Source organism: Porphyromonas endodontalis ATCC 35406 (assembly GCF_000174815.1).
Lineage (GTDB): Bacteria > Bacteroidota > Bacteroidia > Bacteroidales > Porphyromonadaceae > Porphyromonas > Porphyromonas endodontalis.
In genome coordinates this window covers 1-57671 of record NZ_ACNN01000007.1, presented here as the reverse complement: position 1 = coordinate 57671, position 57671 = coordinate 1, and the positions used below count along the sequence as shown (strand labels likewise).

Here is a 57671-nt window from a genome sequence, read left to right as displayed (position 1 = left end):
ACGACTACTACACCGATATTCTCACCTTCGATGCCTCCCAAGAAGGCTCTGAATATATCTCGGGCGACATCCTCATCAGCTTGGAGACGGTGGCGAGCAATGCCGAAAAGTTTGGCGTACCCTACGAAGAGGAATTACACCGTGTACTCATCCATGGGGTGCTACATCTCTCGGGGATTGACGACAAAACGCCCGAAGAAGAGCGACTTATGCACTTTGCAGAAGATCGTGCAATTGTATTACTGCATCGCCTTATAGGAGATCGCCCTCTACTTGCAGACTAAAATTTAGCTTCCTCATATTCGCCTTACCCTCAGCAACAATTGGGGGTAAGTTTTTTTGCTATTCCGATTTCACCACTAGGGACAAAAGGGAAACCCTTATTACCTACTATAAGGTATTTTCCCTATCTTTGCAGGCGCGTAAAGTTTATGCAAGAGGATATATCTCAGGAGGTAATTATTTCTGCGTTGCCGGTGCAACATCGAGAAGCCCTCTCACAAATGAGGGAGATACTTTCTCTGGGTAGCAATTAATTAGTACACTATAAATCAAGAAAGAATCACTATGTGGCTTTGTAATTCTTCCATTGGGAGGAAGTTTGTAATGAGTATTACAGGACTCGCACTTATACTCTTCCTCCTCTTCCACATGTCCATGAACCTCGTGGCCATATTCAGCCCCGAGGGCTACAATGCGATCTGTGCATTCCTAGGAGCCAATTGGTACGCCGTGGTGGCGTCAATAGGGCTGGCAGGTCTGATGATCATCCATATCATCTACGCTTTTTGGCTCAACGTCCAAAACCATAGAGCGAGAGGCAACGACCGTTATGCCGTAACAGCACGCCCCCATGGAGTGGAATGGTCTTCGCAAAACATGCTACTGCTAGGGATTATCGTAATGCTGGGGATTGGCCTTCACCTCTTCAACTTCTGGGCGAAGATGCAGCTTGCAGAGCTAATGCACACACACGACTTGGGGATAGCAGGGGTAACAGGCCCCACAGATGGTGCCGGTCTTATCGCGTACACCTTCTCCAATCCTATATTCTCGGTACTATACCTTGTATGGCTTCTTGCTATATGGTTCCATATTAACCATGGATTTTGGAGTGCCCTCCAGACCATCGGTTGGAACAATGTTGTTTGGATGAAACGCATCCGAGTGCTCTCTACTTGGGTCTCGTCTATCCTAATGCTGGGCTTCGCCGCTGTGGTACTTTACTACTTTGGTAGAGCTATATGCGATGGTAATCTCTGGTTCTATTAATCGTTGTAAGTATGGCTAAAATTGACGCTAAAATACCTCAGGGACCACTCGAAAGCAAGTGGACCAACTACAAAAATCACCAGAAACTCGTTAATCCTGCCAATAAGCGTCGTCTTGATGTTATCGTGGTAGGGACCGGGTTGGCAGGGGCTTCTGCAGCCGCCTCTCTCGGTGAAATGGGGTTCAATGTACTCAACTTCTGCATCCAAGATTCACCTCGCCGCGCACACTCCATCGCAGCTCAAGGGGGGATCAACGCAGCAAAGAACTACCAAAACGACGGTGACTCGGTATATCGTCTTTTCTACGATACGATCAAGGGAGGGGACTACCGTGCCCGCGAGGCCAATGTATATCGTCTCGCAGAGGTAAGCAATGCTATTATAGACCAGTGCGTAGCTCAGGGCGTTCCCTTTGCTCGCGAATATGGTGGTCTACTCGATAACCGCTCATTTGGGGGCGCACAAGTATCCCGTACCTTCTACGCTCGGGGTCAAACGGGGCAACAGCTCCTGCTCGGGGCTTACTCGGCACTCAGTCGCCAAGTGGCTAAGGGGAGCGTTAAGCTCTATACTCGTCACGAAATGCTCGATCTCGTTGTTATCGAAGGTCGTGCAAGAGGTATCATTGCTCGCAATCTCTCCACGGGAGCGATTGAGCGTTATGCAGCTCATGCTGTAGTAATAGCCACCGGGGGATATGGGAATGCTTACTTCCTCTCCACCAACGCAATGGCCTCTAACGGCTCCGCTGCTTGGCAATGCTACAAAAAGGGCGCATACTTTGCCAATCCTTGTATGGCACAGATCCACCCCACCTGCATCCCCAAGCATGGCGATTACCAATCGAAGCTGACTCTTATGAGCGAGTCGCTCCGCAACGATGGTCGTATTTGGGTGCCCAAAAAGCTCGAAGATGCCAAAAAGTTGCAGGCCGGAACGCTCAAGGGACACGACATACCCGAAGAAGATAGAGACTACTATCTAGAGCGTCGCTACCCCGCCTTTGGTAACCTCGTACCTCGCGACGTAGCAAGCCGTGCAGCCAAAGAACGCTGTGACGCCGGCTTTGGGGTAAACAATACGGGGCTCGCCGTTTTCCTCGACTTCGACGATGCCATCCGCCGTTTGGGCAAAAATGTAGTGGAGCAGAAGTACGGCAATCTTTTCCAGATGTACGAAAAGATTACCAACGACAACCCCTACAAAACGCCTATGATGATCTATCCTGCCATCCACTACACAATGGGCGGCCTCTGGGTAGACTACGAACTCCAAACCACTATCCCGGGACTTTTTGCCATTGGGGAAGCCAACTTCTCCGATCACGGAGCCAACCGTCTGGGCGCATCTGCCTTGATGCAAGGGCTTGCCGATGGTTACTTCATCCTCCCCTATACACTCCAAAACTACCTTGCCGATCAGATCCGCGTGCCTCGGTTTAGCACCGATCTTCCGGAGTTCAAAGAAGCTGAAGAAGCAATCAACAAGCGCATCAAAACCCTTATGGAAAATAAGGGAAGCCGCTCGGTAGACTGCCTACACAAAGAACTCGGGAACATCATGTGGGAGTACGTTGGCATGGGACGCGACAAAGAAGGGCTACAAAAAGGTATTGCCCTCCTTGCCGAACTAAAGAAGACGTTCTGGAAAGAAGTAAACGTACCCGGTAGCGGCAATGACCTCAACATTGAGCTCGAAAAGGCACTCCGCCTTGCCGACTTTATCGAAATTGGTGAACTAATGGCGCACGATGCTCTCGACAGAGAAGAGAGCTGCGGTGGGCACTTCCGTCTAGAGCATCAGACCGAAGAGGGCGAGGCTTTACGCCACGACGATACTTTCGCCTATGCTTCGTGCTGGGAGTATCAGGGTGAAAACCAAGCTCCCGTTATGTACAAAGAGCCTCTCGAGTACGAATTTACGGAGCGATTAACACGTAACTACAAGAACTAATTGAGACGTTAAGCAATGGATCACAATATCAATATTACCGTACGCGTTTGGCGGCAAAAGGGGCCCCGTGAGAAGGGTCGCTTCGAAACCTACAGCCTCAAGGAGGTATCGCAGAGTGCGTCGTTCCTCGAGATGCTAGACCTCCTCAACGAGCAGCTTGTAGCCGAAGGGAAAGAACCGGTTGTGTACGACCACGACTGCCGCGAAGGCATCTGTGGGATGTGCTCCCTCTATATCAATGGACATCCCCACGGGCCCGACGACAGCATTACCACCTGCCAATTGCACATGCGTCGCTTCAACGATGGCGATACCATCACGATTGAGCCTTGGCGCTCTGCCGGATTCCCCATCATCCGCGACCTTATGGTCGATCGCTCCGCCTACGACAAAATTATCCAAGCCGGCGGATTCGTATCGGTCAATACCGGTGGGGTACCCGATGCGAATGCTATAGCGATCCCCAAAGCCAAGGCAGACGAAGCCATGGACGCAGCTGCTTGTATCGGTTGTGGTGCCTGTGCCGCTGCCTGCAAAAACGGATCTGCCATGCTCTTCCTCAGCGCAAAGGTGAGTCAGCTTGCCTTGCTCCCCCAGGGACGCCCGGAGGCTGCACGTCGCGCCAAGGCTATGATTGCCAAGATGGACGAGCTAGGATTCGGAAACTGTACGAACACTCGTGCTTGCGAAATGGAGTGCCCCAAAAACATCTCCATCTCACACATTGCACGACTCAATCGAGAGTTTATCAAAGCAAAGTGCAAAGATTGAGGGAGGTAACAACCCCGTAGACAAGAAGGGAGGCTTCCGAACATCAATCAGGAGCCTCCCTTTCCATTTTTCCTCTCTCATCAATTAAACCCAACAGGCTCTCCCAGCTCTCTTAGATAAGGGGGCTCACAAACGAGGTTTCTCTCTCCAAAGAGAGACAATCACTCTAGATAGAAAAATTAGGAGGAAAGGGTGATTTGTAAGGAGATTTTGGCCAACTCACAAGAGAAAAAGGCCTGACTTTGAACGAAAAACCAGCCCCTTCTATCGCATCCCCTAGGGCAAAAATGGAGAAATAGTTCGATAAAATCAATAACTTTGCAGACGGAAAAACCGTGTTTTACCCGGCTTATAGTAACTGCTAATATGAGTCAAACAGAAAATATCGCCCTCCAGAAGAAAGGGCACAAGGGCCTACGAAGGCTTTTCTACGCCCTTCTCTTCTTAGGGATGTTACTCCCTAGCATCTCCACAGCCTCTGCACAAAAGAAGGGGAAAAATGGAGCCAAGAAGGACTCTTTCGTACTTGTTTTAGATGCAGGACATGGAGGGAAAGATACGGGAGCCGTAGGCAATGGTGGACGGGAAAAGGACATCAACCTAAAAGTTGCCCTCGCCACCGGTGAGATCATTAAGAAGCGATACCCCGAGGTGAAGGTGCTCTATACACGTAGCGACGACACCTTTATCGGGCTACAGCAGCGTGCCAACTTTGCCAATCGCAACAAGGCCAACCTTTTTATGAGTGTCCACACCAATTCGGCTCAGTCTTCGTCGGCAGCAGGTACTGAGACCTATGTACTAGGGTTGTGGCGCACCGAAGACAACTTACGCGTTGCTATGAAAGAGAATGAGTCCATTCTCCTCGAAGATAATTACGAACGCACCTACCAAGGCTTCGACCCATCCTCTAGCGAGAGCTATATTATGTTTGAGATGATGCAAAACGTCCACCAAGACAAGAGCATTCGTCTAGCCCAAGCCGTACAAGGCAAACTAGCGAAATTGCCTACCTCCGACCGAGGGGTACGCCAAGCCGGATTCTTGGTAATACGCGAGACTGCCATGCCCAGTATCCTCATCGAAGTTGGGTTCATTTCTAACAAAAAAGAGGCCGAATTCCTTCTATCTAGCGATGGACAAAACCGCCTAGCCCAAGCTATTGCAGACGGATTTGCCAGCTACTACGAAGCCTACAATAAGAGCTCATCCCTCTAATTAGACACTCCCCTCCCCCTAGAGGAGGGGTACTCTTCTCAACAACAATACACACCAACAACAGACCAAACCGATATGCAAGACCCCTCGAAACTCGTCAAGATTGGCTTCTTTACCCTCCTAGCTATCGCCTTACTTTACTTTGGGCTCAACTACCTCAAAGGGCTCGCCGTCTTCGGTCGGGAGTGTAGTTACTATGCTCGCTTTACCAACGTAGAAGGGCTTTCTGTGGCATCACCCGTCAAGATCAACGGCTACAAAGTGGGTACGGTGCAGGGGTTAGAATTTGAAATTGCACCCGATGGTACGGCGTCTACCCTTGTGCAAGTGAATATCGACCGAGACTATAAAATTCCTCGTGGCACCCGCGCCAGCATCAAAGCCGCCATCTTTGGAGGGGCACAACTCGACCTGCAACTGGCGACTTCGCAGCAAATCCTTGCCGAAGGGGATTTCCTAGAGACGAATGAGGGAGCAGGTGACCCCCTTAGTACCCTAGGCAACGAGATCCTCCCCCGTGTTGCACAATTGATACCGAAGGTAGACTCCATTCTATCCTCCACACAGCAATTGCTGGCAACTCCGGAACTAAAGCAATCTATCCACGAAGCCCATGCTACCCTTGCCTCGGCTCGTAGTTCGATGCAAAAACTCGATGGTTTAATGACCGCCCTACAAGGCTATACCCGGCAGGATGTAGCCCCCATGCTCGGTAAAGCCAACAGCACACTCACTCGCATCGACAACTTCTCTCAACAGCTCGATAGCATCAATGTACGTCAAATCATGACCAACCTAGAGACCACAAGCAACGAGCTACATGCCCTCTCACAGCAACTCAATAGCAAAGAGGGCACCCTAGGTAAGGTGATTAATGACGAAAAACTATACGAAGATCTTCGCTCGTTGCTCACGAGAACAGACTCCCTTGTAACAGACTTTAAGGCGCACCCCCGTAAGTATATCAACCTAAGCATTTTCTAAATGAGCGGGAAGGCAGCAGAACATCCCGAGACGCAGGACCTAACCCGAGGACCTATTGCTCGGCAAATCGTCACCCTAGCAGCCCCCATCATTGGCACCTCTTTTATACAGGTGGCCTACTCATTCACCGACATGGCATGGGTAGGGCGCTTAGGGAGCCGAGAGATAGCAGCTCTAGGTGTTATTAGCGTACTCACATGGCTCGCCTCCTCTATTGGAGCCCTCGTTAAGACGGGGGCCGAGGTACTTGTTGCACAGGGGTTAGGGGCACAAAACCGCAACTCAGCTCGCTGTTACGCTCAGCACACCTCTACGCTCGCCCTCTATATCTCCCTTGGTTTGATGCTAGTCTACGGAGTCGGCGGCTCTACTTTCATCGGTCTCTATGGGTTAGAAGAGACGACTAGCGAGTTTGCCCAACAATACCTCAACATCATAATCTGGGGGCTCCCGGGCTTCTTTCTCTCGCTATCCTACAGTGGGGTGTACATCGCTGCCGGGCGAAGCGGAGTCCCCTTTCGGATCAACAGCATCGGTCTGGTTCTGAACATGCTACTCGATCCCCTCTTTATATTCGTCTTCGACTGGGGCATCTCGGGAGCCGCCCTCGCCACCGTGGTAGCACAATGGGTCGTAGCCCTGCTCTTCTTATACCAAGTACATGGACGAGACCATCTGCTCGGGGGCTGGCGTGTAGTAGGCCCCTTAAAACGCACAGAGACCCTAGCGATACTCAAGCTTGGACTCCCTATCGTGACTCTCAACTCCCTATTCGCCCTTATCACCTTTGTCATGGGTACAATCACAGCCCATGCTGGCGGACATATCGGCGTAGCCACCATCAATGTAGGCGGTCAGCTCGAAGCCATTACCTGGGATACCTCCCAAGGCTTTGGCACAGCCCTAGCGGCCTTTGTAGCCCAGAACTATGCGGCAAGAAAGCCGCAGCGCATCTTCTCCGCTTTTCGGGTCAGTATCTCCATAACCTCTGTATTTGGTATTGTGGCAATGTCCCTCTACATATTCTTCGGAATAGAGCTCTTCGCCCTCATCATTCCGGAAGAAGAGGCCTACTTAGAGGGTGGGCGCTACCTGCGTGCTGCCGGATGTGTTCAGCTCTTTATGATGTCAGAGATCTTGATACAAGGGCTATTCTATGGTACGGGGCGTAGCCTACAACCGGCCCTCATTAGCATTATTGGCAATAGCATCCGCATCCCATTAGCCCTTATTTTTGGAGCCATGGGATTTGGGCTCGTAGGTATCTGGTGGGCTATTGCCACCTCCATGGCCGTAAAGGGGGTGGCTGCGGTCTCTTTCCTCCCCTACCTAAAGCGCACACTCCATCGCCGCCTTGCCTAGTTCTCTTAAACGAGGAGAGGAAGGAGAAACACCACGAAAGGGGGATCTTCAAAATTGCGCATACACTCCTCTGATTTTCTGCGTACAAGAAAATTTATTTTTGCGTACAGGAGAAAATATTTCCGTGCACGCCAAAAACAATTTGCGCGCGCATCTCTTCAAAACTCTGTGCGGAAGGAGAAAAATTTTCATGCGGAAGAAAATTTATTTTCGTTCGGAAGAAAAATAATTTTCGTGCGCAAGGAAATTTATTTTTGTGCGGAAGAAAAACAATCTGCGTGCGCACACAAATATGAGCGAAAGCGGAAGAATTGTAAATTGTTTAATTACAGCGAATTACAAAATCTACAAGAACGACGAAAAATTCACCCTTCCCTTTCCTCAAAAGTCGATGGAAAAGGGTAAAGTTTCGTTCTGATAGAGAGGGGGGTTATTTACCCCGATTCATCAGGTTCCAGTCCCTCTAGGCGAAAATTTGTTGGTACTTTTGTGGCTAGAAAAAGATAGGATCCGAGAACAACAATCATGCTGATAACCGAGCGACTCTATGTCCCCGACGATGTAGATGCGGGGGTTTTATTCGGGGTTAATAGGGAAAACCTTATTCTACTCCGCACCCTATACCCCAAGTTGCGCCTTGTAGCCGGAGACAACGTGCTCAAGATCTTGGGAGAGGCTTCGAAGATAGACGACTTTGTAAAAGTACTCGATCACCTCTCCGCCCACATCCGACGGTACAACAGCCTCAACGAGGATGCTATCCGCCGCATTGCCCGAGGAGAAGACGCCTCTACCCCCGAACCGCAATACCACATCGTCTACGGAGCGCGAGGCAAAAGCATTGCCGCACGCGGAGCCAATCAGCAACGGATGCTCCGCACTTTTGAGGAGAAAGACCTGCTCTTTGCCGTGGGGCCGGCCGGTACGGGCAAGACGTTTGTAGCCATTGCTCTAGCCGTCAAAGCCCTCAAAGAGCGCAAGATACGCCGCATCATCCTCTCTCGCCCTGCCGTAGAGGCCGGGGAAAAATTGGGATTCTTGCCCGGTGAGATGAAAGACAAACTCGATCCCTATCTACAGCCGCTCTACGATGCTCTGGAGGAAATGATACCCCCTCCCCGACTCAAAGAATACATGGAGCAGGGTACGATACAGATTGCTCCCCTTGCCTACATGCGCGGACGCACCCTCAACGACGCCGTCGTTATCCTAGACGAAGCGCAGAACACCACCACACATCAGATGAAGATGTTCCTCACCCGTATGGGGTACTACTCCAAAATGATTGTAACGGGCGACGTAACCCAAATAGACCTCCCGCGGGGCGTAAAGTCCGGACTGAAACATGCCTTGGAGGTGCTCTCGGGCATACCCGCCATCGGACGCATTACCTTCGAAAAGGGGGACATCGTACGGCACCCCCTAGTACAACAAATTGTAGAGGCCTACGATGCCAAAGCTAGAGAAGAACAAGAAGAAGAAAAGAAAGAACCCTTAATCAACAGAGATACAGATAGCTTATGAAGATCGAAACCCTCCTCCGTACCGACTACAACTTGCCGGGTCAACAGAGCGTTTACCATGGTAAAGTTCGCGATGTTTACTTCCTAGAAGGAGACCTCGTGGCAATGATTGCAACCGACCGCATCAGTGCTTTCGACGTAATACTGCCTGCGGGCATTCCCTACAAAGGGCAGGTGCTCAACCAAATTGCAGCCAAACAACTAGATGCCACGGCCGACATCGTACCCAACTGGAAGATAGCAACCCCCGACCCCATGGTTACCATTGGGCACAAGTGCGAGCCCTTCAAAGTAGAAATGGTAATCCGCGGCTACATCACAGGTAGCGCATGGCGCGCTTATCAAGAGGGGGCACGTTCTATCTGCGGCATCCCCCTTGCTGAGGGACTTCGCGAGAATCAACGCTTCGAACATCCCATCATCACCCCTACCACCAAGGCGGATGAAGGACACGACGAAAACATATCTCGTGAGGAGATAATAAGCTCCGGACTTGTAAGCGAAGAGGACTACACCCTCCTCGAGCAGTACACACAAGATCTCTTTGCACGCGGCAGCAAGATTGCAGAAGAGATGGGACTCATCCTCGTAGACACCAAGTACGAGTTCGGGAAAAAGGATGGTAAGATCTACCTCATAGACGAGATTCATACACCCGATAGCTCTCGCTACTTCTATGCAGAAGGCTTCGAAGAACGCTTCGCCAAGGGAGAACCCCAACGTCAGCTCTCCAAAGAGTTTGTACGCAAATGGCTCACCGAGCAGGGCTTCATGGGCAAAGAGGGACAGAAGGTACCCGAGATGACCGACGAATACTGCCTCAGCGTAGCCGAGCGATACATCGAGCTCTATGAGCACGTAACGGGCGAGAAGTTCGTGCACGCAGAGCAAGATCACCTCGCACAACGGATCGAGAAAAACATCACAGACTTCCTAAAGAAGAAGTAATTTCCCCTCTCCGGTATGGATCAAGCTACCCCAACGACAGGTAAAACGGAACGCATCCGTCGGATGTTCGACGGCATTGCCGATCGCTACGACTTTGCCAATAAACTGATGACCCTAGGCATCGATCGCCTATGGCGTAGGCGCACCGCTCGTTGGGTAGCAAGCCATTCCCCCCACAAGATCCTCGACGTGGCCGTGGGCACGGCAGACCTAAGCATGGAGCTTACAAGGCAATGCCCCGCACTAGAGCAGATCACAGGCGTAGACATCTCCGAGGGGATGCTCCAAAAAGGGAGAGAGAAAATCGCTCAAAAAGCCCCCCAAGCAAACATCCAATTAGAGCAAGCCAACTGCGAGGCTCTCCCCTACAAAGAGGAGTCGTTTGATGCCGTGGTAAGCAGCTTCGGGGTACGCAACTTTGAGCACCTAGCTCAGGGGCTAGAGGAGATGTGCCGAGTAACGCGCCCGGGTGGTGTCATTGCCATTCTAGAGCTTAGCGTGCCCCGTAATCCCATCTTGCGTTGCGGATACACCCTTTGGACGCACACTTTTATCCCCCTTGTGGGCAGCCTTTTCGCCCACAACCGTGGAGCCTATAATTATCTCCCCAGGTCTGTCCGCCAAGTACCCCAATACGAAGCGTTTACCAAGATGCTCCTAGAGGCAGGTTATGGCAAGGCAGAGTACAAAGCATTCTCGGGTGGGATTGCCACCCTATATTACGCCATAAAATGAGAGAATACGCGCTGATTGGTCACCCCGTAGGACACTCTAAATCTCAAGAGTTCTTCAACGAAAAATTCCTCGCCGAGGGGATTGATGCTCGCTACATCACGGCAGATCTAGCAAGCATCAAAGAGCTAAAGGCTTTCCTTTCGGCACACCCCAATCTACACGGCTTCAACGTAACAAGCCCCTACAAACAAGCCATACTTCCCTATTTGGATGAGGTGGAAAGCGAGGCTTCATTGCTCGGGGCTGTCAATACTGTAGTAGTACAAAACTCACGATGGGGCAAGCGTAAACTCATCGGATACAACACCGACCTTGAGGGTTTTAGACAATCCATAGCCCCCGTACTTGGGGGGCGACGTCGTGCGCTCATCCTAGGCTCCGGAGGGGCCTCATGTGCTGTACAACGCGCCTTTAAGAAGCTGGGCGTAGCAACTCTTGTCGTAAGCCGTGCGCCCCAATCTCCCTATGCCATCTCCTATTCCGACATCACTCCGGAGGCGATTCGAGAGTACAAGATTATTGTGAATTGTACCCCCGTAGGTATGACTCCCAACGTACAAGAGGCTCCCCCTATCCCCTATCAGGAGATTACGCCCGAACATCTTTGCTACGATCTGATCTACTCCCCCGATCGAACCCGCTTCCTACAACTTGCCCAAGCACAGGGAGCCTCGATCAAAAACGGGATTGATATGCTCTTCTTGCAAGCGCACGAAAATTGGAAGATTTGGCAAGCGGCACGCCTCGAAAAAGGCTCTATGTGATAGAAAATCACTACTTTCGCAACTGAAAATTAGCAATCTAGAGAGATCTCCATATGACTACTGAAAAATTTTATTTCATCCGTAACGGACAACAAATCGGCCCCATTGAGGCAGAACAACTCGCCCGCGAAAACATCACCCCTCAGACTATGGTCTGGAGGCAAGGAATGGAAGATTGGAAAGAGGCTCGCCTCCTTCCGGAGCTTGATTTCCTCTGGCAGAATAATACAAACAACGGGGCAAGTGGAGTTCCTCCCTTTCAAGCGCCCCCTAGTCAGCAGTCATTCGCCTCTCAAAATAACACTCCCTATAACATTTACGCTAACGGGGGCATTCCCCCCAAGTGCCCTCCTACCTATTTGGCTTTTGCTATCATTGTCACGATTTTCTGCGCATGGCCTTTGGGTATCCCCGCCATTATAAATGCAACTCGCGTGGAGAAAGCCTACAATCAGGGAGACTTCGCCGGAGCCGAACGATTCAGCAAAGCCGCTCGTTCGTGGTCTATTGCTAGTATGGCAGTAGCGGTAGCACTTGTCCTCTTATGGGGTGTTATAGTGTTCTTTTCTGCCGTATTAGACTCAGCCTACTAATTAGAGGATAGTTCTCCTCTCCGCGAATAAGTTTAATCGCAATAGAAGAGCACAAACTTCGTCCCGAGAGGGATAGAGCATGTGCTCTTCCTTACCTCTAGACACCTAGCCCCCCAAAAAGACTCTTCCCTACTCCCCAATAGGATGGATATTCTTGAGCTTTATACGTACTTCAAACGCTGTAGTGGAGTAACTACAGATAGCCGCGCCCCCAAAAGAGATTCGCTATTTATAGCCCTCAAAGGAGAGCGGTTTGATGGTAACGACTTTGCCCTTGATGCCCTTGCAAAAGGATGTGCCTATGCCGTGGTAGATCGTGCAGAATTGGCGCAAAAAGAGGCTCGTTGTCTTTATGTGGAAGATAGTTTTGTCGCCCTCACGGAGCTGGCTCGCATGCACCGCCGCCAGCTCGGCTTCCCCATCATTGGCATCACGGGGACCAATGGCAAGACGACCACCAAAGAACTCATCTCGGCCGTACTGAGGAGCACCTATACCATTGGAGCTACAGTGGGTAACCTAAATAACCAAATAGGAGTACCCCTTACCCTACTCTCTTTCACACCGGAGATGCAATACGGCGTTGTGGAGATGGGAGCCTCTCATATAGGCGACATTGCGGAGCTAACTGCCATTGCGGAGCCGGACTTTGGGCTTATTACCAATATAGGCAGGGCGCATCTAGAGGGGTTCGGATCTTTCGAAGGAGTGACAAAAGCCAAGTGCGAGCTCTATGATTGGCTTGGGCAACATAATGGAGAGGCCTGGGTTAATGCGGATGATCCCCTACTCATGCAACACTCTGCCCCTCTTGTACGAACGACCTACGGCACAAGCCGAGAGGCCTTTTTCCGTGCCTCACTACTCGATCATCCCTTGGGCTATTTCCTTGCCTTTGCCTTCTACTGGCAGCGAGAGACCTACCGAGTACATACACAACTCGTAGGCAAATACAACCTCCCCAACGCCCTCGCTGCCGTAGCCGTAGGGCTTAGACTGGGAGTGGCCCCTCCCGATATCGTAATGGCATTGGAGCACTACTCTCCATCAAATAGTCGCTCGCAGTACATTGCCAATACACCCCATCACAATAACCTCGTAGTTGATGCCTACAATGCCAATCCCTCGAGTATGTATACCGCGATAGAGAACTTTCTCTCCACCTCCGGCGCACAAGCCAAATACCTCATACTGGGGGATATGTTTGAGCTCGGCAGTGCCTCTCGGGAAGAGCATCTAGCCCTCGTACAACGCTTAGCCCGAGAGACCACAGACATCACCTGCTACCTCGTAGGAAAAGAGTTCGCCGCTCTCGAAAGCGAAGCTAAAGCCCCCCACCTCCACTATTTCCCCTCTACAGAGATTTTGGCAGAGCAACTCCGCCTTGCTCCCATCGAGCACGCTTTCATTCTCGTGAAGGCCTCCCGTGGTATGCACTTTGAGTCCCTGGTAGAACTATGCTAAAACAACAGCAAGAGCAGCGGCAAAAGCTAGCGATTGATGTACAACAGATACAGCAAATTAAGCTCCTAGAGGTTTCCGGAGAAGAGCTTGCAGATCGCATTCGTGAGGAGCTTGCCACCAACCCTGCCCTAGAAGTGGTAGAGGAGAGTGAAGAGACAACTCCCGAAGACAACTTCCTAGACGAAGAGCCACTAAGTAACACCGAAAACGAGCAAGAGGGGCTACAAGACGACTTCTCTCCGGAAGATTACACAGCAGACGATGAGCGCGAAGATGCTCTACGCGAGCCCCCTCGCCCCTCCGCCGGTGACGACGATGGCCCTTCTTATGTGCAACCCAACGAAGCGCCCTCTCTCTCGGACGAGCTCCACGAGCAATTAATCTCGCTTACCCTCTCGGATCGGGAGCTGACCATTGCCGAATACATCATTGGCAACCTGAGTGACGACGGCTATCTCTCCGCCTCTCTACACGAGATCAGCGATGCTCTCCTGTTTAACGAAAATCTTGATGCTTCTGATGCTGAAATAGAGGAAATGATCCATAGGATACAGCAGCTCGACCCTCCCGGCATTGCGGCACGTGATTTACGCGAATCCCTACTATTGCAACTCCGGCGGCTCCCGAAAGACGAAGTTCACAGCTTGGCTCTCTCTATCATAGAGGGGTATTTCGAAGATCTTGCTGCCCACCGATACGACCGAATTATACGGGGTCTTGCTATCACTCCGGACCGGTTTTCCGAAGCCCAACGTATCATCCGACAACTCAACCCTCGCCCCGCAAGTGGGTATGGTTCGAACCTAGAGGCGGCTGTGGCTCGCATTGTTCCCGACTTTACGGTACACCTCCATAATGGAGAGCTACAACTATGGATCAACGATGCTCCCAACCTCCCTCAACTAGGCATATCACCGGCATATCTTGCCATTACAAAGGCTCCGATTAGGAGCGAAGCCGAGAAAACCTCCCGTGCCTTTGCCTCCTCTCGCATTGCAGAAGCCCGGCAATTTATCGACGCTCTAAAGCGCAGACGTAAAACCCTCCTACACGTTGTAGGGGCCATTGTACAAGCCCAAGAGGATTTCTTCCGCACAGGGGATATACAGCAACTTCGCCCCCTCGTTCTAAGGCAAATTGCGGAGACTGTAGCCCTCGACATCAGCTCGATCAGCCGCATCACCCAACGCAAATACATACAAAGCGACTACGGCATTTACCCTCTCAAATTCTTCTTCAGCGAAGGTACAACGGGCAGCGATGGAGAAGCCGTTTCGTCCCGAAGTACCAAGGATCTCCTGCGGCAATTGATCGAAAAAGAGGACAAACGAACCCCTCTCTCCGACACGGAATTGGGAGCTCTTCTAAGCCAAGAGGGAATACCCATAGCACGCAGAACAGTAGCAAAGTATCGCGAACAATTGGGCATCCCCATAGCGCGCCTCCGCCGCGAGTTGTAACGCTCCCCTTCCCCATTCATCGTACACACACCAACAATATACACTTACAATGAAACCGATCCACTCTCGAAAAAGCGCAAGACACCTAGGCTGTATTGCACTGCTATTCTTACTTATTATCTCCTTCATTCCCCTCACGGCTCAAATTACCCTTAGGGGGGTAGTGACAGACTCCATTACCGGCGAGCCCCTCGTTGGTGCCGCGATTTACGTTACCAAGCATCGCTCTATAGGCACCCGTGCAGACCTCGATGGCAAGTTCACCCTCACCCTCCCGCGAGATATTGCCTCTCGTCGCAACCTTATGTTATCGGCAAGTATGGTGGGGTACAATACCCAGAATACAACCATTGCCAAGACCCATGTAGAGACCGGTTACTACTGGCACGCTACACTCAATAGCCAAGAACTTGCCACCGTGGTAGTAACGCCCAAGAAGAAGTACACCAAAAAAGGAAATCCGGCCGTCGCAATTATAGACAAAGCCATCGCTAACAAAGAAAAGAATCGTATCTCACGGTACTCGGACTTCAGCTATCGGCTCTACCGCCGCCAGATGATGGGCTTGGCCACTCCTGCCGACAGTGCCGGAGGCTGGTACTTTGGCATTCCCGAGAAGAAGTGGCGTATGTGGAGCGATAGCTCTGCTCTAGAGGGTATGATGGTGCGCCCGTTCTCCCTCCGAGAGCGCGAGTCGGTTCGCTCGTCTCTAGGAGGTAAAGAACGCGAAGAACTGATCATCGGACGACGCTTCTCCGGTTTGGAAGAGGCTATCGAATCCTCCGGGACTGACACAAATTTGGAGGAGCTCTATCCTGAAATTGACCTCTATGCCAATGATTTGGAAATCCTACGCAATCAGTTCCCAGGGCCTATGAGCAAGCTCTTTTCCACCTCTTTCTATAAATACTATCTACTCGATACGGTGGCCATAGAGGGGCGCCCCGCCTACGAGATCGGGCTTGTACCCTTCTCCAAATATAGCATAGGGCTATCGGGTACAGTATGGATAGATACAGTTTCCTACTCCCTCGCTAAGGCTCACCTCCAGGTTCCAAAGCAAGCTAATGTAGACTGGGTATCCCATTGGTCTGCCGACTTTCACTATGCGCCAACCGTACTCGATGGAGATACCGTTTGGCTCCCTCATAAGCAAGAGATACATACCTTTCTTACGCCTACCGAGCTAATTCCCTATAGCTGTGAAGTGGATCTTGCCTACATTTACAAGCAATACCGAGTAGGAGAAGAGGCGAAAGACTCTCTAGCTCTAGACCCTCGGCTTGCCCTGAGTGCCCCCATGCGTAGCCAGATAGACAAGCCAACTCTTAGCAACTTTGGCATTGTAGAACGCCCCGAACCTCTACCCAAATTGGGTGAAGGCACTATTGCCATCCTCGACTATCTGCACCGGCGTCCATCCTATATCTTCCTAGCCAAAGCAACACAAGTAGTGGGACGAGGATTCATTGGACTGCCTCTAAGCAAGCTCAAGCGAGAGGAATATCTTGCCGAAGTAGGGCCCGTCGAGACTCTTTTTGCTTGGAATGTTGTAGAGGGAGCGCGGTTCCGCCTCGGGGGAGTAACCAATGCCAAACTAAGTCAGCACCTCTTTGGGCAGGGCTATGTGGCATACGGATTGGGCGATAAGCGTTGGAAATACTACGGCAAGATCACCTATTCACCTCTCGCCAAGGAGGGACACGAAGAGGAATACCCCCAGCGTAATTTTTACCTCTCGGCTCATCACGATCTCTTTGTCCCCGGTTACACAGAAGATGCCATGTACAAAGATGGATTAAGTACCCTCGTCGGCACGATGAAACTGCGCAATCGCTTCTATGGTACCAACCTTAGTGCCGGATTCAAAGCAGACTGGAGCCAAGCTCTCCACACCGACTTCTCCATCAGCTACAACCACAAAACCCCTGCAGGCGACCTACGTTACTATCGCGTCGCAGAGGATGGTTCTCTCATCGCTGCCCCCTCTTTCTCCACAACGAGCCTCTATGCCGGTCTTACATTCGTCCCGGGGAGAATGCCTCGCAATGGGCGTCGCCCCGTAAGTATGGAGAAAGAGAGCCGTCGCTACCCTGTACTCAACTTTGGGCTATCGCTCCAACCCAAGGGACTCCCCGGCAATGAACACACGAGTGCTCAGCTCACGGCCGGAGTTAGCGCTCGCCTCTACCTCTCCCTATTCGGCTTTATCGATTCTTATATACAGGGGGGGCTTGGTCTTGGTAAGCTAGACGAAGTGAACTTCTTCACCCCCTCCATCAACAATAGTTTTGTGGCAAGACAGACTACTTTTGAGCTGATGAGACCTCTCGAATATGTATCCGACAAATACCTCCACTTCACCCTCAACTACCACATGAAAGGGCTAATCTTCAATCGTCTTCCCCTGCTTCGGCTCACGGGCTGGCGCGAGGTATTCTCCATTCGAGGCTATTGGGGCGATGTTTCTCACAGCCGTAAAGACCGACGTGTAGGGGAGTTAGTCTATCCCGAGATAGTCACTCCTATGAACAATCACCTCTATCTTGAGGGAAGTGCAGGGATCGAAAACATTCTCAATATCTTCTCCTTGCAATACTTCCGCCGCTTTACAAAAAGCAGCATCCCCGGGGCTCCTGACTGGACGATCAAGCTTGGAATCTTCGTTTCTTTCTAGAAAAAGGAAGGAGCCTCCGAGTCCGAAAGGTTATAGATTTGTGAGTTTGGGCGTGTACCTCCGCCACAACCACCATTGGACTAGACCGCGGGCGGCTAAATAAAGATCGAAAGAGATCCATAAGGCAGCCACGCCCCAAGAGGCTCGCATGAGGTAGTAAAACCCAAAGAAAAAAGCGGAAGCCACCAGCATACTGGTACGCAACCCTCGTGCATAGGTAGCTCCTACAAATACGCCATCCCACAAAAAAGCAGCAAACCCCAGCAAGGGAACAAAAGCGATGTAGGGCACCCAACTCAGTGCTACAGCTACCACCTCGGGGCTATCACTGAGGAGGTGTAGGAGAGGAGAGGGCACCAAGAGGTAGAGAAGACTGGTCAAGACAGCCAAAGGCCAACCGAAGGAGAAGAGTTGCCGGACGAGTATTTGCACCAAATCTCTCCGCTGCATACCCACATAACGCCCCGTGAGAGCCTCTCCGGCATAGGCAAATCCATCCATGAAATAGGAGAAAAGATGGAAGAACTGCAGCAAAAGAGTATTAGCCGCTACCACCTCTTCGCCATAACTCGTAGAGGCGTAGGTGAAGAAAAGTGTTACGGCACTGAGGAGTGCCGAGCGTATAAAGAGATCTCGTTGCGTGGAGAAGTAGCCTTTTCTTCGCCTAAGGCGAAATAGGTCGCGCCAGCAAAAGTGCCGCAGCACTCGACCATAACGCCACACCGCCAAGAGACCTAAGAGTAGCACCCCTACATACTGCGCAATAATGGTACCCAACGCCAGCCCCTCAACACCCCAGCCCGGGATCTGTACAAAAAGAGCACTGAGTACGATATTTATCAGGTTAATAGAGATCGCCCCAATCATGGGGATACGGGTATTTTGCATCCCAATAAACCAGCCGTTGAGCACATAGAGCAACATGGCGGCAGGTGCCCCACAGAGCGCGATTGAGACATATAGCTGAGCCGATGCCGCAATAGCAAGCTGATCTTGAGCCATCAAGCGAACAAAAAGAGAGACCAAGGGCGTTGCCATAAAGAGCAAAAGCCCCGAGAGAAGAGCCAGCGAAAGCCCCTGCGCTAGGTGCTGATTGATTTGCTTTAGATCCTTAGCTCCAAAACATTGAGCCACAAAACCGGTGGTTCCCATCCTCAAAAAGCCGAACAACCAGTACAACGTGCTCACCACTCCGGACGCCACCGCCACTGCCCCGATGGCTGTTTTTCCCTCCGGAGTATGCCCTGCCAGCCCCACATCCACCAGCGACAAGAGGGGCACTGTGATATTGGAAAGGATATTGGGGAGGGCGAGAAGTACGATACGTCGCCGCATCGTACGAGCTAGAGAGAGCGCCTTCACTTCTTTTGCTTAAGACTAGGGATGGAAGGGGGATCTGAGGGCGGAGGACAAAGGCGAAGAGCCTCTTGCCAACTACAGAGAGGAGTATTCGAGTCGAGACAACTCACCTCAAGACGCGAATTGCGAGGGCGATGAGCTGCCGTTGGGTAATCCTCGGTTGTAATGGGGTGTACTCTACAAAAGTGGGAGCGACCCGCTTTTTCCACAATCGCTTGGGCGAAGCCATACCAAGAGGTCTCACCCCTATTGACAAAGTGCAAGACGGGAGGCAAAGCCTCTCTACGTGAGCAAAGAAGAAACAATTGCTCTGCCACAGACTCCGTGCTACTCGGAGCTCCTATCTGATCGGCTACAACTCGCAATTCGCTCCGCTCATGCGCTAGGCACCACATCGTGCGATAGAAATTCTGACGGTAGGGACTGTAAAGCCACGAAGTACGCACGATAGCATATTCGCCCAAGGGCAAAGCTCGAGCGACAGCCTCTTCGGCGTGCCATTTGGTAGTCCCATAGACCGAGATGGGATGCGGTGGATAGTCCACGGGATAGGGCTGATCGTACGCCCCATCGAATACGTAATCGGTACTAATCTGGATAAAACGAATCTGTAATCGAGCGCAGACCCGCGCCATGGTATCCACGGCAATGGTATTGATTACCTCAGCTTCTTTGGGGTGTATTTCTGCCAAATCGACCTGTGTGTATGCCGCGGCATTGAGAAGGATAATCTCCCTGTAATGCTCAAAACGGAGAGCCAAACGCTCCAAAACAGGAGGGAGTGTCTCGGGGTGTGCGAGGTCGAATTGCTCTCGTGAGAGAGGGTATATATCATGCAAGACTTCGGTCTGTAGACTTCTCAAAAGAAGGGTCAAGCCGAGTTGCCCTTGCGCTCCGGTTAGGAGTATTATCCCTTTCTCCAATTTGGGTTGTGCCTCTCGCATTTCAAGATTGAGGTGCTACGTCCCCATCAAGAGGGGCTTTTTCGGACTTCTGTAGGGTGTACTTTTCTCCCAACACTTTGAGCCAAACGGAGATACGCATCATTATCTCCTGAGTAGCCTTTGAGGTCTCCTGGCGGGTTTGCTTGAGGAAAGTATATCCATACAAAGCCACAAGGGCTGCCTCCACTTCCCCCAGGGCGACACCGCCACTACGCCTGCGTATTTCCACAATAGCCGTCAATACCGCTGTATATAGCTCTTCGTAAATCTCCTCTCCTGCATCAGCTAGCAACTGCTTATGTAGCTGTTCCAGCTCCTGAAGTAGGGCGGTAAGAGAGGCCGTGTGCCTATTGGGTTGCTCCATAATATCCTCCACGAGCATCTCTTTGCGAAGGGGAGGTAAAACTTCTCGGAGGGAGCCAATTACGGGCAACTGCTCCGGCGACCTCGAGAGAAAGCTATCAAAATCTTCTTGCCGGGGCATAGCCCGCACCAAAGACTCCAAATACCACATATAAATGAGGTACTCAGCGGGATTCTGCTCACGCATTTGCGACAAAGAAATTGTTTTGGACATAGAGGTAAAGAGATACGAGAATGAATCAATGAGGCTGAGGGCTACGCAACAGACGGCGCACGGGATAGAAAGCCGAAAGGTATCCCACCAAAGTAATAGTCGCGGCAAGAGCCAAGAGGTCAAGCCACCGAACAGCCACAGGATAGGGTTGACGGTACACCCCCTCACCAAAGGTAAGCCAGCCAAATTGCGCCTGCAACCACACAAGCAGCATCCCTAGCAAAAATCCGCCCAAGGCCCCTACCAGGGTAACCAATAGGCCCTGCCAAAGGAAAATGGAGCGTATCAACTGAGGGCGAGCTCCCAATGCGGCATAAATCTCCACATCGTGACGCTTCTCGATAATCAGCATCGAAGAGGAGCAAATCACATTGAAGGCGGCTAGAAGAAGGACGAAAAAGAGGATGAAGAAAGTCATCCACTTCTCTATGGCAACGAGCTTCAAAAGATGGGGTTGTTGGTCTCGCCTATCTAGAACGCGCCACTCAGTCCCCAACTCTTTTTGCAGGGATTCTTTGAGGGTTTTAGGAGAAACTCCCTCCACAGGGAAGAGGGCAAGAGCATGTACATAGCCCTTGGGGAGATCGAGCAGAGAGCCTAATTCTTCTACGGATAAGAAGAGCGTACGATCGTATTTCTCCTCCTTGGCAGAAAGCACAGAGGGGGCTTTGCCCTGCGTCGTACGGAAAGCCGTCTGAGGGAGTAAGGGATTGATATAGCCTCTGCGCTTGGGTACGTATAGAGAAACCGTGCGCATAAAGCTAGAGGTCTGCCCAAAAGAGAAAAGGGTCTGGTAGAGATCGCCTCCGAGCGTGTACTCACAGGGGAGAGCGGATAGACTCCCCTCCAGCATCAGACTATCCAATGCCAACGAACGCGAATAGGCAGGCTCCAGCCCCAAGAGGTGCGCCGCAGCATAAACAGAAGAGCTACGAACGATACCCTCCCCCTCAATAAGGCGGGAAGACGCAGCTATCTCCGGAAGATTCCTGAGCCTAGCAATTCTACTTTCTTGGGCATCGAAGGGAGCCTTATCAGCTCGCTCTACCTTGAGGGGTGCATCGAGATGACTTACCGACGTAAGCAATACCTCTTCGTATCCGTTGTAAATCGAGAGGATAGCCACCACCGCCATTACAACGACCCCCACCGCTACCGAACTAATAGCGGAGACTACCTGCACGGCATGAAACCGCTTCCGTTGTGCAAAGTAACGCCTGGCAATAGAGAAAGCAAGCGACTTGGGAGACATGCTAGAGAGGGGCGAACGAGGCTACTTCGCCAAAAGGCGATCTATGTTATCTAAGTAGTCGAGCGTATCGTCTACGATAAAGACAAGTTCGGGTATTACACGAAGCTGCGACTTGAGCTCAACACCCAGCGCATAACGCACTTGAGCCGCATTGCGTTGGGTTGCTGTAATGATCTCCTCCGCACGCTCCGAGGGGAATATGCTCAGATAAACCTTGCAAAAAGAGAGATCGGGGCTAGGGGATACACGCGTCACACTAACTATCACCCCGGGCATTGCCTGTGTCTGTCTCTGGAAAATCTCACCAAGAGCCTTCTGCACAAGGCGAGCTATTTTACTGATTCTTCTATCGTTCATTGTATCTATATTGCTCTATCAATTGAGAAAAAGGAGTGCTATCTCTTGTGATGCCTCCGGTGATAGCACTCTCGGCATAGGGGGCGGTACTCGTCCAACTCACCCAAGAGCACTGTTCTGTCGTCGCTAGACAAGCGGTAAGAATAATTGGCCGGGAGACCGCAATCCATACAAACGGCATGTACTTTGGTCACAGAGTCGGCAAGAGCCATTAGCTGAGGCATGGGGCCAAATGGGTTGCGACGGAAGTCCATATCCAGCCCTGCAATGATCACGCGTTTGCCGCTATCGGCAAGTTCACTCACCACATACACCAACGCTTCGTCAAAAAACTGAGCTTCGTCTATGCCCACCACATCGGCATCCGAGGCGTAGAGAAGGATCATTTGGGCATTCTCCAGGGGGGTAGACTCCACCGCATTGGCATCATGAGACACCACCTTCTCTTGGTCGTAACGTATATCAGTAGCAGGCTTGTAGACCTCTACTTTCATCTTAGCAATAGCCGCACGACGTAAACGACGCATCAGCTCCTCCGTTTTACCACTAAACATAGAACCACAAATCACCTCTATAGATCCGTGGCGAAGATGAGGGGCTGCGTTCAATCGTTCTATATCAATAGCGTCCATGCTATAAGGGGTTTTAGAGATTATAATTCACAAGAGACAACTCGCGCACCATCGGCACGCTCATACATCTCCAGGCGCACAGTATCCTCGGGCAATAAGCCTTCGATTATCTCGGGCCACTCTACAAAGCAGTAGGCTCCACTTGTCAGATAGTCCGAGAAGCCCACATTGAGTGCATCTTCCAAGGTCTCTAGGCGGTAACAATCCATATGGAAAGCCACCTCTTCTCGGGAGGGGATGGCGTATTCGTTGACGATGGCGAACGTAGGACTATTCATCACATCCTCTACCCCCAGCTCCTCGCAAAGAGCTGTAATAAAGGTGGTTTTACCCGTACCCATCGGAGCATAAAACGCAAAAACTCGCCTCCCCTCGGTAAGATCAAGCAGAGTACGAGCCGTGGGGCGCAAGTGCTCTAGCGACGGTATTGTAAGGGTAATCATTTAGGCTGTAGAGAGATAAAAGGGATAAGCATTTCTTCCATCGAAATCCCCCCGTGCTGGAAAGTATCGCGATAGTAATTCACGTAATAATTGTAGTTATTGGGGTAGGCGAAGAACTTATCTTCGTAGCAAAAAATAAAGTTGTCGGTAATCGACCCCTCGGGCAGACCATAGTCTCGGGGGCGAGTCATGGCAAAAACCTCCTTGGGATTGTAGGTGAGATGCCGCCCCAACTTGTAGCGGAGATTGGTACTCGTATTACGGTCTCCTACCACTTTTACAGGGTTCTGTACGCGTATGGTACCATGGTCGGTCGTAAGCAAAACCTTGTACCCCATCTCTTTCATCTTTTGGAAAAGTCGATAGGTAGTAGAGTGACGGAACCAACTACGCGTCAGGGAGCGATAGGCGGCTTCGTTGCCTGCTAGCTCTCGGATCATCTTGCTCTCGGTACGAGCATGGGAGAGCATGTCTACAAAGTTTAGCACCACGACGTTTAGGGGGTGGCGTGTGAGATTATCCATCGAAGAAAGCAGTTTCTCTCCATACTTGGTCTCATGTACCTTATTATATGAGAAGGTATAGGGCTTACGATAACGCTCAATCAGACTTCTAATCAGGGGAGCTTCATTTACGTTTTTCCCCTCTTCACTCTCTTCATCCACCCACAAATCGGGAAAAAGGCGGGCGATATCAGCCGGCATCAAGCCCGAGAAGATGGCATTGCGAGCGTATTGCGTGGCGGTGGGGAGGATAGAAACGTAGAGATCTTCTTCAAAATAGAAAAGATCGCTCAGCAGATCTTTCACCGCCAACCACTGGTCGTAACGGAAGTTATCAATGAGTACGAAAAAGAGCTTTTCTCCGGCATCGAGAAGGGGGAAGACACGCTTCGAAAAGAGATTATAACTCATCAGAGGAGACCCAGCAGAGGGCGTTATCCACCCCTTATAGTGGTCGCGTACGAAGCGACCGAACTGGAGCTGGGCCTCACGGCACTGCAAAGCGTGCATCTCGGCAAGCTCGGGGTGTTCCTCCACAAGCAGACTCCGCTCAGCAAGCTGGCGATAGAGCGTTTTCCAATCCTCAAGCTCCATGCGCTGCATGAGCTGCATGGAGGTTTCGCGGAAAGCCCTCTGGTAATCGGCAATTGTAGCCTCTCCTATAATATCATTGCGCTGAAGCGTTTTTTTGAGCGTGAGCAGAAGCTGATTCGGATTCACCGGTTTAATCAAAAAGTCGACCGTATTACCGGCAATCGCCTGGTTCATCAGTTGCTCCTCTTCGCTCTTCGTAACCATTACCACAGGGAGCGAAGGATACTGCGAACGCAGCGCATCAAGCGTCTCGAGCCCCGAAAGACCCGGCATATTTTCATCTAAGAAAACGAGGTCGTAAGGCACCTGAGCCAACATCTCCAAAGCATCGCTACCACTAAGCGCAGCCGCTACACTATACCCCTTTTTCTCAAGGAAAAGAATGTGGGGCTTGAGAAGGTCAATCTCATCATCGACCCAAAGGATCCTATATTGTCTTACTGCTGTGGACATACAGCACAAAGGTAGTAAATAGTTTGCGGCCGCAGGGTAATGCATGAGCAATGATTCCCCCATTCTTCGTACAGGAGAAATATATCCACACTACCCCTAAAGAAAAGGGGAAACGAAGGGGGGCATTACGACTATAAAGCCTTCCTCATTCTGAGAAGAATCTACTTTTTCATCGAAGTTTTACCCAAGAAGTATTGCACAATAGAAATATTGTATTACCTTTGTAGTCGCTAAAACGATAAGCGGAAATAGCTCAGTTGGTAGAGCATAACCTTGCCAAGGTTAGGGTCGCGAGTTCGAGTCTCGTTTTCCGCTCTAAGGAAGGAGAGTCCCTCCTTACAGAGAGTCCGTTACTCCATAAAGAAGTGACGGATTTTTTATTTCTTCCGAATCCTGCGGAGGGCTTCCCTCTTCGTTTGCGGATTCATTCCGCCTCTGTCTATTTCCTTTATCGCCCCTAGTCCATCCTCCTCTCAAGGGCGCTTCGCATGCCATTTGTTCTTCTCCAGAAAAAATGTCCCTGAAAACGAGAAAATTATCTGCCCAAAAAATTTCCCGAAACAGGCCTAGAAATAAAAACTTTTAGACTGATTTCGGAGTTGGTTTTTGGCTGAAAAGGGAAACAAAACCAGCCTAGTAAAATCCCCGTCCTCCCCACCAGCTAAAACCCATCGACAAGAACACCCCATCCATTTTGGAGACTCCCCTTTTGGCAGAATAACCTTCCCACGAAATCAGAGACACAGAGGGAACGAGCTCCTTTTGCCAAAAAAAAGTAACTTTGCAGCCGAATAGGATCTAAGAAATTAAAATAGATATTGACACCAATAAGGTAGGACTCTTTCAATTCCTTCGAAGAGGGAAGATTTAGAACCTCGGCTTAAAGATTAACTATCAATGGAGATTAGCGAAGCAAAAATTGCCATTATAGGATTAGGATATGTGGGACTTCCTCTCGCTCGTTTATTTGCCTCAAAATATCCGACGATAGGCTTTGACCGCGATACAGCTCGAGTAGAAGCTCTACAAAAAGGCATTGATATGACAGAGGCTGTTGCAGAGGCACGACCTGCTAAGGATGCCAAGCCTCGGCAACTACAGTATACAGATAAGGTAGAGGATATTAGGGATTGTAACTTCTATATCGTAACAGTTCCTACTCCCGTAGACAAGGATAATCACCCCGATCTCACTCCCCTCATCGAAGCTAGCTCCACCATTGGCAAAGTCATTACTGTTGGAGACGTTGTGGTATACGAGTCCACCGTCTACCCAGGAGCTACCGAAGAGGATTGTATCCCCGTCATTGAGAAGGTATCGGGGTTTCAGTTTAATAAAGATTTCTACGCAGGCTATTCTCCCGAGCGCATCAACCCCGGGGATCGAGAGCATACCGTAGAAAAGATAAAAAAAGTGACCTCCGGTTCGACCCCCGAGATTGCAGAATATATTGACGCCGTCTATCGTAGTGTACTAGCAAATGGCACCTATAAAGCGCCAAGCATCCGAGTGGCTGAGGCGTCTAAAATTGTGGAGAATGCACAACGGGATGTCAACATAGCCTTCATGAACGAAGTCGCAAAGATGTTCGACACGATGGGCATTGATACCCACCAAGTACTAGAGGCGGCATCTACCAAATGGAACTTCTTGCCGTTTCATCCTGGGCTTGTAGGGGGGCACTGCATTGGGGTAGATAGCTACTACCTCATAGAGAAGTCGTTGCGACACGGGTACCAACCCCGCCTCCTGATGGAGGCACGCGCCGTAAACAACTCCATGGGCGTGTACTACGCAACAGAGCTAATCCGGCAAATGATCTTAGCAGGACTTCCTGTAAAAGATGCCAAGATTTTGATCCTAGGATTTGCCTTCAAGCCCAATTGTGCAGATATCCGCAATACTAAGGTCGTGGATATATACAACACACTACTCTCCTACGGAGTTGCACAAATTGCGGTATGCGATCCATTCGTTTCTCCCAAAGAAGCCTACAGCATGTATGGCATAGAGATAGCAAATACGATTCCCTCCTCCTTTGAGGAGTATGACGTGGTATTCCTTGCCGTTGCTCACACCCCTTTCTTGGAGTTAAATGATTATCACCGTTTTTATACCCCTCAGAGGCAAAATCTCTGAAAATAGCAACAACTAGAGTAGTATCGTCCCATGCTAGAACAAGGCTATTATATCTTTCTCTTGGTGGTCATGATCCTCATGATGCTGATGCCCAACCGAGAAAAGAACAGCACTTAAGAGGATAAGCAATCTTCTTATGTAGAAAAATCCACATAGTCTAGACGCTCCCATCCCCCTAAACACAAAAAAAATGGCTGCCCTCCTATCGTGGAAAAAGCTTCCCCCTCTACAAGGAAAAGGACCTTTCCATCGGCCTTGCGATGAGTATGAAAGATTGTCACAACAAAAGAATATTTACAGTTAATATGAATATAGCCATTGTAGGAACCGGATATGTAGGCTTAGTAAGTGGAGCCTGCTTTGCAGAGATGGGAATTACCGTCTATTGCGTTGATACGAATGCTCAAAAAATAGAAGCACTCAAGAGCGGGGTAATCCCCATCTACGAGCCCAACCTAGATCACCTGGTACTCCGCAATATAGAGGGAGGACGCCTCCGCTTCTCTACCGACTTACGAGAAGTTCTAGACGAAGTCGATATCATCTTTACCGCCGTTGGCACTCCCCCCGACGAAGATGGGTCTGCCGATCTTAGCTACGTGCTAGAGGTGGCTCGCACCATCGGGCACAACATGCAAGGGTACAAACTCATTGTAACAAAGAGTACCGTACCCGTTGGTACAGCAGAGAAGGTGCGTGCCACTATTGCCCAAGAACTGGAGACTAGAGGAGTAACCATTGACTTCGATGTCGCTTCCAATCCCGAGTTTCTCAAAGAGGGTAATGCGATAGACGACTTTATGAAACCAGACCGTGTGGTAGTAGGAGTTGACTCCGAGCGAGCCAAAGAGCTAATGACACAGCTCTACAGACCTATGTTGCTCAACAACTTCCGCGTACTCTTCATGGACATCCCCTCGGCAGAGATGACCAAATACGCTGCCAATGCCATGCTTGCCACGCGTATTAGCTTTATGAATGATATTGCCAATCTCTGCGAAAAAGTAGGAGCGGATGTTTCGATGGTACGCCAAGGGATTGGCTCCGACACACGCATTGGCAACAAATTCCTCTACCCGGGATGTGGCTATGGGGGCTCCTGCTTCCCCAAGGATGTAAAGGCTCTGATTGCCACAGCGCACCAAAATGGATACGATATGCAGGTGTTAGAAGCCGTAGAGAGAGTTAATGAAAAACAGAAAAATATCCTCTTCGAGAAACTCTCTTCCTACTTCCATGGCGAACTAAAGGGTCGAAAAATCGCACTGTGGGGGCTTGCCTTCAAACCCGGCACAGACGATATGCGCGAGGCCCCTTCGCTAGTTCTCATCGAGTCTCTCCTCAGCGCTGGCTGCCAAGTCGTAGCATACGATCCCATCGCCATGGACGAAGCACGTAGGCGCCTCGGCAACAAAATTTCGTACGCCCAAGATATATATGAAACCGTGGTTGATGCCGATGCCATCCTACACGTTACGGAGTGGAAAGAGTATCGTATGCCCAAATGGGAAGCGATACGAAAGTCCATGCGTACCCCTCTTCTGATTGATGGTCGCAATGTTTTTGATCCATCTGATCTCTCGGGATTCACTTACTTACACATCGGCTAATCACTATGAATTCCACTTATCCTATAGTCTCCATTATATGCCCCACCTACAAAGAGGAGCGATTTATAGGGAGTTGTATTGAATCTATCTTACTTCAAGATTATCCACAAGACAAGCTGGAGTTTCTAATTATTGATGGAAGAAGCCCAGATGCAACTCGCGAAATAGTCAACAACTATGCAGCAAGACATCCATGGATTAAGTTGCTAGACAACCCTCAACAAGTTGTCCCTTTTGCATTAAACATTGGGATTGAGCAAAGTATGGGAGAGGTTATTCTCAGAATTGATGCCCACTGTACTTATCCCAACAACTACATCTCAAGACTTGTTGACGTACTCTATCAATTAAAAGCAGACAATGTTGGTGGTGTTTGGCACACAAAACCTGCAAACAAGAGCTCTGAAGCCATGGCAGTAGCCGAAGTATGCAGTAATTCATTTGGGGTGGGTAACTCCTACCATAAAGTTGGGATCAAAGAGATCACATCTGTGGATACCGTTCCTTTCGGATGCTTTCCCCGGTCTGTTTTCGATAGAATTGGGCTCTTCGATGAAGATCTTATTCGTAATCAAGATGATGAGTTCAATGCTCGAATTATAAAGAACGGAGGGAAAATATACATTATTCCAGATCTTGAGATCGAATACTCAGCACGTCCCTCTTTCAAAAAGATGAGTAAGATGTACTATCAATATGGTTTATTCAAACCTCTTGTTAACGTAAAGTTAAAACAAGCTGCCTCGTTACGACAGTTCGTTCCTGTTGCTTTTGTTGCCGGGCTATTTTTGGGAGCAGGATTAAGTTTTCTCTTTTATTGGTGCCGGATCGCTTATAGTATCGTAGTCGTTCTATATCTCTTATTGGCTTTATTTCAATCCTTTAAGTATTACAGAAAAACGAAGAATATTACAGCAGCGAGCCTACTGCCATTAGGTTTTTTCTTAGCCCATTTCTCCTATGGATGGGGATATTGGATGGGTATTGGGAAGTTATTATTTAGACAAAAAATACAAGTCGCTATTAACCGATGAAGATTCCATTTTCTCCACCTTATATAGATCAGTCTGTAATAGACGAAGTCGTCGATTCTTTAAAGTCTGGATGGATTACCACAGGTCCAAAGTGCAAACTGCTAGAGGCTGAACTAAAAGAGTACACTGGTGCCCAACAGGTACTAACTGTCAATTCTTGGACTTCCGGGGCGATTCTCATGCTATCTTGGCTTGGAGTAAAACCAGGAGACGAAGTAATAGTACCGGCTTACACGTATTCCGCAACAGCACTTGCAGTCTTACATGCAGGAGCTAAGCCCATAATGGTCGACGTGGGCATGGATTTTAATATATCAGTAGAGGCTATCCGAAAAGCTATAACATCTCGAACAAAAGCTATTATTCCCGTCGATATTGCAGGATTCCCCTGTGACTACGAAAGCATAATGAGCATTGTTTCTTCTCAAGAAGTAAGGGAGCTTTTCAAACCGACCTCAAACGTTCAAAAGAAGCTAGGAAGAATACTCGTTCTGAATGATGCTGCTCACTCTTTAGGGGCACAATACTCTTCTGGTAAAAAGACCGGGGCAGAAACAGATGTAGCAATCTTTTCTTTGCATGCAGTAAAAAACGTCACAACGGCAGAGGGTGGAGCCATCTGCTTAAATCTACCGGAGCCTTTCGACAATGAGGCTCTATACACAGAATTACGGCAAAGGAGTCTCAACTGCCAGACCAAAGATGCTTTTTCAAAGAGCAAAGCAGGTGGATGGCGTTACGATATCACGGGGCTGGGGATGAAATGCAATTTGGCAGATGTTAATGCTTCGATAGGCTTGGCTCAAATACGACAATACCCCAAATTATTATCTGAGAGGAAGAGAGTTTTCTCATTATATTCTCACTTATTGGGAGGGTATGGCTGGGCTATACTACCACCTTCTATGCAAGGGGAAAAAGAATCTTCTTACCATCTGTTTGCTCTACGAATAAAAGGGATCTCAGAAGAACAAAGAGATAGAATCATTGAGGAGATGGCCAAACGAGAGATTGCCGTAAACGTTCATTTCATCCCAATGCCTATGCTTTCTTTCTTCAAAGGATTGGGCTATAAAATCGGAGACTATCCCAATGCTCACCGGCTTTACACACAAGAGATATCTCTCCCTATTTATCCACAACTCACGAATGAGCAAGTGTCATATATCGTACATTCTCTAGACGAAGCCTACAACACTGTATGTACGGAATAAAGCGATTCTGCGATATTGTTTTAAGCGCATTAGGACTACTTGTTCTTAGTCCCCTTTTTTTGTTTGTTGCTTTTTGGGTTGCCCTAGACAGCAAAGGTCCCGTTTTCTATAAACAACTTCGTGTTGGTCGAAATAATGTGGATTTTTACTTGTACAAGTTTCGTTCGATGCATATTAATGCTGAGAAGTTGGGGCTTATCACTGTCGGCGGAAGGGATGCACGCATTACACGATCCGGATATTATATCCGAAAGTTTAAGATTGATGAGCTACCGCAATTGATAAATGTACTTTTGGGAGATATGAGTCTTGTAGGCCCCCGCCCGGAAGTACGCAAATATGTCTCCTTATACACAGAGGAACAATTGCATGTTTTATCAGTTCGCCCCGGTATTACAGATGCGGCATCCATAAAGTATCGAAACGAAAATGACTTGCTAGCCGAGCATCTAGATCCTGAGGCATACTATATCCAATACATTATGCCGGACAAACTACAATGCAACTTGGAGTATATAGCAACTTGGAGTTTGGGAAAAGACTTTAACCTCATTTTCCAAACCTTCTTCGCAATCATTTTCAAGAAATAACTTGTGTTGAGTCTGTGCCTACCGAGCGGGAGTGCGCTTAGCGACAACGATATTGCACGCGTTATCGAAGTAATAAAGAACTTTACCCGATAAATATTCCCCTCACCGAATCAAGGGTCGTACTCTAGAGGAAAAATCCCCCTTTCCTCTAGAGTGCGGCTCTTTTCGTTTGCCTCGAGCCAAGAGACAGTGCACGTCTCCACAGGGAAGAACCTACAAGGGAGCAAAATGTTTTGCAAAACAAATTGCCCTAAAAGAGATTATGCACAACTTAATCACTACCTTTACATCCAAGAATAAGACCTCCTTAACGAACGAAGAGATAGAGACTCTAAAAAGACTGATTTACAAACTTATAAACGAAGAATAATAGAATGAGAACTACGTTTTTAATGCTACTAGCGGCTTGTCTCGCTATGCCTATTTACGGTCAGACAACCCACACCAGCCCAATCAAGGCAACGAAAGAAAGGAAAATGACAACAATCTATGACTTCAGCCTTACCGATGCCCAAGGCAACGATGTAAGTCTCTCGGAATACAAGGGCAAGGTATTGCTTATTGTCAATACCGCTACCAAATGTGGTTTTACACCACAATACGAGAAGCTTGAAGAGATGTACCGCGACATGAGAGCTGAAGGGTTCGAGATTATCGACATCCCTTGCAACCAGTTTAAGAATCAGGCCCCAGGCTCCGACGAGGAGATTACCCAATTTTGTCGCATGAATTTCGGCACCGAATTTCCACAATTCAAAAAGAGCGATGTTAACGGCGAGAACGAACTCCCTCTCTACACTTGGCTTAAGAGCCAAAAGGGATTTGAGGGTTTCGACAAAGAAAACAGCCTGAGCCCAAAACTTGAGAGAATGCTTGATAAAGCCGATCCCAATTGGCGTTCGAAGAGCGATATAAAATGGAATTTTACCAAATTCTTGATCGACCGTAATGGCAATGTCATTGCACGTTTCGAGCCCACTAAGGATATGGGTAAAGTAGCAGAACTGGTCAAGAAAGCCCTTGAGGCCAAATAAGCAAAAGACATCTGAACATAAAAATAGGAAAGAAGCATCCGCTGTCTTTTCCGACATGAAAGGCGAAATCGAAACAATCCGATTCTAAAACAACCTAGCAATAGAATGGGGCACCCTTAGTTCAACTAGGGGTGTCTTTTTTTACTTGCTCTATACGGCAGAGCCGTCTCACAAAAGAGATGCTCGGCAGCAATCCCGAATTCTCCATAATGCCCCTCCTCATCCGTAAAGAAGAGTTCCCAATTAAGGGAAATCTAGAGAGTTACACTTCAATCTCTTCTCATTTCCAGGCACTTACCTTCAGTCTCATCTCCAGTGTTCTTTTTCCTAAAGAACCTAGCCTAGTTTTCGTTTCCTTTCTGCCTAATTTTTCTCGAGTTCTAGGCCTAAAAAAATTTTGCTCCTGCCCATGAAACTTTTTTATTCTACCCTATTCCAAGAAAAGTGCAAGGCAAGGTTTTTCTTCCGTTTCACGAGGAGAGATAGGAGAAAAGTTACTTACCGAGAAAAACAAGTGAGGGTATTGCAGATTTCGATAAAAGTATTACCTTTGCATCGCTGTTAGCAGAGCAGTGCTAGAGAGTGCTGCTAAAAACTCGCAAGAGTAGTACCGATAAAAAGAAAAGAGGGCTCATAGCTCAGCTGGTTTAGAGCATCTGTCTTACAAACAGAGGGTCATAGGTTCGAATCCTATTGGGCCCACTTTATCTTCACCTCGGATTATCTTGAGAGTAGATACAAGAGATTCTGAAAATCTTGTAGCGAGAACGCGTGAGGGCTCATAGCTCAGCTGGTTTAGAGCATCTGTCTTACAAACAGAGGGTCATAGGTTCGAATCCTATTGGGCCCACGCATAGAGAGAATGGTGGTATGGTCTTGAATTTGAAAACAAGGCATCTATGACCACAACGAAGAGGAAGCCTCTATCTTTCCTAATGATCAAGGGAGGGCAGTGGCTTTTTTTGTAGTCAAGTGATCACGTACTCACCATCCTGTTTTTGGTATTCTATCGCAGAACCGCTAGAGACAACAACCGGCGAAGCAAGGCACTTCATCCCAAGGCTCCAAACATCGGTTAGCCTAGGCAAGAAAAGCCAAGCCTCTCCCCCGTTAGCCTCTTGGGTGTGATGGGAAATTAGGGACAGCTCTATTTTGAGCAACTAATTTTGAGTAACACAAAAAAAGAAGAAGAGAATGAAGACATTCCAACTCAGCGCCGACCTCCGCGAAGGTCTTGGCAAGAAGGCTACTAAGAGCCTCCGTAAGCAGGGCATCATCCCCGCAGTAATCTATGGTGGAGAAGCAACTCATCACCTCACCGTAACACAAGATGCAGTGCGCAACCTTATCTACACTCCCGAGATCTTCGACATCGATCTCTCAGTAGCAGGTAAAACTTGCAAGGCTGTACTCAAGGATATTCAATTCCACCCCGTAACAGACGAAATCCTCCACATCGACTTCCTCGAAGTTAACAAAGACAAGGCTATCGAAATGGAAGTACCTGTTGTACTCGAAGGCCACGCTGCCGGGGTACGCGCCGGGGGTAAACTCGTGCTCGAAATGCGCAAACTTCGCGTTAAAGCCATCTACGATCAGATCCCCGAGAGACTTCACATCAATGTAGAAAACCTAGAGCTTGGCAAGTCTATGCAGGTAGGTGCTCTCAGCTTCGAAGGGCTTGAGATCATGAATGCAAAGAACGCCGTTGTGTGTGCCGTTCGCCTCACTCGTGCTGCTCGTGGTGCTGCTGCCAAGAAATAATTAGGCTAGAAAGCAACGGACTTTCTGACGGGGACTCTCCCCAAGAAAAGTACCGACAACCAACCCCTCACCTCTCGACACTAATGAGAGGTGGGGGATTTTTGTTTTCGGATGTTAGGGAAGGACTCCTCTTATAAGCCCTCTCCCCAACCTGCAACCGATCCGATTGATAACCCTTACAACCTCTTCTCTTTAGCAAGGAAAGAAGATAATTCGAGGGGAATGGCTAACTTTGAGCCCAAGAATATGAAATACCTTATAGTAGGACTAGGCAATATAGGCGAAGAGTATTGGGGCACACGGCACAATGTTGGCTTTCGTATGGCAAACGCAATAGCGGAAGAGATCGGTGCGACCTTTACTGAGCAACGTTATGGTGCCGTTGCACGAGGACGCATCAAAAATGCAGAACTCGTTTTGCTCAAGCCCTCCACCTATATGAATCTGAGCGGAGAGGCGGTACGTTACTGGCTCCAAAAAGAGAATCTTCCCACGGAGCAGCTCCTCATCTTAGTAGACGATCTTGCTCTCGATTTTGGCACCCTCAGACTTAAGTCAAAGGGCAGCGATGCAGGACACAATGGACTTAAAAACATTGCGCAGCTCCTCGGCACTGCGGAGTATGCACGCCTACGCTTTGGTTTAGGAAGTCGCTTTTCGAAGGGACGTCAGATAGAGTTTGTACTCGGGCATTTTACGCCGGAAGAGGAGCAATATATGCCACTTCTCACCAAGGAGGCGGTTGCCATCGTTCGCGATTTCTGCCTCTCGGGCGTAGATAGAGCCATGAATTGGCATAACAAAAAGTCTCTACTCCCTCCTCCCGAAGAGCAAAAACCCGACACTCCTACACCCCTACCCAACTACTAGCATCACGAGAGAAATGGCCGGAGAAGTACGAATCGATAGTTTTTTGTGGGCAGTACGCATCTTCAAGAGCCGCTCTTTGGCTAGCGATGCCTGCAAAAAGGGTCGTGTTACCATCAACTCTCAAAGTGTAAAGCCCTCGCGACTCGTTGTGGCCGGCGACGTTATTGGAGTGCGCAAAGCCCCCGTAACATACAGCTTCAGAGTACTGCAAACGGCACGCAACCGAATGGGTGCGAAGCTCGTCCCCGACTACATCCTCAACATAACACCACGTGAAGAGCTCGAAGTGCTAGAGCTACAGCGCATATCGGGGTTCATCGATAGAGCCAAGGGCGAGGGGCGACCGACCAAAAAAGACCGACGTTCTCTAGACGAATGGCAGGGAATGAACGACAACTTCTTCATCGACAACGAAGACTTTTTCTCCGACGATTTTGATCTCGACAGCGAATAGCATGCCATAAATCCCCCCCTATACCCCAACGTAAGTAAGCCCTAAGCTATGTGGAGCGAAGTTACCAGCATCATATTCTCAGCTATCTATCTGGTAGTTGCGTTGGGTATTGCCCTTGTGGTGATCAGCGAAAATAGGAATCCGATAAAGGCTCTATCGTGGGTAATGGTGGTACTTTTGATTCCCGCCGTGGGTATCATTCTCTACTATTTCTTCGGACAGGATCTCCGCCACACCCACACCATCCACCGCAAAATATACCGAAGGCTCTCAAGTGTGCCCTATAGCTTCGAAGACTATGCCATCGTAAGTAAGCCCATTCTGCAAAAGCCTCAATATCGCCCCGTAGAGCAACTTTGTGAGCGACTAGGGGACAGTCCCGTACTTGCAGCACAGGAAATCAAAATATTCACCACAGGACACGACAAGTTTGAGGCTCTCTTTGCCGATATTCGAGCCGCCAAACAACATATCCATCTTCAATACTATGCCATAGAGAGCGACCGGCTCGGCAATCAACTCGCGGACCTATTGATACAAAAGGTCAGAGATGGGGTTATTGTACGCATCCTGTACGATGATGTAGGCTCTTGGGGTGCTCGTCGCTCTTTTTGGAAGCGAATGCGAAAGGCCGGTGTCCAGGTCTATCCCTTTATGAAGGTGGTGATCCCTTACCTCTCCTCTCGAGTGAACTACCGAAACCACCGCAAACTTGCCATAATAGACGGAGAAATCGGCTACATGGGAGGGATGAATATTGCCGATCGCTACTACTACGGCAACGAAATGGGGCCATGGAGAGATACCCACTTCCGCCTAACAGGAGGGATTGTTGCAGAGCTACAGACCGCCTTCCTTATTGATTGGTTCCTCATTACACGAAGGGTCGTACACCTTAGGGACTACTTTCCCAAAAGGCTTACCACAGGCGACGCTCCTCTTATCCCCATGCAATTTTTCTTGGGATCGCCTATGGGGGCTTGGCGTAGCATCGAACAAGCCATCAATTACCTCATCCTACGAGCAACTCGTCACATCTGCATTGAGACGCCCTACTTCCTCCCCACCCAAACACTAAACGAGGCTCTCTCCATGGCAGCCTTAGGTGGCGTTGAGGTCAATCTACTCATCCCTCGCAAAGGCGATGTACTAGCCTCCCATCTTGCCTCACTCTCCTATCTCGATGGACTGATGGAGGCCGGAGTGCATATTTACTTCTATAAGGCCGGTTTTCTGCACTCCAAATTCCTCACGATAGATGGAGAAGTTGCTCTTGTAGGCTCTGCCAATATGGACTTTAGAAGTTTCGAACACAATTTTGAATGCGCAAGCATCATCTACGAAGCAGGCTTTACCCAACAACTAGAAGAGATATTTGCTCAAGACCTCGACAATAGCGAGCCGGTAATCCCTGCCCGCTGGAGGACCCGAAAACGCTGGCGGAGATTCTGTGAATCGATAATGCGACTTTTTTCGCCTCTCCTCTAGATTTTCTCGAAGAAAAAGGGAACAAAAAACACATTTCTACTCCAAAAAGCGCTGCAATTTGCAGGGTAGTTGTATATTTGCAGAGCGAATGTATCCTCTCCTCAGAACTTAGGAGGATAACGAGCTACAGAGACGAATAATAATAAACGACTATACAGGATGAAGATTGTAAGGATTGTACTGATTGCCCTAGCAGTAATTGTAATGGGCTACCTTTGCGTGATGAGTATCGTAACTCCCGAAAACTTCAAAAAGGAACAAGCTCAGAGAGAAGCTCTAATTGAGAAGCGACTCAAGGACATTGCAACCTACGAGATTGCCTACAAAGAGAACTATGGCAAATTTGCCACAGCCGACGAGTTGGTAGAATTCCTCACCAATGGCAAAATCTTCTACATCAACGCTGAAGGGGACTATACCGACGAAATGCGCGAAAAGGGAATTACAGAAAATCAAGCCGCAGCACAAGGGCTCATCAAGCGTGATACTACCTACATGAATGCTCGAGACTCTCTCCTCAAGAATGGAGAAGACCCTCGCGAACTCATTATGGTACCCGGATTCCCTGACCATCGTATTGAGATAGAGACTGCAACCATACAGCAAGAGGTGGGTAACGATACGATCAATGTTTCTGTATTCCAAGCCCAAGTACCCATGGAGGTATACCTCGCAGGAATGGATAAGCACATCCTTTCAACAAAGATCTCTGATGCAAAGGCTCGCAACAATGGTGCCGGCTATCCAGGGTTGCGTATCGGGTCTCTCAAAGAAGTTAAGACAACAGGTAACTGGGAATAAGATATCCTCTTCGTTCTCCTTGGGGAATTAGCATCCCTCATAAGAAGGAGAGGTGGGTAAGACTCCTAATAAGGATAGAGGGAAGGAAGCATGGCTCCATCTACGATAGAAGGGTTACCTCTACTAGACGAGACCACTGCCGAACGTTATAACCTCTCTCTACGTCTTCACCCAGACGGCATAACTTATACTCTATCACTTGCTCAAGAGCCTACCAAGGTATTGGGCAGTGATAGAGTCTTTTTTGTCCCCACAAACGAGGGAGTTGGCTATACAGATCGTTTGAGTGACCTTATCTATGCCTATAGCTTTCTCCCCCTTCCCTATCATCACATTCAGATAGCTTTTGATGCCTCTGCTTTTGTTTTGGTGCCCCCGGGTGTCCCCGTACGCGAAGACGAAGAGGCGTGGCTATCCATCGCTGTACCTATCCTACACAACGAAGTAGGCTATACAGCGTCTTATCATTTGGGGACAGAGGCACCAACACTGCTTGCGGCTTGGGAGCGTTCTACCTTTACGTTCTTACGCCGTACCTATCCTTACGCCGAAATCCTCCCCTACGTTGTACCCACCCTCCGCAAGGGGCTCACAGCAAGCCGCACCACAGAGAACGGGCGACTTATCTATCTCTTGATCTCCCCCCTCACGCTCAACATCCTTGTATTCGAGCGAGGGAATATCAAGTTTGCCAATAGATTCGCACTCATTGCCACCGGCACCGCCTCTAGCATTGCCGGAGAGATCCTCTACTACCTAGGGGCTGTATGGCAGCAAATAGGCAGAGATAGGGCAGCCGACGATGCTATTCACCTCTTCCACACCACCTCCCTAGAGATGGTACAAGAGCTGGGTAATGCCCTATCTTCCCATCTCTCCCCTCTCGGCTTCTCACTCCAAAGTATCCAATGCTCTCCCCTATTCGTTGATTAGAGGGTAGATTCAGAATTCTTATGCTATGCGTATCATTAGTGGGAAATATGGGCATAGACGTTTTGACGTCCCCAAGGGATTCAAACTTCGCCCTACGACCGATCTCGCCAAAGAGGCTCTATTTAGCACAATCACCTCTATGTTTTCCTACGAAGGGGCACGCATACTCGATCTCTTTGCAGGTACCGGAAGTATTGGACTAGAGTTTGCTTCTCGCGGAGCTGAATGGGTTGATATGGTAGAAAAACAGCCCAAACAGGTAGCTTTTATCCAATCTGTAATTAAAGCACTCCATGCAGAGGAAGAAGCTACCGTGCACGTAGGCAATGTTTTCAAATGGCTTACTCCTGAAACGGGCTCTTCCTCTACGCCCTACGACCTCATCTTTGCGGATCCTCCCTATGCCCTAGAAGCCCTCGTAAAGCTGCCCCAACTCGTTTTCTCTTCGGGACTGTTGGCTCCAGAGGGGCTCTTTATTCTTGAGCACCCCGAGACCTACGATTTTTCCAAAACTCCATTTTTTGTAAAACACAAGAGGTATAGCGCGGTCAATTTCTCCATCTTCCAGAACCACCCCTAATCCCCTTTTTCTTCGAATAAAGAGAGAGATTTCCCCTCTCTAACCTAGGGATAGCAGATAGTGACAAGCCCTCTTATCCCCGATCTCTTTGCCTGCCGAAAAAATTACCCCTCGGCAAACAAACGTCCCCTTCCCCCCATAATCAGAAACACCCTGCCTCCTCCCCTCGGGGAAGAAACAGAGTGTTTATTCTATCCCAACACCCGCTAATGGTGTCAGTAGAAGGTAAGGTTGCTTACTTTACCTCCCAAACATCTTGTTGCAAGAAGAGCTCGCGAAGCTTACGAGTTGGGTTCTTAGCTTGCACTTCTGCAATCTGAGCATGTACAGCCTCGTCGTATGTAGGAGCCTCAACATCGCGGATAACACCCATAGCCATAGGCAAGTTTTCACCATCCATCATAGCAAGCATGGTATGGAGAGTAGAATCTTGCTCATGAGCATCGTGGGTTAGAATATCGTTGATAGAGTAACCTCCTTCGCCGATCTTTACAACCTTAAGCTTGAATCCATCGAGCACGAGACCCTTATCAAGATTCTGCCCAAAGATCATCTTTTTGCCATGCTCAAGTACGATCGTCTTTTCTGCACGCACTTCCTTAGAAGAGAGATATTTGTGCGCACCGTCATTGAAGATCACACAATTCACAAGTACTTCTGTAACAGCAGCGCCCTTGTGACGAGCAGATGCAGTAAGGCAGTCTACCAAAGTCTTTTGGTCTACATCCAAACTACGAGCGAAGAAGCGACCACGAGCCCCCATCACCAATTCAGCAGGGATAAAGGGATCTTCTACCGTACCATAAGGAGAACTCTTAGAAACAAAACCACGGGGAGACGTAGGAGAGTATTGCCCCTTAGTCAAACCATAAATGCGGTTGTTGAAGAGTACTACATTAAGGTCGATATTACGACGCATTGCATGAATAAAGTGGTTACCCCCGATAGCCAAGCTATCACCATCGCCTGATGCGAGCCAAACGCTGAGGTCGGGACGAGCAGTCTTGAGACCTGTAGCGATAGCAGCACCACGACCATGAATGGTGTGGAAACCGTATGTATTCATGTAGTAGGGGAGGCGAGAAGAACAACCAATCCCCGAGATCACAGCCGTTTGGTGCGGAGCGATACCTAGCTCAGCCATTGCCTTTTGGAGGGCAAGAACGACACCGTGGTCTCCACAACCAGGGCACCAACGAACATACTGATCGCTCTTAAAATCTTGTGCAGTATACATAACTGGAGTATTCTGATCTTGTGCCATCTCTTATGCCTCCATCATTTTAGAAAATTCTTCTACCAAGCGACCCACATTGAAAGGTTGCCCCTTAACACGATTGAGTTGCAAGGGAGCAAAGTCTGCAATCTTGCCCTTTAGATACATGGCAAGCTGACCATTGTTTTGCTCCGCTACCACTACCTTCTTATACTTGTGAAGCACTTCTTTTGTATTGATAGGTAGAGGGCTAATGAAGGTAAAGTGAGCATGAGCCACTTTCTTGCCTTCCTTGCGCATCTTTTCCATAGCCTCGTGTAGGTGACCATAAGTACCTCCCCAACCAACGATTAGGAAGTCTGCATCATCCACATCACCCTCTACCTTGAGAGGAGGAATTACCTTGGCAATATTATCGATCTTAGTCTGACGGTTGTTCACCATGAGTTGGTGGTTGTCAGGATTGGTGCTGATGGCACCTGTCTTATTATCCTTTTCGAGACCACCCAAGCGGTGTTGATAGCCTTCTTGACCGGGTACAGCCCAATAGCGAACCAACGTTTCGAGATCGCGACGATAGGGTTTCCAAGGCTCTTCACCCTTGTAATTACAGATGTAATTGGGTTTGATCTCGGGGAACTTTTCGTATTCGGGGATGCGCCATGCTTGTGAACCGTTGGCTACATATGCGTCGGTAAGAAGCACTACGGGGGTCATGTGCTCGAGAGCAACCTTCGATGCCCAGTAAGCTTGATTGAAGCAATCCCCAGACGAAGTAGCCGAAACAACTACGAGAGGAGACTCCCCATTACGGCCGTAGAGAGCCTGCAAGAGGTCGGTTTGTTCACTCTTGGTAGGCAAACCTGTAGAAGGGCCACCACGCTGAACGTCTACAACAACGAGAGGAAGCTCAGCCATTACAGCGAGACCCAACGCCTCACTCTTGAGGGCAAGACCGGGACCAGACGTTGTAGTAACAGCAAGGCTACCACCAAAAGAAGCCCCGATAGAAGTACAGATACCGGCAATTTCATCTTCTGCCTGTACGGTTACTACACCGAGAGCCTTGTGCTTAGAAAGCTCATGAAGGATATCAGTAGCAGGAGTGATAGGGTAGCTACCAAGGAAGAGTTGGAGACCGGAGCGTTCGGCAGCAGCCATAAGACCATAAGCCGTAGCCTTGTTCCCACTCATATCCATGTAGAGACCCGGTTCTTGCTTTTGCCCCTCGACATGGAAGGGAGTACCTGCAGAAGCGTGGGTATTGGCACCGTAGTTATACCCATCGTTGAGGGCCTTGATGTTGGCCTGACGGATGAGTTCTTTTTTACCAAACTTCTTATTGATAAAGTCTACGGCGTGCTCGAGAGTGCGGTCGAATAGCCAGCAAACCAGCCCGAGAGCGAACATGTTTTTACAGCGGAGAGCGCTCTTGTTGTCTAGTTGAAGTTCTTTGAGAGACTCTTTCACCATAGACGAGATAGAGGCAGCCACCACGCGATCGGGATTAAGACCAAGTTCCTTGATAGGATCCATAGTCTTGAATTCAGCCTTCTCAAGGTCCTTTTCGCCGAATGAATCTGTATCAATAATGATAAGAGAATCCTTACGAATATGCCCTAGATTTACCTTAAGAGCCGCAGGATTCATTGCAACGAGTACATCGGCAAAGTCACCCGGAGTGTACACCGGATTGGTACCAATGTGAACTTGGAAGCCCGACACACCCCCAAGCGTACCTTGGGGCGCTCTGATTTCGGCTGGATAGTCGGGAAATGTAGCAATCGAGTTGCCATAGACAGCCGAGAGGTCCGAAAAGATGGTCCCGGTAAGCTGCATACCATCCCCAGAGTCACCTGAGAAGCGGATCACAACTTCCTCAAGACGTCTTACATCTTTGGATTCCTTCATGATTGATTTAGTTTAAACTTAGAGTGGTTTGAGTATTGTATTATATCACTGCTCCACCACAAGGAGGAGCCTATATTCTCTCTACTTTTTATCTTCCGTCTCTTATTCTGCGCACAAAGATAGCTCCTTTCTGACAATTAATAGGTATCTAACGGTTACGAAGATCTATAATCCGCTGATTACTACTCCCCCTGAAGGGAAGAGAGGGATCTCGCAACTCTCGCACAAACCTCCCATCTATCAAGGTGGTAAGGTACTTTAGAACGGGCGCTCTCCTTTCGTCAGCAAGCAACTCTTCGTAGGTATATCCCGTGTAGCAAAGTATAGGTAAAGAGCACTCTTGGGAGAGGCGTTGTACCAATTTAAGTAGTTCTTCGGGGTAAAAGAATGGGTCTCCTCCAGAGAGGGTTATACCATCAAGAAGGGGATTGCTATTGATCTCATCGATAATTCCTCGTAGCACCTCCTCGCTCAATTCAATACCCCCCAAAGGGTTATGACTCTCGGGATTATGACACCCGGGACAGTGGTGACTGCACCCTGCCAAATAGATAGCATAGCGCAGACCGGGACCGTCGGAGATCGTCTCCTTGTATCTATTTAACAAGTGCAACATCCCTTTGTCTATAAGATTGAAAGCCACAAACAAAGCACGCTACCTCGGCCATAGCTGTTCCCTCCAAGGGGTGAGAGGCTAGAGCGAAGGTAGCGCGGAGATCAAATAGAGCGAGGCTAGGCAATTCTTAACAATGCTTCACGCGGTCATGCTCCTCAGCTTGTTTGGCACTATTCCAGCACTCTAGGCTACCGGTCAGGTACCCTGTAATGCGGCGGAGACGGGCGATTTGATCGCTACTGCAGACGGGGCACTTATCAAAAATAACACCTTTATATCCGCAGCGGCGGCACGTATCCACGGGGTGATTGATAGAGCCGTAGCCTATACCCTCATCGTGCATTAACTTGACAATTTTTAGGAGAACGGCAGGATTCTTCTTTGCCTCCCCATCAAGCTCTACATAGGTAATGTGACCACCACCGGTGATGGCATGGAAAGGAGCTTCGAGGTGGATTTTCTCTGCAATCGTAACCTCTTCGCGCACATCTACATGGAACGAATTGACATAGTAATCTAGGTCATTCACTCCCGGAATAATGCCATAGCGTTTACGGTCGAGGCGCGTAAATCGTCCGGAAAGCCCCTCGGCCGGCGTTGCCAGTACAGAGTAATTAAGCTCATACTTACGCTTGTACTCTCTGACGACATCGTTCATCACTTCTATAGCATCATACAGAGTTTGCCATGCCTCCTGATTGTGTGCATGCCCCTCTCCATAGATAGCAACCATGGCATTGTGCCCTCCGATAAAGCCAATCCCTAAGGTACCTGTTGCAATTACATCCCCTACTTCATCGTTGCTTTCGAGCGTTTTTCCACCCTTCCACACATCATTACCCATCATAAAGGGGAACTGACGCGCCAAGGCGGTACGCTGGTAAGAATATCGCTCATAGAGTTGATCGGCAACCAATTCGGACATGTCGCGTACTCTATCTAGGAAGCGACGACGAGCCTCTCTACGTACCGTTTTCTTATCTCCATCCGGATAGCGCTCTTCGGCTTCGCGACGCGCTTCGATGGCAAGACGAGGCATATTGATCGAGGTGAACGAGAGGTTACCACGACCTACAGAGCTTTTTACTCCGCGAACATTCTCAAACACGCGGGTACGGCACCCCATGGTTGCAAGTTCATAGAGGTAGCGTTTGGGATCGTCGGCCTTCCAGAGGTCATTCTTATTGAAGGGTGTATCGAGGAAAACGAAGTTGGGGAAAAGAGCTTTTGCCGTAGTATAGCAACTCTCTAAGAGGAGGTCGAAGTTGGGCGTAGCGAATTGAATTTTACCGGCTAGAGCAGCATCAAAATCGGCACTCGCCTTCTCAAAATCCTCATCTGAGTAGTTAATACCATCCTTTACCTTAAAGATTTGGATCGGGAAGATAGGTACTTCGCCATGTCCTAGACCCTCCATCGTTGCCTGGAGCAACTCATGGATTACCATACGCCCCTCATCACTCGTATCGGTACCGTAGTTAATCGAGCTGAAAACCACCTGATTACCTCCACGAGAGTGCATCGTATTTAGGTTATGGATAAAGCCTTCCATGGCTTGATGCGTATCCTTGCGTGTTTGCCGATACGACTCAGCAAGAGCCACTTCCACAAAGGGAAGGTCAACCCCTGGGATCAAGTCTTTTAATCCCTCATAGAGGCGTTCTGCCTCGGCCTTATCGTCAGAGAGACGCGGATGAATCTCACGGATGCGATCGGCAATAGCCTTCTCGTCTACCTCGGTAGTCTCATCTCCCGACTTGAGACGGATGGAGAGAGCGAAAGTAGCCACAAGGCGTTTGATAAAAGTTTTGCGTACCCCCGGAGCCATAAAGAAGTCGAAAGCCGGGATGGCCTGCCCTCCATGTTGCTCATTTTGATTGGTTTGGAATACAATCGTAGCCAATGTGGCGTAGCTCTGGATACTCTGTGGAGTACGAACACTGCCGTTCTTGGTAAAGAAACCACGCTCGTAGAGATCCTCGAGGTCGTACTGTACGCAAGTTGTTGTCTTTGTAGGATAATAGTCAAGGTCGTGGATATGAATATCGCCAACCTCATGAGCGCGAGAGTAGATGTTGGAAACAAGATATTTGCGTGCATAGTCTTTAGTCACCTCGGAGGCAAAAGTCATCATCTGCCCAGAGGGAGTATATGCACTCATATTGGCATTGCTCAAGTTGGTATCGTTCTTCTCGATCTTGACAATACCATCCATAGTGTGCTTCAAGCGCGTACGCTTATCGCGCTCCACGGTACGCCACTCACGATAGATAATATACTTCTTGGCAATAAAGGGGTCGGCTGCCATAAGAGCCTGTTCCACCATATCTTGTATATCTTCTACGGCTAGAGCACCCTCTTTGTGAGCACGTGCCACACTCTCTATACGCGCTACAATTACGTCTACACTCGAAGGATCGGGACGAACTCCACCTGCCCGATAAGCCTTGTAGATCGCCGATCGAATCTTTTCTGCTTCAAACAACTGACGACTGCCGTCGCGCTTCAAGATGTAGAGTTCTTCCTGTTCCATAATACTTAGTTTTCTTGTTCCCTTTTTCTATTCCGTCTCTATGCTTATTGCATGCTCTCTCTGAAACAATTCTAATACAAAGCAGTTTTGGCAAGACTCCTCCCCATCCTCTTGACAACGCCCACGCTCACGGGCTTAGCCAATAAGAGACTAATCATCTAAGAATCAGCAAGAGAAACATCTTTGTCTTAGGCCTTGCAAAGGCAAAAGTAGCTATTTCAACCGGATAAAAAAATAGCCCGACAATCTTTTTCGCGGTACATTTTCTCTCTCCTATCAGCAAGCCTCTAGGAGAGAATAACTTATAAGACTCTCCAAAGGCAGACTGATATAAAAAAGGGAATTGGCTGATTTTAGAAATTCTCTAGGGCAAAAAGTTGGCGAGAATTAGCTGAAATTGCCTCCTCTAACTGGGCAGGAAATAATCCAAAAGCACGTGCCACTTCTGCAAGGGTCTCCGGCAAGAAAGAGGGCTCGTTGCGTTTACCCCGATGAGGCACCGGAGCGAGATAGGGAGCATCGGTCTCCAAAAGGAGCCGATCAAGTGGGATGCGAGCGATATACTCTCGCAGCGTGGACTTCTTGAAGGTGACTACACCATTGATCCCGATCATAAAGGAGGGAGAAAAAGCAATCAGTTCCTCCAGCTCATCCTCACTCCCCGTAAAACTATGGAAGACCCCTCGGAGACGAGCCTCCCCTCGGTAGGCGGACAACAAATCCAGCATCTCTCGGTGGGCACTACGCGTGTGCAAAATAAGAGGGAGATCCTCCTCAATGGCCCACTCCACTTGGGTACGAAGCGCCTCTTCCTGTTCTCGAACGAAGCTTCGATCCCAGTAGAAATCGAGCCCAACCTCCCCAATAGCCACTACCTCCGAGTGATACTTGCGTACAGCTTCGTGTATCACCTCCAACTGGGAAGAGAAGTCCTGACCCACCGAGGTTGGGTGCAACCCAATGGCAATAGAGGTATTGAGGGGAAAATCCTCGTGAGTTTTGAGGAGACGAGGCAGAGACTCTACATCAATATTAGGGAGAATGAGGTGCTCTACACCTGCGCCACAGGCACGCTCCAACACCTCCCGACGATCTTCGTCAAACTCCGGCTCAAAGATATGAGTATGCGAATCAATCATAGGTCGCGCATCGCCATCTTCTGAATAAGATCGACCAAACGCTGCGAAGCCTCCGGATAGGAATTACTCATTCTTGACAAGAGATCCAAAGCCCAATCGGACTGCTCCTGGATCTCCTTTCGGATAAGTTCGGGAATCCCATACGCGTCGTAGAAAGCCCGCACAGCACGGTATTTTTCCTCTCGCTGCTCTTTGGGGATAGCAAGAGCCGCCTTCAGTTGCTCCCACTCGCCCCTCTCACGAGCGATTTCTTGCGCCTTTATCAGTAGCCAAGTCTGCTTATTCTCAGCAATGTCTCCTCCTATCGGCTTGCCAAATGTCGCTTCATCTCCATATACATCGAGGTAATCGTCTCTTAATTGGAACGCCATACCGGCATTGATCCCGGCGCGAATCAAATAGGAACGGTCACGCATTCCTGTATCGGCAATATACGCTCCGATCTCTAGAGCCGCCGAGAGTAATACGGCTGTTTTCTTGCGAATCATTCGCTCATACTCCGCAAGTGTTACATCCGAACGTGTCTCAAAGTCCATATCCATCTGCTGCCCCACCATTATATCCTGCGACATGCGATTGAACACTCCCATAATCGCAGGTTGAAGAGCCAGAGGGTACTCTTGGGTGAGTTTGTAGGCAAGCGAGAGCATGGCATCCCCCGTTAGGATAGCTTGAGCGATACCGAATTGAGCAGGCACGGAGGGGCGGTTGCGACGCATCTCTGAGTGATCCATCACATCATCGTGCAAGAGCGTGAAGTTATGATAGATCTCAAGAGCCAATGCTGCCTTGATGAAATCCGCACGATCTTTGCCATACATATCTGCCACCATCAGCACAAGGAGGGGGCGCACTCGCTTACCTCCTCCCTCAAAAGCATAAGCCATAGGAGCATAGAGAGGCTCCGAGATTTGTGTGCGACAGTGTGCGACCAAAGTCTGTAGCTCGGTCTCTATATAACTAAGGTTGTCTTGAATTGTGGTCATATTGGGGTGGAACAAAAAAAGCCCCCTGCAAACTCCCCTATCACGGGAAACTTGCGGGGGACAACTATGTGACTAAATTTCTAAGAGAGGGGACTTCGCTGTGCCATAAACAATCGGCAACAAGTATCCTATCTCTCCTCTACACTCAGATTACTGGAGCTTGAACTGGATAGGAAGCGTGTACTTTACACGTACGGGCTTACCCCCCTGCTTACCAGGCTGCCACTTATCCATCTTGTTGATAACGCGAAGGGCTTCCTTATCGAGAGAGGCGTCTACCCCACGTACTACGGTAGCCTTCGAGATCGAACCATCTTTCTCTACAACGAATTGAACAATCACCTTTCCCTGTACGCCGTTTTCTGCAGCAATTTCGGGATATTGGAGGGTGCGAGCAATCCACTTGAGGAGAGCTTCTTGACTACCACCGGGAGGTACAGGATTGCTTTCTACGAATTCGAAGATTTGCTCTTCCTGCTCTACTTCCTGAGGGGGAGCCTGCGTGATAACAGGTGCGGGGGGAAGAGGTTTCTTTTCGTCCACAGAAACGAGGGCAATCTTAACTACCTCTGTATTATTATCCACAACCTTAAATTCCTCTGGTAGGGCAACCTCAACGGTTTCCACAGGAGTTTCTTCGGGCGGAGTCTCAGGCTCCTGCTGTTGGTCTGGGATGAACATAACATCCTCCATGTCGGCAATATCGACCTTATCGGTACCATCATCGCCCATAGCATCTAGAGAGTGCCACTCAAGAGCGACGAACACTACAGAGAGGGCCAATACCAAACCCATCAAGAAAGAAAGGCTCTTCCCTTTCTCCAAGTTTGCCTTTGACGATTTCTTTACTTCCATACTATAATCGTATTACTAATTGCGATACTCTGTTGCTTGCCCGACAAAAATACGAAGATTTTTCTATCCACACGTACTTTTGCCCCTCAAGAGCATAATTTTTATTTTTGAAGGCCCCCTCTCTTGAGACTGAGTAGTAAAAAAGAAGGGACAATAAATAGGAGTCCCTTCTCGTTTTAGAACTAAAAGGTCCTCCCTCGCTAAAAGACTTAGGGAGAGGACTTAGAATACAGATTACAAGCCCTATAAGAAAGGAATTTGCCTATGGATTACGACTACCTCTTAGTAGATAAAATCAAAGAGGACCTTGGCGCCTCTCCCACCCAAAGCCTAAAACATCGTACCATAGTAGCATTACTCAAGTGGTATGCTCGCCTCCCCCGATAGTGATTAGGCGGGATCTCCAAACATCTGATGCATAGCCTCAAGGCGTGCAATAGCCCCGGTCACAAGTCGGGGCTCTCTTTTTTGCCAAAAAGCCTCCATCTTTGTACGCACCTCTTCGTAGCTCTTCCGGCGATCGAGGTGCGTCTTTGAGTAAAAGCAATCTGCATAGCAAACCAACTTCTCCTCTAGGGTCTCGGGGAGGTAACTTCGCCCGGCAGGCAAAGGTAAACGGAGGGCAATACGCTCCTCTTCGCTTACTCCGGAGCCCGTATGACGCTCACAAACTCGAGCATGCGTTTCTAACCCCCAATCCCTTCTTAGCAGATTCGCTCCCAAATAGCCATGGCGGATGTAAGGCTCCCGTCCATAGCAAGATATTGACGTTGCATCCGTATAAATAATACCGATATCATGCAACATCGCCGCTTGATAAAGCAGCTCCCGATCAATCTTTGCATCCGAATAACGGTCTGCCAACGCCAGAGCTAGGCGGGCAACGCATTCGCTATGCTCCACCAAAATACGATGAGCCGTCGTTCCGGGGCAGTAATAATGAGCAATAATCTGATAGGGGTCTAGTTCAGTCATAGGGAGAAAAGAAGGGAAAAACAATCTATAATAAAAAAGAACTCCCCCTCATCTACCTCTTATACGCACTCTTTACGAGAGAATAAGAGGAGACGAGAGGGAAGCTATTCTTTTACATCTGCACGCTAAGAGCGACTAGTCTCTTCTAGTGCAAATAGGATGTAGGCAGGTCTATTTATCAGCAAATGCCTTGACCAACCATTGCCTTAGCCACCTTCATGAAGCCGGCAATGTTTGCGCCCTTAACATAGTTGATGTAGTTACCTTCGCGACCATACTCAACACATTGTGTGTGGATGTCTTGCATGATCTGGTGGAGCCACTTATCAACTTCTTCGTTGCTCCAAGAGAGGTGAGCTGCGTTCTGAGTCATTTCGAGACCTGAACAAGATACACCACCGGCGTTTACAGCCTTACCAGGAGCGAAGATTACCTTCTTAGCAACATAGTATTCGCTAGCTTCTGCGGTACAACCCATGTTAGAAGTTTCAGCAACGAGCGTTACGCCGTTAGCAACAAGTGCCTTTGCATCTTCTTCGTTCATTTCGTTTTGTGTAGCACAAGGCATTGCGAAGTCTACCTTTTGGATCCAAGGCTTCTTACCAGCGAAGAACTGTGCATTGGGGAACTTCTTCACATAGTCAGCAACAACGTCGTTACCGCTAGCACGAAGGTCGAGCATGCATTGGAACTTTTCTTCCGTATTGATACCATCGGGGTCGTAAACATAACCGTCAGGACCAGAGATAGTAACAACCTTGATACCAAGTTCAGTAGCCTTACGAGCTACACCCCAAGATACGTTACCGAATCCAGAGATAGCAAGTGTCTTGCCCTTATAGTCGATACCGTTTTCCTTACACATGTTTTGTACAAAGTAAACAGCACCAAAGCCGGTAGACTCAGGACGAAGACGTGAACCACCGAATTCGAAGCCCTTACCGGTCATCGTACCTGTGTGCTCACGAGCGAGTTTCTTGTACATACCAAACATGTAACCAACTTCGCGACCACCTACACCGATGTCACCAGCGGGGATGTCAGTATCGGGGCCAATGTTGCGCCACAATTCGGTCATGAAGCTTTGGCAGAAACGCATGATTTCAGCGTCGGTACGACCCTTAGGAGAGAAGTCAGAACCTCCCTTACCACCACCCATAGGAAGTGTAGTAAGAGCGTTTTTGAATGTCTGCTCAAAACCGAGGAACTTCAAGATTGAGAGGTTCACGGTGTGATGGAAACGGATACCACCCTTGTACGGGCCAATTGCGTTGTTGAATTGTACGCGGTAACCGATGTTTACATGTACCTTACCGGCGTCGTCTGTCCAGGGCACACGGAACGTGAAAATACGGTCTGGCTCAACGATACGTTCGATGATGCCATACTTTTCGAATTCGGGATGTTGATTGTACACATCCTCGATTGAGAGGAGAACCTCTTTAACTGCTTGGAGGAATTCTTTTTCGCCCGGGTGCTTAGCCTCCAATTGGGCGAGAATCTCATTTGTCTTCATAGCAAACAAAATAATAATGAAGTTTCTGCCCACAAAGATAGGCATATTATCCACACAAAGCAACTCAGGAATAGGAGAAAAATCAATCCGAATCGTTTTTCAACAACGCACCAAGGGGAGTCTCAACAACCACAAAGTGCACTCGAAGGGGAGAAAGAAAACACTGGGACACAAAAAGTGTAAACAAAACGCCAAATAGATACCCCTACGACACCAAACTCAGCACATAGAAACATGAAAAGCTCTCTCAGAGGGGAGAGAAGAAAAGGATGAAAGAGAAACCCCTTTTTCCTCAGTCGGCAAGAGTATATAAAGGACTTGGGGTAGAACGCTTGAGCGGTTCTAAAACAAAATGGGAAGGCGGGATGATTCCACGGCGGAACAAAACGTCCTCAAAAGTCTTGCGACAAAGCTCGGGATGATTGTTCTCCCGACTCAAATGACAAAGCCAAACACGCTCTAGCTCGGGATGGTAAACATCGCACAAAAACTCCGCACTTTCCAGGTTACTAAGGTGCCCATTGCCTCCGGACACACGCTCTTTGAGGTATTGAGGGTAACGCCCCCGCCAGAGCATTTCAGGGTCGTAATTCGCCTCAAGTATCAGGTGTCGAGGCAATGCCGCATAGCGGTGCACCTCTGCGGTAACATGCCCCACATCGGTAGCCAGCGTGAGGGAGAAATCGCCTCGCCGAAAGTAATAGCCCACATTTTCTGTACTATCGTGCGGCACATTAAAAGGTACTATTTCAAATCCCGCCAAGCAAAAAGCCTCGCCTACTTCCACAGTCGGACGAGGCAATCCCTCCATCTTTTTGTAGTAACGAAGGGAATCAATTGCCTGCTGAATCGTCCCTGTCGTATAAACAGGGAGATGATACTGCAATGCCAAGGCGCTAAGTCCTTTAATGTGATCAGCATGCTCATGGGTGACCAAAACCCCCATGATATGCCCCTCAATAGGGATCCCCTGAAAGGCCAACGCCCGAGCTATGGTTCGAGTCGGAATACCGGCATCTATGAGCAAGCCCCCCTCCCCTGAGGAAAGGTAGTAACAGTTGCCACTGCTACCACTGGCAAGACACATAAACTGCACCATCCGCAAGAACCCCTAGAGTCAGTTTAAGTTTCAGTTTTGGGTGAGTTCTCCACAGATCGATAGCTGCATCTCTACCCCCACCTCTTGAGGAGAAAGCCCCTTACCTAGGAGGTACATCAACTTTGTAATGGCACTCTCCGTGGTCATATCAAAACCCGAAACAACCCCTACTTGCCCAAGGCGAATCCCCGTATCATAGCGACCCATTTCTACCTTTCCGGATTCGCATTGCGTAACGTTTACAATCACAATCCCTCGCTTTACGGCATCAGCCAACGCCTCAATAAACCAGTCGTCTGTGGGGGCATTACCGCTACCATAGGTCTCAAGCACTACGCCTCGCAACGTAGGGATGGAGAGCACAGCCTGCACCACTTCCGGAGTAATACCGGGGAATATCTTGAGCACGCACACATGGGGATCAATACGAGTAGAAACCTCTAAATCAGCCTTTTCGCCCTCGGGTGTGCGATAGATATGCTTTTCGTTATAGCGAATATGAATACCTGCGTACGCCAAATGGGGATAATTGTTACTAGCAAAAGCCTCAAACTGATCGGCACTACATTTGATTGTTCGATTGGCTCTGAGGAGATATTTGTCAAAGAAAATGCACACTTCAGGTACCATGGCTCGCCCATCAGCCTGACGTTCTGCAGCAATTTGTAAGGCTGTTATTAAATTTTCCTTACCATCGGTACGCAGACGCCCCACAGGTAACTGACTTCCGGTAAATACCACCGGTTTGGCAATTCCTCTAAGCAAAAAACTCAACGCCGAAGCGGTATACGCCATGGTATCAGTGCCGTGTAGCACCACAAATCCATCGTACTTATCGTAATTCTCCCCGATAGTATGAGCAAGGCGAATCCACAGATCCACCGTAATCGCAGCAGAATCAATGGGGGGATCGAATTGAATGGAAGAGATCTCGAACCCCAGCCGCTGTAGCTCAGGGATATGGTCTTGTAGATATGTAAAGTTAAATGCGCGAAGTGCCCCCGTAGCAGGGTCTTCGATCATGCCAATGGTGCCTCCCGTATATATGAGTAAGACGCGAGGAGTGGTAGCAGTAGGTGCGACTTTTTCCATCAGATAGTATTGTGTACAAGTATAACGTTTGCAAAGGTAATGCAAAATCGTGCTACTCCTCCCCTATTCTCCGAATAATCTGCGCAGGGCATCCTGCAACAGTCGTACGGGGAGGCACGCTACGCACCACCACACTACCTGCAGCCACAATGCTTCCTCTACCGATGGTTACTCCCGAAAGGATGGAAGCTCCTGCCCCGATCCACACATCATCTTCTACCACAATAGGGTAAGCATATTCCCCACCTTTAGCCCGCTCCTCCGGCTCTATGGGATGCTGCGGAGTGTAAAATCCAACGCGAGGAGCAATGAGTACTCGACTGCCAATTGTGATGGTAGCAGAGTCTAAAAAGATTACATCGGTGTTGATAAACGTATCCTCTCCGATAGAAACGTGAATGCCATAATCCACAAAAATAGGGGCAATAAGCCGACTTCCCCTACCAACATGAGCGAAAAGCTCCTGCGCAATCTCCGTGTGCTCCCGCTCATTCTCGGGAGTGAGGGGCAATTGATTGTATCTGTGGCACAAAGCACGTGCCCGATAGTAGGCATCCCGAAGCCAGGGATCTTGAGAGGCAGAAAAGAGCTGCCCATCCAAAGCTCGCTGCTCGGCTTCGCTCTGAGCGATACCGAATTGGTGATAAAGGTCTCTCCCCTCAGACATTGAAGCGGAAGTGCATTATATCCCCATCTTGCACCACATATTCCTTCCCTTCCACACTCATCTTGCCGGCCTCTTTTACAGCAGCCTCGCTACCCAAAGCAATGTAATCGTCATACTTGATCACCTCAGCTCGGATAAAACCTTTCTCAAAGTCGGTATGAATAATGCCGGCGCATTGAGGAGCTTTACTTCCCTTGACAAAAGTCCATGCACGGGTTTCGTCTGCACCGGAAGTGAAGTAAGTCTCCAAATTCAGAAGGGCGTAAGCAGCTCGGATAAGCCGATTCACACCGCTCTCTTCCAAGCCTATTTCTTCCAAAAACATTTGTCTTTCTTCGTAAGTCTCCAGTTCGGCGATCTCGCTTTCGATCTTGGCTGCCACGATAAGAATACCGGCACCCTCACTGGCAACAGCCTCACGCACCTGCTCTACATAAGCATTCCCATTTACGGCAGAGGCTTCGTCTACATTACAAACATAGAGCACAGGTTTTGCCGTTAGGAGGAAGAGATCATGAGCTGCCTCTTGCTCCTCTTTCTTCTCGAAGTGTACCGTGCGAGCGTTTAATCCCTTCCCTAGAGCCTCCTTGTAGGCTTGGAGTACTGAAACGACCAGCGCCGCTTGCTTATCGCCCCCGGTCTTCGCCTGCTTCTCAAGCTTGGCCAAACGGCTCTCCACCGTCTCCAAATCCTTGAGCTGCAACTCGGTATCGATAATCTCCTTATCTCTTAGAGGGTTTACCGAGCCATCTACATGGGTAATATTATCGTCGTCAAAACAACGCAACACATGCAGGATAGCATCTGTCTCTCGGATATTCCCTAAGAACTTATTCCCCAGACCTTCGCCTTTGCTTGCTCCTTTTACGAGACCGGCAATATCCACAATCTCCACCGTGGCTGGGATCAAACGCTTGGGATGATCGATCTCGGCGAGCGCGTTGAGGCGCTCATCGGGCACCGTGATAACGCCCACATTGGGCTCTATTGTACAGAATGGGAAGTTGGCAGATTGTGCCTTGGCATTAGAAAGACAATTGAAAAGGGTAGACTTACCGACGTTGGGCAGCCCAACGATTCCGCATTGTAGTGACATTCGTTATTGTATTAATCGCACTCTTATTGGCAACAAAGGTACTGCCATTCCGCCAAATACCCAAAGCACCTCCGCTCCACAGTCCCTTCTCTACAAAAGAATCAGGCTTCCCTTTCCTATTGAGAAGCCTGACCATTGATTGTAAAATGTCTTTCAAAATGCTTTCATCCCCAAAGTGTATCATCCACTCATATGCCATCAAGCCAGTGCAAGTCAATGGGGGAATCGCAATAGGTAGTGTTGCTGGGATACGTACAATGTCAGATTTCTACATGTCAATTTATTACTTTTTATCCACCTTGAGCTTTCTATAATTCTCGAGATTCCAATAAGCCTCATCCCTTAGGTCTTCTTTTTCCTCTTCGGTCAGAATCCCTTTTTCTCCCTCAATAGTCATTCCTTTCCATTCAAGAGCAAGCCATGCCTGCATCAATACTACGAATTGAGAAATATTATCCCTTTTATCTTCCTCTAGAATGATTTTATCAATCATCTGAATAGCCTCTCCATCCCAAGTCTCAGGATAGTCAATAGGATTCATAAGCATTTTCAAATGAAATGACAATCTTATCAGATTTAGGCTATCATTGCTTTCAGCAACTGCAGCCGCACAAAAATCAGCAACAGCTTTACGGAGTTCCGCCATATATTCTTTCCGAGCATTTGTTATTGTACTGACAAAATCCTTCTTTTTTGACTGATATAAAGTCATCCGAATATTAAATCCTCCAATAACAATCGAAATTATAGCCGCAATTATAGCTGCTACCAAAGTTGCTATTCCTTGATCTAAATCTCCCATCTCACACCTTGCGTTAAAAATTCACATTAGGATTGTCCTGATATGCACTTTTATCTTCTTCATAGCCCAGTCGTAATGGAATGGCTTGCAGTTGCCGAGACACAGTAGGAACCGAGAGGAGAGGTTCCCGTCCACTCAAAGGCTCCTTTAGCAAAGAGTTCATCGTTGGAGAGTGTCTCAATTATGGTCATCACATCTTGATGACTTTCTCTCACCATTTTCTTCGCCTCTACAAGTGGTGTGCTTTGGTGCTTCTTCCAAAAACCGACATTCATCTCCGGATATGTCTTCCAATTATACGGTTCTGGCAGAAAAGGTTTGCGCTCACCGCCTTGATTAGATTTTATCCAATTCAATAACAACTGATGCCATTCGTATAAATGAATAAGGATGTCTCGCAAATTTTTATCCCTGCTCCAATGCGCTTCCTTGCCCATTGTTGTCATTTCCTCTGCAAATGTTGCTTCTTGTAGTCCCTTATCCATTCCATCAATAAGTTTCCACATTTTATCGAATTGTCCATTAGCAGATGCTATCAAATCCGCCTTGGTTGTTGCTCGTGCCATAATTTTCTCCTACGATTTTTATTTGTTAGAATGCTACTGAGGGCAAAAATACACCTTTCTTCACAAACGAAGCTCAATATAAGAACCCAAAGTAAACGATAAAAACAGAACGGATTCCTCTAAAAACGCCTGACACTATTGTTCTATCAAAGAGGGTGAAATCAGTTTCGGAATAGACCTAAAACTCCGAGGAAGTAGGGCAAGAATCTTCGGGAAATCACGCAATACACAGAGGCGTTTTCAGCCTGTTCTCTCCACCTAATTGGCTGACAGCAATCGAAGAAGTCGCTGCGAAGCTAGGAAAGGGACGGGGGCATACCCCCTCTAGGCATGCTCTCCTCTTAGTTAGCCATGGAGGAAAAAGTATGCCGAGACTCCCCATAAGAGACTTCCTTAGCCTAGAGCTCCTTTACCTCATATTGATTAGTCCTACACACCGAATAGTTTTGCTACTTTTGTGGTGAGGATTAACCGGGTAATGCCGCTATTCTTCGACACAGAGGCCGATACTTTCTCCAGAAGGTGTTGGTCTTTTGCTTTTTAGATAAACTCTCCGATTCTATACCGCCCTCTTATATCCGAATGTTTTCGACGTTGTCTTTGGATTCGGATTCAACACTTGAAGTCTTTTCGGGATAAGCAAAAAGAGCTGACTCCATCCGCTGAAGTCAGCCCCTTTTTTCTCTATGTTACCTACTTCCTCCACCTTCAACCGCCCTACTATCCCCCAAATTCCCGCATATCGCCCCTAGATACCATCAAGAAAGCATGAGTAGCCTCTTGCACAATCAAGAGAGTAGCCCTCAAGCCAGAGCCATCACTATCTTCTTTTTGTCTAGTAGTTTATTATTACCTTCGTGGTACAGACACAAGAGCTAAGAAGTGATAAAGAAGCAACCGAGTACAGAATCGGACCTTTAATTACTACTTAGCCTTGTTCTTTATTTTATCAAGAGTTCCCTTTTTCCCTTCGTTGTATTAGGAATGCCTCAGTCTCCTCTTTTACAATGGAGGTGAGTCCCCTTAGCGACCCGAAGTACACGACACCGGGAGTTTCCTCATTGGATGGGGAGGAGACTACCCGCCCCCACAGGGCTAAGGGCCCTCTACGAAAGGCACAAAAACGAAAAAGGGATCCCCAAGCTCTTCGCTCGAACATCCCCTCTCTACGCCTATCCCTCTAAGTTCTAAAAGGCTCTCCTTCATACAAAAAAGAGAACCCCCAAGCATACTTGCTCAAGGGTTCTCCCA

Annotated in this window: 50 protein-coding genes, 3 tRNA genes and 2 pseudogenes (1 of these 55 running past the window's edge); 32 read left to right on the top strand and 23 right to left on the bottom strand. The window is 48.8% G+C overall.

Features of this window, described 5'->3' with window-relative positions; genetic code table 11:
• The 15 genes from ybeY to POREN0001_RS01705 form a co-directional block, all read left to right on the top strand.
• Positions 1 to 284, top strand: partial view of an rRNA maturation RNase YbeY gene (ybeY, locus tag POREN0001_RS01775; RefSeq protein ID WP_004332411.1) — the 3' portion only. The gene continues 175 nt to the left of window position 1, outside the view; only the last 284 of its 459 coding nucleotides appear in the window; its start codon lies off the left edge, out of view; its stop codon occupies positions 282 to 284.
• A gap of 283 nt (positions 285 to 567) precedes the next feature.
• The gene (locus tag POREN0001_RS01770; protein ID WP_004332609.1) at positions 568 to 1272 is read left to right on the top strand and encodes a succinate dehydrogenase/fumarate reductase cytochrome b subunit; all 705 of its coding nucleotides are present in this window, start codon (positions 568 to 570) and stop codon (positions 1270 to 1272) included.
• An 11-nt stretch (positions 1273 to 1283) separates the two neighbouring features.
• Positions 1284 to 3227 (top strand): fumarate reductase/succinate dehydrogenase flavoprotein subunit, encoded by a 1944-nt coding sequence (locus POREN0001_RS01765; protein WP_004332582.1) that lies wholly within the window; start codon positions 1284 to 1286, stop codon positions 3225 to 3227.
• 15 nt (positions 3228 to 3242) lie between these two features.
• Positions 3243 to 3998, top strand: coding sequence for a succinate dehydrogenase/fumarate reductase iron-sulfur subunit (locus tag POREN0001_RS01760; protein WP_004332541.1), 756 nt, complete (start codon positions 3243 to 3245; stop codon positions 3996 to 3998).
• A 366-nt stretch (positions 3999 to 4364) separates the two neighbouring features.
• Positions 4365 to 5216, top strand: a complete 852-nt coding sequence (locus tag POREN0001_RS01755) for an N-acetylmuramoyl-L-alanine amidase family protein (protein ID WP_004332405.1) — start codon at positions 4365 to 4367, stop codon at positions 5214 to 5216.
• A gap of 75 nt (positions 5217 to 5291) precedes the next feature.
• Positions 5292 to 6200, top strand: coding sequence for an MlaD family protein (locus POREN0001_RS01750; RefSeq protein WP_004332531.1), 909 nt, complete (start codon positions 5292 to 5294; stop codon positions 6198 to 6200).
• On the top strand, positions 6201 to 7562 hold the full coding sequence (locus tag POREN0001_RS01745) for an MATE family efflux transporter (RefSeq protein WP_004332468.1): 1362 nt from the start codon (positions 6201 to 6203) through the stop codon (positions 7560 to 7562).
• 525 nt (positions 7563 to 8087) lie between these two features.
• Positions 8088 to 9086, top strand: a complete 999-nt coding sequence (locus POREN0001_RS01740; RefSeq protein ID WP_004332383.1) for a PhoH family protein — start codon at positions 8088 to 8090, stop codon at positions 9084 to 9086.
• Entirely contained in the window at positions 9083 to 10033 is a 951-nt protein-coding gene (locus POREN0001_RS01735) for a phosphoribosylaminoimidazolesuccinocarboxamide synthase (protein ID WP_004332559.1), read from the top strand. Before POREN0001_RS01740 ends, POREN0001_RS01735 begins: the two co-directional genes overlap by 4 nt.
• A 15-nt stretch (positions 10034 to 10048) precedes the next feature.
• A complete protein-coding gene (ubiE, locus tag POREN0001_RS01730; protein ID WP_004332423.1) occupies positions 10049 to 10768 on the top strand; it encodes a bifunctional demethylmenaquinone methyltransferase/2-methoxy-6-polyprenyl-1,4-benzoquinol methylase UbiE in 720 nt (239 codons plus the stop codon).
• A complete protein-coding gene (locus tag POREN0001_RS01725) occupies positions 10765 to 11532 on the top strand; it encodes a shikimate dehydrogenase family protein (protein ID WP_004332551.1) in 768 nt (255 codons plus the stop codon). The genes ubiE and POREN0001_RS01725 overlap by 4 nt, the downstream gene beginning before the upstream one ends.
• Positions 11533 to 11585: 53 nt before the next feature.
• The gene (locus POREN0001_RS01720) at positions 11586 to 12125 is read left to right on the top strand and encodes a CD225/dispanin family protein (RefSeq protein WP_004332517.1); all 540 of its coding nucleotides are present in this window, start codon (positions 11586 to 11588) and stop codon (positions 12123 to 12125) included.
• Positions 12126 to 12269: 144 nt separating this feature from the next.
• A complete protein-coding gene (locus POREN0001_RS01715; RefSeq protein WP_040580143.1) occupies positions 12270 to 13589 on the top strand; it encodes a UDP-N-acetylmuramoyl-tripeptide--D-alanyl-D-alanine ligase in 1320 nt (439 codons plus the stop codon).
• Complete coding sequence (gene rpoN, locus POREN0001_RS01710) at positions 13583 to 15049, top strand: RNA polymerase factor sigma-54 (RefSeq protein WP_004332379.1); 1467 nt, start codon at positions 13583 to 13585, stop codon at positions 15047 to 15049. The genes POREN0001_RS01715 and rpoN overlap by 7 nt, the downstream gene beginning before the upstream one ends.
• A 49-nt stretch (positions 15050 to 15098) precedes the next feature.
• Positions 15099 to 17726 (top strand): DUF5686 family protein, encoded by a 2628-nt coding sequence (locus POREN0001_RS01705; protein WP_004332577.1) that lies wholly within the window; start codon positions 15099 to 15101, stop codon positions 17724 to 17726.
• Positions 17727 to 17756: 30 nt separating this feature from the next.
• On the opposite strand, the gene POREN0001_RS01700 is transcribed toward POREN0001_RS01705, so the two are convergent.
• Genes POREN0001_RS01700 through porX form a run of 8 tightly spaced genes read right to left on the bottom strand, consistent with a single transcriptional unit; the run spans position 17757 to position 24840 of the window.
• On the bottom strand, positions 17757 to 19088 hold the full coding sequence (locus POREN0001_RS01700) for an MATE family efflux transporter (RefSeq protein WP_004332403.1): 1332 nt from the start codon (positions 19086 to 19088) through the stop codon (positions 17757 to 17759).
• Positions 19085 to 20029: a dTDP-4-dehydrorhamnose reductase gene (gene rfbD / locus POREN0001_RS01695; protein ID WP_004332539.1), complete on the bottom strand. Its 945-nt coding sequence runs from the start codon at positions 20027 to 20029 to the stop codon at positions 19085 to 19087. Before rfbD ends, POREN0001_RS01700 begins: the two co-directional genes overlap by 4 nt.
• Position 20030: 1 nt before the next feature.
• Complete coding sequence (locus POREN0001_RS01690; protein WP_083797815.1) at positions 20031 to 20606, bottom strand: DUF4924 family protein; 576 nt, start codon at positions 20604 to 20606, stop codon at positions 20031 to 20033.
• A gap of 25 nt (positions 20607 to 20631) precedes the next feature.
• Entirely contained in the window at positions 20632 to 21858 is a 1227-nt protein-coding gene (locus tag POREN0001_RS01685; protein WP_004332413.1) for an FtsX-like permease family protein, read from the bottom strand.
• 21 nt (positions 21859 to 21879) lie between these two features.
• Positions 21880 to 22215 carry a ribosome-binding factor A gene (locus POREN0001_RS01680; protein WP_004332616.1) on the bottom strand — a complete coding sequence of 112 codons (336 nt, stop codon included), beginning with the start codon at positions 22213 to 22215 and terminating at the stop codon, positions 21880 to 21882.
• A 38-nt stretch (positions 22216 to 22253) separates the two neighbouring features.
• Entirely contained in the window at positions 22254 to 22838 is a 585-nt protein-coding gene (locus tag POREN0001_RS01675; protein WP_375378838.1) for a thymidine kinase, read from the bottom strand.
• A gap of 29 nt (positions 22839 to 22867) precedes the next feature.
• Entirely contained in the window at positions 22868 to 23290 is a 423-nt protein-coding gene (gene tsaE, locus POREN0001_RS01670; RefSeq protein WP_004332544.1) for a tRNA (adenosine(37)-N6)-threonylcarbamoyltransferase complex ATPase subunit type 1 TsaE, read from the bottom strand.
• Entirely contained in the window at positions 23287 to 24840 is a 1554-nt protein-coding gene (gene porX, locus POREN0001_RS01665) for a T9SS response regulator signal transducer PorX (RefSeq protein ID WP_004332443.1), read from the bottom strand. The genes tsaE and porX overlap by 4 nt, the downstream gene beginning before the upstream one ends.
• A gap of 242 nt (positions 24841 to 25082) precedes the next feature.
• On the opposite strand from porX, the gene POREN0001_RS01660 reads away from it, so the two are divergent.
• The 16 genes and pseudogenes from POREN0001_RS01660 (at position 25083) to rsmD (ending at position 39351) form a co-directional block, all read left to right on the top strand.
• A tRNA-Gly gene (locus POREN0001_RS01660) sits at positions 25083 to 25155 on the top strand.
• 582 nt (positions 25156 to 25737) lie between these two features.
• A complete protein-coding gene (locus tag POREN0001_RS01655) occupies positions 25738 to 26979 on the top strand; it encodes a nucleotide sugar dehydrogenase (RefSeq protein ID WP_004332536.1) in 1242 nt (413 codons plus the stop codon).
• Between the two features lie 305 nt (positions 26980 to 27284).
• Positions 27285 to 28589: a UDP-glucose dehydrogenase family protein gene (locus POREN0001_RS01650; RefSeq protein WP_004332460.1), complete on the top strand. Its 1305-nt coding sequence runs from the start codon at positions 27285 to 27287 to the stop codon at positions 28587 to 28589.
• Positions 28590 to 28594: 5 nt separating this feature from the next.
• Positions 28595 to 29623 (top strand): glycosyltransferase family 2 protein, encoded by a 1029-nt coding sequence (locus POREN0001_RS01645; protein ID WP_004332464.1) that lies wholly within the window; start codon positions 28595 to 28597, stop codon positions 29621 to 29623.
• Positions 29620 to 30837 carry a DegT/DnrJ/EryC1/StrS family aminotransferase gene (locus POREN0001_RS01640; protein ID WP_004332593.1) on the top strand — a complete coding sequence of 406 codons (1218 nt, stop codon included), beginning with the start codon at positions 29620 to 29622 and terminating at the stop codon, positions 30835 to 30837. The genes POREN0001_RS01645 and POREN0001_RS01640 overlap by 4 nt, the downstream gene beginning before the upstream one ends.
• Entirely contained in the window at positions 30825 to 31427 is a 603-nt protein-coding gene (locus POREN0001_RS01635; protein ID WP_004332557.1) for a sugar transferase, read from the top strand. The genes POREN0001_RS01640 and POREN0001_RS01635 overlap by 13 nt, the downstream gene beginning before the upstream one ends.
• 476 nt (positions 31428 to 31903) lie before the next feature.
• Positions 31904 to 32461 carry a glutathione peroxidase gene (locus POREN0001_RS01625; RefSeq protein ID WP_004332585.1) on the top strand — a complete coding sequence of 186 codons (558 nt, stop codon included), beginning with the start codon at positions 31904 to 31906 and terminating at the stop codon, positions 32459 to 32461.
• Between the two features lie 627 nt (positions 32462 to 33088).
• Positions 33089 to 33163: transfer RNA gene (locus POREN0001_RS01615), tRNA-Val, on the top strand.
• A gap of 73 nt (positions 33164 to 33236) precedes the next feature.
• Positions 33237 to 33311 (top strand) — tRNA-Val (locus POREN0001_RS01610).
• A gap of 344 nt (positions 33312 to 33655) precedes the next feature.
• Entirely contained in the window at positions 33656 to 34225 is a 570-nt protein-coding gene (locus POREN0001_RS01605; RefSeq protein WP_004332611.1) for a 50S ribosomal protein L25/general stress protein Ctc, read from the top strand.
• A gap of 246 nt (positions 34226 to 34471) precedes the next feature.
• A pseudogene (pth, locus tag POREN0001_RS01600) lies at positions 34472 to 35032 on the top strand (aminoacyl-tRNA hydrolase); the annotation flags it as partial.
• A gap of 76 nt (positions 35033 to 35108) precedes the next feature.
• Complete coding sequence (locus POREN0001_RS01595; protein ID WP_004332591.1) at positions 35109 to 35549, top strand: RNA-binding S4 domain-containing protein; 441 nt, start codon at positions 35109 to 35111, stop codon at positions 35547 to 35549.
• A gap of 48 nt (positions 35550 to 35597) precedes the next feature.
• A complete protein-coding gene (gene cls, locus POREN0001_RS01590; protein WP_004332485.1) occupies positions 35598 to 37037 on the top strand; it encodes a cardiolipin synthase in 1440 nt (479 codons plus the stop codon).
• 159 nt (positions 37038 to 37196) lie between these two features.
• Positions 37197 to 37838, top strand: coding sequence for a hypothetical protein (locus POREN0001_RS01585; RefSeq protein ID WP_004332595.1), 642 nt, complete (start codon positions 37197 to 37199; stop codon positions 37836 to 37838).
• A 90-nt stretch (positions 37839 to 37928) separates the two neighbouring features.
• Positions 37929 to 38771, top strand: a complete 843-nt coding sequence (locus POREN0001_RS01580) for a DUF3822 family protein (protein ID WP_004332513.1) — start codon at positions 37929 to 37931, stop codon at positions 38769 to 38771.
• A gap of 7 nt (positions 38772 to 38778) precedes the next feature.
• Entirely contained in the window at positions 38779 to 39351 is a 573-nt protein-coding gene (gene rsmD, locus POREN0001_RS01575) for a 16S rRNA (guanine(966)-N(2))-methyltransferase RsmD (protein ID WP_322788118.1), read from the top strand.
• Positions 39352 to 39586: 235 nt separating this feature from the next.
• Here rsmD and POREN0001_RS01570 read toward each other — a convergent pair whose 3' ends face one another.
• The 7 genes from POREN0001_RS01570 to POREN0001_RS01540 form a co-directional block, all read right to left on the bottom strand.
• Positions 39587 to 40588, bottom strand: coding sequence for a 2-oxoacid:ferredoxin oxidoreductase subunit beta (locus POREN0001_RS01570; RefSeq protein ID WP_004332581.1), 1002 nt, complete (start codon positions 40586 to 40588; stop codon positions 39587 to 39589).
• 30 nt (positions 40589 to 40618) lie between these two features.
• Complete coding sequence (locus tag POREN0001_RS01565; protein ID WP_004332457.1) at positions 40619 to 42478, bottom strand: 2-oxoacid:acceptor oxidoreductase subunit alpha; 1860 nt, start codon at positions 42476 to 42478, stop codon at positions 40619 to 40621.
• A gap of 148 nt (positions 42479 to 42626) precedes the next feature.
• Positions 42627 to 43091 (bottom strand): anaerobic ribonucleoside-triphosphate reductase activating protein, encoded by a 465-nt coding sequence (nrdG, locus tag POREN0001_RS01560; protein WP_040580126.1) that lies wholly within the window; start codon positions 43089 to 43091, stop codon positions 42627 to 42629.
• A gap of 130 nt (positions 43092 to 43221) precedes the next feature.
• Entirely contained in the window at positions 43222 to 45627 is a 2406-nt protein-coding gene (locus POREN0001_RS01555; RefSeq protein WP_004332483.1) for an anaerobic ribonucleoside triphosphate reductase, read from the bottom strand.
• 353 nt (positions 45628 to 45980) lie between these two features.
• The gene (locus tag POREN0001_RS01550) at positions 45981 to 46766 is read right to left on the bottom strand and encodes a TatD family hydrolase (protein WP_004332377.1); all 786 of its coding nucleotides are present in this window, start codon (positions 46764 to 46766) and stop codon (positions 45981 to 45983) included.
• Positions 46763 to 47752 carry a polyprenyl synthetase family protein gene (locus POREN0001_RS01545; protein ID WP_040580123.1) on the bottom strand — a complete coding sequence of 330 codons (990 nt, stop codon included), beginning with the start codon at positions 47750 to 47752 and terminating at the stop codon, positions 46763 to 46765. Before POREN0001_RS01545 ends, POREN0001_RS01550 begins: the two co-directional genes overlap by 4 nt.
• 150 nt (positions 47753 to 47902) lie before the next feature.
• Positions 47903 to 48607, bottom strand: a complete 705-nt coding sequence (locus tag POREN0001_RS01540) for an energy transducer TonB (RefSeq protein WP_004332395.1) — start codon at positions 48605 to 48607, stop codon at positions 47903 to 47905.
• Between the two features lie 264 nt (positions 48608 to 48871).
• Here POREN0001_RS01540 and POREN0001_RS09610 point away from each other — a divergent pair, with 264 nt between their 5' ends.
• Positions 48872 to 48994 carry a hypothetical protein gene (locus POREN0001_RS09610; protein ID WP_004332523.1) on the top strand — a complete coding sequence of 41 codons (123 nt, stop codon included), beginning with the start codon at positions 48872 to 48874 and terminating at the stop codon, positions 48992 to 48994.
• 3 nt (positions 48995 to 48997) lie between these two features.
• On the opposite strand, the gene POREN0001_RS01535 is transcribed toward POREN0001_RS09610, so the two are convergent.
• The 8 genes and pseudogenes from POREN0001_RS01535 to POREN0001_RS01500 form a co-directional block, all read right to left on the bottom strand.
• Positions 48998 to 49582 carry an HD domain-containing protein gene (locus POREN0001_RS01535; RefSeq protein ID WP_004332568.1) on the bottom strand — a complete coding sequence of 195 codons (585 nt, stop codon included), beginning with the start codon at positions 49580 to 49582 and terminating at the stop codon, positions 48998 to 49000.
• Positions 49583 to 49760: 178 nt separating this feature from the next.
• Positions 49761 to 51098 (bottom strand): NADP-specific glutamate dehydrogenase, encoded by a 1338-nt coding sequence (gdhA, locus tag POREN0001_RS01530; protein WP_040580121.1) that lies wholly within the window; start codon positions 51096 to 51098, stop codon positions 49761 to 49763.
• Positions 51099 to 51390: 292 nt separating this feature from the next.
• Positions 51391 to 52197: an MBL fold metallo-hydrolase gene (locus POREN0001_RS01525; protein ID WP_004332600.1), complete on the bottom strand. Its 807-nt coding sequence runs from the start codon at positions 52195 to 52197 to the stop codon at positions 51391 to 51393.
• Between the two features lie 30 nt (positions 52198 to 52227).
• On the bottom strand, positions 52228 to 53289 hold the full coding sequence (locus tag POREN0001_RS01520) for an asparaginase (protein WP_083797814.1): 1062 nt from the start codon (positions 53287 to 53289) through the stop codon (positions 52228 to 52230).
• Between the two features lie 52 nt (positions 53290 to 53341).
• Complete coding sequence (locus POREN0001_RS01515; RefSeq protein WP_004332433.1) at positions 53342 to 53956, bottom strand: sugar O-acetyltransferase; 615 nt, start codon at positions 53954 to 53956, stop codon at positions 53342 to 53344.
• The gene (gene ychF, locus POREN0001_RS01510) at positions 53949 to 55052 is read right to left on the bottom strand and encodes a redox-regulated ATPase YchF (protein WP_004332576.1); all 1104 of its coding nucleotides are present in this window, start codon (positions 55050 to 55052) and stop codon (positions 53949 to 53951) included. The genes POREN0001_RS01515 and ychF overlap by 8 nt, the downstream gene beginning before the upstream one ends.
• 283 nt (positions 55053 to 55335) lie before the next feature.
• The gene (locus tag POREN0001_RS01505; RefSeq protein ID WP_004332521.1) at positions 55336 to 55854 is read right to left on the bottom strand and encodes a hypothetical protein; all 519 of its coding nucleotides are present in this window, start codon (positions 55852 to 55854) and stop codon (positions 55336 to 55338) included.
• Between the two features lie 21 nt (positions 55855 to 55875).
• Positions 55876 to 56420 (bottom strand): annotated as a pseudogene (locus POREN0001_RS01500) (ClbS/DfsB family four-helix bundle protein).
• Positions 56421 to 57671: the final 1251 nt, after the last annotated feature.

Bases quoted from the DNA above. Each gene is read 5' to 3' on its own strand.
- POREN0001_RS01655 (WP_004332536.1), top strand. From the start codon at position 25,738: ATGGAGATTAGCGAAGCAAAAATTGCCATTATAGGATTAGGATATGTG.
- rpoN (WP_004332379.1), top strand. From the start codon at position 13,583: ATGCTAAAACAACAGCAAGAGCAGCGGCAAAAGCTAGCGATTGATGTA.
- POREN0001_RS01585 (WP_004332595.1), top strand. From the start codon at position 37,197: ATGAAGATTGTAAGGATTGTACTGATTGCCCTAGCAGTAATTGTAATG.
- POREN0001_RS01720 (WP_004332517.1), top strand. From the start codon at position 11,586: ATGACTACTGAAAAATTTTATTTCATCCGTAACGGACAACAAATCGGC.
- cls (WP_004332485.1), top strand. From the start codon at position 35,598: ATGTGGAGCGAAGTTACCAGCATCATATTCTCAGCTATCTATCTGGTA.
- POREN0001_RS01555 (WP_004332483.1), bottom strand. From the start codon at position 45,627: ATGGAACAGGAAGAACTCTACATCTTGAAGCGCGACGGCAGTCGTCAG.
- POREN0001_RS01680 (WP_004332616.1), bottom strand. From the start codon at position 22,215: ATGAACGATAGAAGAATCAGTAAAATAGCTCGCCTTGTGCAGAAGGCT.
- ychF (WP_004332576.1), bottom strand. From the start codon at position 55,052: ATGTCACTACAATGCGGAATCGTTGGGCTGCCCAACGTCGGTAAGTCT.
- POREN0001_RS01715 (WP_040580143.1), top strand. From the start codon at position 12,270: ATGGATATTCTTGAGCTTTATACGTACTTCAAACGCTGTAGTGGAGTA.
- POREN0001_RS01580 (WP_004332513.1), top strand. From the start codon at position 37,929: ATGGCTCCATCTACGATAGAAGGGTTACCTCTACTAGACGAGACCACT.
- POREN0001_RS01535 (WP_004332568.1), bottom strand. From the start codon at position 49,582: ATGACTGAACTAGACCCCTATCAGATTATTGCTCATTATTACTGCCCC.
- POREN0001_RS01765 (WP_004332582.1), top strand. From the start codon at position 1,284: ATGGCTAAAATTGACGCTAAAATACCTCAGGGACCACTCGAAAGCAAG.
- POREN0001_RS01540 (WP_004332395.1), bottom strand. From the start codon at position 48,607: ATGGAAGTAAAGAAATCGTCAAAGGCAAACTTGGAGAAAGGGAAGAGC.
- POREN0001_RS01635 (WP_004332557.1), top strand. From the start codon at position 30,825: ATGTACGGAATAAAGCGATTCTGCGATATTGTTTTAAGCGCATTAGGA.
- POREN0001_RS01565 (WP_004332457.1), bottom strand. From the start codon at position 42,478: ATGAAGGAATCCAAAGATGTAAGACGTCTTGAGGAAGTTGTGATCCGC.
- POREN0001_RS01545 (WP_040580123.1), bottom strand. From the start codon at position 47,752: ATGACCACAATTCAAGACAACCTTAGTTATATAGAGACCGAGCTACAG.
- POREN0001_RS01520 (WP_083797814.1), bottom strand. From the start codon at position 53,289: ATGGAAAAAGTCGCACCTACTGCTACCACTCCTCGCGTCTTACTCATA.
- POREN0001_RS01550 (WP_004332377.1), bottom strand. From the start codon at position 46,766: ATGATTGATTCGCATACTCATATCTTTGAGCCGGAGTTTGACGAAGAT.
- ubiE (WP_004332423.1), top strand. From the start codon at position 10,049: ATGGATCAAGCTACCCCAACGACAGGTAAAACGGAACGCATCCGTCGG.
- gdhA (WP_040580121.1), bottom strand. From the start codon at position 51,098: ATGAAGACAAATGAGATTCTCGCCCAATTGGAGGCTAAGCACCCGGGC.
- tsaE (WP_004332544.1), bottom strand. From the start codon at position 23,290: ATGATTACCCTTACAATACCGTCGCTAGAGCACTTGCGCCCCACGGCT.
- POREN0001_RS01705 (WP_004332577.1), top strand. From the start codon at position 15,099: ATGAAACCGATCCACTCTCGAAAAAGCGCAAGACACCTAGGCTGTATT.
- porX (WP_004332443.1), bottom strand. From the start codon at position 24,840: ATGTCCACAGCAGTAAGACAATATAGGATCCTTTGGGTCGATGATGAG.
- POREN0001_RS01650 (WP_004332460.1), top strand. From the start codon at position 27,285: ATGAATATAGCCATTGTAGGAACCGGATATGTAGGCTTAGTAAGTGGA.
- POREN0001_RS01745 (WP_004332468.1), top strand. From the start codon at position 6,201: ATGAGCGGGAAGGCAGCAGAACATCCCGAGACGCAGGACCTAACCCGA.
- POREN0001_RS01740 (WP_004332383.1), top strand. From the start codon at position 8,088: ATGCTGATAACCGAGCGACTCTATGTCCCCGACGATGTAGATGCGGGG.
- rfbD (WP_004332539.1), bottom strand. From the start codon at position 20,029: ATGCGAGAGGCACAACCCAAATTGGAGAAAGGGATAATACTCCTAACC.
- POREN0001_RS01755 (WP_004332405.1), top strand. From the start codon at position 4,365: ATGAGTCAAACAGAAAATATCGCCCTCCAGAAGAAAGGGCACAAGGGC.
- POREN0001_RS01690 (WP_083797815.1), bottom strand. From the start codon at position 20,606: ATGTCCAAAACAATTTCTTTGTCGCAAATGCGTGAGCAGAATCCCGCT.
- POREN0001_RS01685 (WP_004332413.1), bottom strand. From the start codon at position 21,858: ATGTCTCCCAAGTCGCTTGCTTTCTCTATTGCCAGGCGTTACTTTGCA.
- POREN0001_RS01525 (WP_004332600.1), bottom strand. From the start codon at position 52,197: ATGGTGCAGTTTATGTGTCTTGCCAGTGGTAGCAGTGGCAACTGTTAC.
- POREN0001_RS09610 (WP_004332523.1), top strand. From the start codon at position 48,872: ATGGATTACGACTACCTCTTAGTAGATAAAATCAAAGAGGACCTTGGC.
- POREN0001_RS01735 (WP_004332559.1), top strand. From the start codon at position 9,083: ATGAAGATCGAAACCCTCCTCCGTACCGACTACAACTTGCCGGGTCAA.
- POREN0001_RS01570 (WP_004332581.1), bottom strand. From the start codon at position 40,588: ATGTATACTGCACAAGATTTTAAGAGCGATCAGTATGTTCGTTGGTGC.
- POREN0001_RS01640 (WP_004332593.1), top strand. From the start codon at position 29,620: ATGAAGATTCCATTTTCTCCACCTTATATAGATCAGTCTGTAATAGAC.
- POREN0001_RS01760 (WP_004332541.1), top strand. From the start codon at position 3,243: ATGGATCACAATATCAATATTACCGTACGCGTTTGGCGGCAAAAGGGG.
- POREN0001_RS01595 (WP_004332591.1), top strand. From the start codon at position 35,109: ATGGCCGGAGAAGTACGAATCGATAGTTTTTTGTGGGCAGTACGCATC.
- POREN0001_RS01725 (WP_004332551.1), top strand. From the start codon at position 10,765: ATGAGAGAATACGCGCTGATTGGTCACCCCGTAGGACACTCTAAATCT.
- POREN0001_RS01645 (WP_004332464.1), top strand. From the start codon at position 28,595: ATGAATTCCACTTATCCTATAGTCTCCATTATATGCCCCACCTACAAA.
- POREN0001_RS01750 (WP_004332531.1), top strand. From the start codon at position 5,292: ATGCAAGACCCCTCGAAACTCGTCAAGATTGGCTTCTTTACCCTCCTA.
- POREN0001_RS01770 (WP_004332609.1), top strand. From the start codon at position 568: ATGTGGCTTTGTAATTCTTCCATTGGGAGGAAGTTTGTAATGAGTATT.
- POREN0001_RS01505 (WP_004332521.1), bottom strand. From the start codon at position 55,854: ATGGGAGATTTAGATCAAGGAATAGCAACTTTGGTAGCAGCTATAATT.
- POREN0001_RS01625 (WP_004332585.1), top strand. From the start codon at position 31,904: ATGACAACAATCTATGACTTCAGCCTTACCGATGCCCAAGGCAACGAT.
- POREN0001_RS01605 (WP_004332611.1), top strand. From the start codon at position 33,656: ATGAAGACATTCCAACTCAGCGCCGACCTCCGCGAAGGTCTTGGCAAG.
- POREN0001_RS01515 (WP_004332433.1), bottom strand. From the start codon at position 53,956: ATGTCTGAGGGGAGAGACCTTTATCACCAATTCGGTATCGCTCAGAGC.